Source organism: Bacillus sp. RC242 (assembly GCF_044908245.1).
Taxonomy (GTDB): domain Bacteria; phylum Bacillota; class Bacilli; order Bacillales; family Bacillaceae_G; genus Bacillus_A; species Bacillus_A mycoides.
The window spans coordinates 1-57,671 of sequence record NZ_JBIYCZ010000004.1 but is presented as its reverse complement, the minus strand read 5'-3'; the positions used below and the strand labels follow the sequence as shown (position 1 = coordinate 57,671).

52 protein-coding genes, 4 tRNA genes and 2 pseudogenes (1 of these 58 running past the window's edge) are annotated in these 57,671 nt (G+C 35.6%); 14 read left to right on the top strand and 44 right to left on the bottom strand.

Annotated elements, in window-relative coordinates:
• Positions 1 to 1,343 carry the 5' portion of a two-component system sensor histidine kinase LytS gene (gene lytS, locus ABH957_RS09390; protein ID WP_002089899.1) on the bottom strand. The gene continues 427 nt to the left of window position 1, outside the view, so the window shows 1,343 of its 1,770 coding nt (coding positions 1-1,343); its start codon is at positions 1,341 to 1,343; its stop codon lies beyond the left edge, outside the window.
• A gap of 328 nt (positions 1,344 to 1,671) precedes the next feature.
• Between lytS and ABH957_RS09385 the strand changes: the two genes are divergently transcribed.
• The gene (locus ABH957_RS09385; protein WP_404511042.1) at positions 1,672 to 2,970 is read left to right on the top strand and encodes an MFS transporter; all 1,299 of its coding nucleotides are present in this window, start codon (positions 1,672 to 1,674) and stop codon (positions 2,968 to 2,970) included.
• A gap of 119 nt (positions 2,971 to 3,089) precedes the next feature.
• On the opposite strand, the gene ABH957_RS09380 is transcribed toward ABH957_RS09385, so the two are convergent.
• Together ABH957_RS09380 and ABH957_RS09375 are read right to left on the bottom strand one after the other, a co-directional pair.
• Entirely contained in the window at positions 3,090 to 4,658 is a 1,569-nt protein-coding gene (locus tag ABH957_RS09380) for a BCCT family transporter (protein ID WP_404511040.1), read from the bottom strand.
• 362 nt (positions 4,659 to 5,020) lie between these two features.
• Complete coding sequence (locus ABH957_RS09375) at positions 5,021 to 6,091, bottom strand: nitric oxide synthase oxygenase (RefSeq protein WP_002089906.1); 1,071 nt, start codon at positions 6,089 to 6,091, stop codon at positions 5,021 to 5,023.
• A 217-nt stretch (positions 6,092 to 6,308) separates the two neighbouring features.
• Between ABH957_RS09375 and sodA the strand changes: the two genes are divergently transcribed.
• Positions 6,309 to 6,935, top strand: coding sequence for a superoxide dismutase [Mn] (gene sodA / locus ABH957_RS09370; RefSeq protein ID WP_404511038.1), 627 nt, complete (start codon positions 6,309 to 6,311; stop codon positions 6,933 to 6,935).
• Positions 6,936 to 7,023: 88 nt separating this feature from the next.
• Here sodA and ABH957_RS09365 read toward each other — a convergent pair whose 3' ends face one another.
• Together ABH957_RS09365 and ABH957_RS09360 are read right to left on the bottom strand one after the other, a co-directional pair.
• The gene (locus ABH957_RS09365) at positions 7,024 to 7,968 is read right to left on the bottom strand and encodes an NAD-dependent epimerase/dehydratase family protein (protein ID WP_404491402.1); all 945 of its coding nucleotides are present in this window, start codon (positions 7,966 to 7,968) and stop codon (positions 7,024 to 7,026) included.
• A gap of 43 nt (positions 7,969 to 8,011) precedes the next feature.
• Positions 8,012 to 8,602: an AmiS/UreI family transporter gene (locus ABH957_RS09360; RefSeq protein WP_002068662.1), complete on the bottom strand. Its 591-nt coding sequence runs from the start codon at positions 8,600 to 8,602 to the stop codon at positions 8,012 to 8,014.
• A gap of 523 nt (positions 8,603 to 9,125) precedes the next feature.
• On the opposite strand from ABH957_RS09360, the gene ABH957_RS09355 reads away from it, so the two are divergent.
• Positions 9,126 to 9,527 carry a hypothetical protein gene (locus tag ABH957_RS09355; RefSeq protein WP_002143948.1) on the top strand — a complete coding sequence of 134 codons (402 nt, stop codon included), beginning with the start codon at positions 9,126 to 9,128 and terminating at the stop codon, positions 9,525 to 9,527.
• Between the two features lie 117 nt (positions 9,528 to 9,644).
• Here the strand turns inward: ABH957_RS09355 and ABH957_RS09350 are convergent.
• Positions 9,645 to 10,100, bottom strand: a pseudogene (locus ABH957_RS09350) (putative glycoside hydrolase); the annotation flags it as partial.
• Here ABH957_RS09350 and pelG point away from each other — a divergent pair.
• A pseudogene (gene pelG, locus ABH957_RS09345) lies at positions 10,087 to 10,326 on the top strand (exopolysaccharide Pel transporter PelG); the annotation flags it as partial. The pseudogenes ABH957_RS09350 and pelG overlap by 14 nt on opposite strands.
• 49 nt (positions 10,327 to 10,375) lie before the next feature.
• Here pelG and galE read toward each other — a convergent pair.
• Entirely contained in the window at positions 10,376 to 11,392 is a 1,017-nt protein-coding gene (galE, locus tag ABH957_RS09340; RefSeq protein WP_002016440.1) for a UDP-glucose 4-epimerase GalE, read from the bottom strand.
• A gap of 184 nt (positions 11,393 to 11,576) precedes the next feature.
• The gene (gene trhA, locus ABH957_RS09335; protein ID WP_105586729.1) at positions 11,577 to 12,224 is read right to left on the bottom strand and encodes a PAQR family membrane homeostasis protein TrhA; all 648 of its coding nucleotides are present in this window, start codon (positions 12,222 to 12,224) and stop codon (positions 11,577 to 11,579) included.
• 164 nt (positions 12,225 to 12,388) lie between these two features.
• On the opposite strand from trhA, the gene ABH957_RS09330 reads away from it, so the two are divergent.
• Entirely contained in the window at positions 12,389 to 12,949 is a 561-nt protein-coding gene (locus tag ABH957_RS09330; protein ID WP_372488433.1) for a DUF1836 domain-containing protein, read from the top strand.
• Between the two features lie 44 nt (positions 12,950 to 12,993).
• On the opposite strand, the gene ABH957_RS09325 is transcribed toward ABH957_RS09330, so the two are convergent.
• Positions 12,994 to 14,439 (bottom strand): DEAD/DEAH box helicase, encoded by a 1,446-nt coding sequence (locus tag ABH957_RS09325; protein ID WP_219300729.1) that lies wholly within the window; start codon positions 14,437 to 14,439, stop codon positions 12,994 to 12,996.
• A 179-nt stretch (positions 14,440 to 14,618) separates the two neighbouring features.
• On the bottom strand, positions 14,619 to 15,584 hold the full coding sequence (locus ABH957_RS09320) for a lysozyme inhibitor LprI family protein (protein WP_404511036.1): 966 nt from the start codon (positions 15,582 to 15,584) through the stop codon (positions 14,619 to 14,621).
• 271 nt (positions 15,585 to 15,855) lie between these two features.
• On the opposite strand from ABH957_RS09320, the gene guaC reads away from it, so the two are divergent.
• A complete protein-coding gene (guaC, locus tag ABH957_RS09315; RefSeq protein WP_002068771.1) occupies positions 15,856 to 16,839 on the top strand; it encodes a GMP reductase in 984 nt (327 codons plus the stop codon).
• A gap of 138 nt (positions 16,840 to 16,977) precedes the next feature.
• Positions 16,978 to 18,795 (top strand): oligoendopeptidase F, encoded by a 1,818-nt coding sequence (pepF, locus tag ABH957_RS09310; RefSeq protein WP_404511034.1) that lies wholly within the window; start codon positions 16,978 to 16,980, stop codon positions 18,793 to 18,795.
• A 36-nt stretch (positions 18,796 to 18,831) separates the two neighbouring features.
• Here pepF and ABH957_RS09305 read toward each other — a convergent pair whose 3' ends face one another.
• The 24 genes from ABH957_RS09305 to ABH957_RS09190 form a co-directional block, all read right to left on the bottom strand.
• Positions 18,832 to 19,710 carry a radical SAM/SPASM domain-containing protein gene (locus ABH957_RS09305; RefSeq protein ID WP_002016446.1) on the bottom strand — a complete coding sequence of 293 codons (879 nt, stop codon included), beginning with the start codon at positions 19,708 to 19,710 and terminating at the stop codon, positions 18,832 to 18,834.
• Between the two features lie 180 nt (positions 19,711 to 19,890).
• The gene (gene rlmH / locus ABH957_RS09300; protein WP_002130178.1) at positions 19,891 to 20,370 is read right to left on the bottom strand and encodes a 23S rRNA (pseudouridine(1915)-N(3))-methyltransferase RlmH; all 480 of its coding nucleotides are present in this window, start codon (positions 20,368 to 20,370) and stop codon (positions 19,891 to 19,893) included.
• Between the two features lie 59 nt (positions 20,371 to 20,429).
• On the bottom strand, positions 20,430 to 20,615 hold the full coding sequence (locus ABH957_RS09295; RefSeq protein WP_002035001.1) for a CxxH/CxxC protein: 186 nt from the start codon (positions 20,613 to 20,615) through the stop codon (positions 20,430 to 20,432).
• 53 nt (positions 20,616 to 20,668) lie between these two features.
• Positions 20,669 to 21,856, bottom strand: coding sequence for a S1C family serine protease (locus ABH957_RS09290; protein WP_002191364.1), 1,188 nt, complete (start codon positions 21,854 to 21,856; stop codon positions 20,669 to 20,671).
• 63 nt (positions 21,857 to 21,919) lie between these two features.
• Positions 21,920 to 22,714: an MBL fold metallo-hydrolase gene (locus tag ABH957_RS09285; protein ID WP_002191365.1), complete on the bottom strand. Its 795-nt coding sequence runs from the start codon at positions 22,712 to 22,714 to the stop codon at positions 21,920 to 21,922.
• Positions 22,698 to 23,534: a two-component system regulatory protein YycI gene (locus tag ABH957_RS09280; RefSeq protein WP_000383744.1), complete on the bottom strand. Its 837-nt coding sequence runs from the start codon at positions 23,532 to 23,534 to the stop codon at positions 22,698 to 22,700. Before ABH957_RS09280 ends, ABH957_RS09285 begins: the two co-directional genes overlap by 17 nt.
• A complete protein-coding gene (locus ABH957_RS09275; RefSeq protein WP_002191367.1) occupies positions 23,515 to 24,858 on the bottom strand; it encodes a YycH family regulatory protein in 1,344 nt (447 codons plus the stop codon). The genes ABH957_RS09280 and ABH957_RS09275 overlap by 20 nt, the downstream gene beginning before the upstream one ends.
• Positions 24,855 to 26,690: a cell wall metabolism sensor histidine kinase WalK gene (gene walK / locus ABH957_RS09270; RefSeq protein WP_002191368.1), complete on the bottom strand. Its 1,836-nt coding sequence runs from the start codon at positions 26,688 to 26,690 to the stop codon at positions 24,855 to 24,857. The genes ABH957_RS09275 and walK overlap by 4 nt, the downstream gene beginning before the upstream one ends.
• Before the next feature lie 3 nt (positions 26,691 to 26,693).
• Positions 26,694 to 27,401 (bottom strand): cell wall metabolism DNA-binding response regulator WalR, encoded by a 708-nt coding sequence (gene walR / locus ABH957_RS09265; protein WP_000971867.1) that lies wholly within the window; start codon positions 27,399 to 27,401, stop codon positions 26,694 to 26,696.
• Between the two features lie 282 nt (positions 27,402 to 27,683).
• Positions 27,684 to 27,756: transfer RNA gene (locus ABH957_RS09260), tRNA-Phe, on the bottom strand.
• 41 nt (positions 27,757 to 27,797) lie between these two features.
• A tRNA-Asp gene (locus ABH957_RS09255) sits at positions 27,798 to 27,873 on the bottom strand.
• A 21-nt stretch (positions 27,874 to 27,894) separates the two neighbouring features.
• Positions 27,895 to 27,966: transfer RNA gene (locus ABH957_RS09250), tRNA-Glu, on the bottom strand.
• Positions 27,967 to 27,979: 13 nt separating this feature from the next.
• Positions 27,980 to 28,055: transfer RNA gene (locus ABH957_RS09245), tRNA-Lys, on the bottom strand.
• A 154-nt stretch (positions 28,056 to 28,209) separates the two neighbouring features.
• Positions 28,210 to 29,499 carry an adenylosuccinate synthase gene (locus ABH957_RS09240; RefSeq protein WP_002138921.1) on the bottom strand — a complete coding sequence of 430 codons (1,290 nt, stop codon included), beginning with the start codon at positions 29,497 to 29,499 and terminating at the stop codon, positions 28,210 to 28,212.
• 215 nt (positions 29,500 to 29,714) lie between these two features.
• Entirely contained in the window at positions 29,715 to 31,076 is a 1,362-nt protein-coding gene (dnaB, locus tag ABH957_RS09235) for a replicative DNA helicase (protein WP_002089943.1), read from the bottom strand.
• Between the two features lie 27 nt (positions 31,077 to 31,103).
• Complete coding sequence (gene rplI / locus ABH957_RS09230) at positions 31,104 to 31,550, bottom strand: 50S ribosomal protein L9 (protein WP_016096416.1); 447 nt, start codon at positions 31,548 to 31,550, stop codon at positions 31,104 to 31,106.
• Positions 31,547 to 33,520, bottom strand: coding sequence for a DHH family phosphoesterase (locus ABH957_RS09225; protein WP_002068737.1), 1,974 nt, complete (start codon positions 33,518 to 33,520; stop codon positions 31,547 to 31,549). Before ABH957_RS09225 ends, rplI begins: the two co-directional genes overlap by 4 nt.
• Before the next feature lie 78 nt (positions 33,521 to 33,598).
• The gene (locus ABH957_RS09220; protein ID WP_002016461.1) at positions 33,599 to 34,534 is read right to left on the bottom strand and encodes a YybS family protein; all 936 of its coding nucleotides are present in this window, start codon (positions 34,532 to 34,534) and stop codon (positions 33,599 to 33,601) included.
• A 79-nt stretch (positions 34,535 to 34,613) separates the two neighbouring features.
• On the bottom strand, positions 34,614 to 34,847 hold the full coding sequence (rpsR, locus tag ABH957_RS09215) for a 30S ribosomal protein S18 (protein ID WP_000918874.1): 234 nt from the start codon (positions 34,845 to 34,847) through the stop codon (positions 34,614 to 34,616).
• Positions 34,848 to 34,891: 44 nt separating this feature from the next.
• Complete coding sequence (gene ssb, locus ABH957_RS09210) at positions 34,892 to 35,404, bottom strand: single-stranded DNA-binding protein (protein WP_016093691.1); 513 nt, start codon at positions 35,402 to 35,404, stop codon at positions 34,892 to 34,894.
• A 26-nt stretch (positions 35,405 to 35,430) separates the two neighbouring features.
• Entirely contained in the window at positions 35,431 to 35,721 is a 291-nt protein-coding gene (gene rpsF / locus ABH957_RS09205) for a 30S ribosomal protein S6 (protein ID WP_001233782.1), read from the bottom strand.
• A 191-nt stretch (positions 35,722 to 35,912) separates the two neighbouring features.
• On the bottom strand, positions 35,913 to 37,013 hold the full coding sequence (ychF, locus tag ABH957_RS09200) for a redox-regulated ATPase YchF (protein ID WP_002089951.1): 1,101 nt from the start codon (positions 37,011 to 37,013) through the stop codon (positions 35,913 to 35,915).
• Positions 37,014 to 37,128: 115 nt separating this feature from the next.
• Positions 37,129 to 37,326 carry a DUF951 domain-containing protein gene (locus ABH957_RS09195; protein ID WP_000436054.1) on the bottom strand — a complete coding sequence of 66 codons (198 nt, stop codon included), beginning with the start codon at positions 37,324 to 37,326 and terminating at the stop codon, positions 37,129 to 37,131.
• A gap of 20 nt (positions 37,327 to 37,346) precedes the next feature.
• Positions 37,347 to 38,204, bottom strand: a complete 858-nt coding sequence (locus tag ABH957_RS09190) for a mechanosensitive ion channel family protein (protein ID WP_002089952.1) — start codon at positions 38,202 to 38,204, stop codon at positions 37,347 to 37,349.
• 260 nt (positions 38,205 to 38,464) lie between these two features.
• Between ABH957_RS09190 and yyaC the strand changes: the two genes are divergently transcribed.
• Positions 38,465 to 39,061 carry a spore protease YyaC gene (yyaC, locus tag ABH957_RS09185; protein WP_016096412.1) on the top strand — a complete coding sequence of 199 codons (597 nt, stop codon included), beginning with the start codon at positions 38,465 to 38,467 and terminating at the stop codon, positions 39,059 to 39,061.
• 20 nt (positions 39,062 to 39,081) lie between these two features.
• Here the strand turns inward: yyaC and spo0J are convergent, their stop codons facing one another.
• The 10 genes from spo0J to rpmH all read right to left on the bottom strand — a co-directional run bounded on the left by spo0J (position 39,082) and on the right by rpmH (position 48,138).
• Positions 39,082 to 39,933: a stage 0 sporulation protein Spo0J gene (gene spo0J / locus ABH957_RS09180; protein ID WP_195743302.1), complete on the bottom strand. Its 852-nt coding sequence runs from the start codon at positions 39,931 to 39,933 to the stop codon at positions 39,082 to 39,084.
• Positions 39,926 to 40,687 carry a sporulation initiation inhibitor protein Soj gene (gene soj / locus ABH957_RS09175; RefSeq protein WP_002016469.1) on the bottom strand — a complete coding sequence of 254 codons (762 nt, stop codon included), beginning with the start codon at positions 40,685 to 40,687 and terminating at the stop codon, positions 39,926 to 39,928. The genes spo0J and soj overlap by 8 nt, the downstream gene beginning before the upstream one ends.
• 186 nt (positions 40,688 to 40,873) lie before the next feature.
• Positions 40,874 to 41,746: a nucleoid occlusion protein gene (noc, locus tag ABH957_RS09170; protein WP_404442575.1), complete on the bottom strand. Its 873-nt coding sequence runs from the start codon at positions 41,744 to 41,746 to the stop codon at positions 40,874 to 40,876.
• A gap of 105 nt (positions 41,747 to 41,851) precedes the next feature.
• On the bottom strand, positions 41,852 to 42,571 hold the full coding sequence (gene rsmG / locus ABH957_RS09165; RefSeq protein WP_002016472.1) for a 16S rRNA (guanine(527)-N(7))-methyltransferase RsmG: 720 nt from the start codon (positions 42,569 to 42,571) through the stop codon (positions 41,852 to 41,854).
• Positions 42,572 to 42,593: 22 nt separating this feature from the next.
• Entirely contained in the window at positions 42,594 to 44,483 is a 1,890-nt protein-coding gene (gene mnmG, locus ABH957_RS09160; RefSeq protein WP_002068716.1) for a tRNA uridine-5-carboxymethylaminomethyl(34) synthesis enzyme MnmG, read from the bottom strand.
• A 58-nt stretch (positions 44,484 to 44,541) separates the two neighbouring features.
• On the bottom strand, positions 44,542 to 45,918 hold the full coding sequence (gene mnmE / locus ABH957_RS09155; protein WP_002068714.1) for a tRNA uridine-5-carboxymethylaminomethyl(34) synthesis GTPase MnmE: 1,377 nt from the start codon (positions 45,916 to 45,918) through the stop codon (positions 44,542 to 44,544).
• Between the two features lie 227 nt (positions 45,919 to 46,145).
• On the bottom strand, positions 46,146 to 46,763 hold the full coding sequence (jag, locus tag ABH957_RS09150) for an RNA-binding cell elongation regulator Jag/EloR (protein WP_002166368.1): 618 nt from the start codon (positions 46,761 to 46,763) through the stop codon (positions 46,146 to 46,148).
• Positions 46,760 to 47,527 (bottom strand): YidC family membrane integrase SpoIIIJ, encoded by a 768-nt coding sequence (gene spoIIIJ / locus ABH957_RS09145; RefSeq protein WP_002089960.1) that lies wholly within the window; start codon positions 47,525 to 47,527, stop codon positions 46,760 to 46,762. The genes jag and spoIIIJ overlap by 4 nt, the downstream gene beginning before the upstream one ends.
• Positions 47,528 to 47,579: 52 nt before the next feature.
• A complete protein-coding gene (gene rnpA, locus ABH957_RS09140; RefSeq protein ID WP_002089963.1) occupies positions 47,580 to 47,927 on the bottom strand; it encodes a ribonuclease P protein component in 348 nt (115 codons plus the stop codon).
• 76 nt (positions 47,928 to 48,003) lie between these two features.
• Positions 48,004 to 48,138, bottom strand: a complete 135-nt coding sequence (rpmH, locus tag ABH957_RS09135; RefSeq protein WP_002068706.1) for a 50S ribosomal protein L34 — start codon at positions 48,136 to 48,138, stop codon at positions 48,004 to 48,006.
• A 563-nt stretch (positions 48,139 to 48,701) separates the two neighbouring features.
• Between rpmH and dnaA the strand changes: the two genes are divergently transcribed.
• From dnaA to gyrA, 6 genes are all read left to right on the top strand, one after another.
• Positions 48,702 to 50,042: a chromosomal replication initiator protein DnaA gene (gene dnaA / locus ABH957_RS09130; RefSeq protein WP_002016481.1), complete on the top strand. Its 1,341-nt coding sequence runs from the start codon at positions 48,702 to 48,704 to the stop codon at positions 50,040 to 50,042.
• Between the two features lie 182 nt (positions 50,043 to 50,224).
• Positions 50,225 to 51,370, top strand: coding sequence for a DNA polymerase III subunit beta (dnaN, locus tag ABH957_RS09125; protein WP_002034988.1), 1,146 nt, complete (start codon positions 50,225 to 50,227; stop codon positions 51,368 to 51,370).
• A gap of 128 nt (positions 51,371 to 51,498) precedes the next feature.
• The gene (gene yaaA, locus ABH957_RS09120; protein ID WP_002016484.1) at positions 51,499 to 51,711 is read left to right on the top strand and encodes a S4 domain-containing protein YaaA; all 213 of its coding nucleotides are present in this window, start codon (positions 51,499 to 51,501) and stop codon (positions 51,709 to 51,711) included.
• Between the two features lie 12 nt (positions 51,712 to 51,723).
• Positions 51,724 to 52,851 carry a DNA replication/repair protein RecF gene (gene recF / locus ABH957_RS09115; protein WP_002016486.1) on the top strand — a complete coding sequence of 376 codons (1,128 nt, stop codon included), beginning with the start codon at positions 51,724 to 51,726 and terminating at the stop codon, positions 52,849 to 52,851.
• Between the two features lie 38 nt (positions 52,852 to 52,889).
• On the top strand, positions 52,890 to 54,812 hold the full coding sequence (gene gyrB / locus ABH957_RS09110) for a DNA topoisomerase (ATP-hydrolyzing) subunit B (protein WP_002034986.1): 1,923 nt from the start codon (positions 52,890 to 52,892) through the stop codon (positions 54,810 to 54,812).
• Between the two features lie 88 nt (positions 54,813 to 54,900).
• Positions 54,901 to 57,372, top strand: coding sequence for a DNA gyrase subunit A (gene gyrA / locus ABH957_RS09105; RefSeq protein WP_002016488.1), 2,472 nt, complete (start codon positions 54,901 to 54,903; stop codon positions 57,370 to 57,372).
• Positions 57,373 to 57,671: the final 299 nt, after the last annotated feature.

The window sequence follows — 57,671 nt, the reverse complement described above, 5'->3', positions numbered from 1 at the left end:
GCTTGCTCTAACGATAAATATGCATGTACATGATTCAACTCTTGTTCTAATGGAATAAGTAATTGTCGTGCCCCTTGCAAATTACAACGAAAATAAACGCTAAGCTGCAATAATAATTTCCTCGCTTTTTCTACATCTGTTCGGCATAAAGCCGATACGGTATTAATTGCATTAAATAAAAAATGCGGATTGATTTGTGCTTGCAACGCTTTTATTTCGGCATCTTGCAATAACTTACTTTGTAACTCAGCTTCACCTAACTCAAGCTGTGTGGAGAATATTTTCGCTAGCCCTTCCGCTAACTCTTCTTCAACACGACTTAATTGATTAGGGTTTTTAAAATAAAGTTTTAATGTTCCTATCGTATTTCCATGTGAAGTTAATGGAATAACAACTGCCGCTTGTAATGGACACCCTTCATGTTGACAATTAATAATCTCACGTGATTTTGCCTTCATTATTTTCCCTGTTTTTAATACTTCTTTTGATAAACCTGTTATTAAACTGTGTGAAGGAATATGATGATCTGATGCTAATCCAACGTGAGCTAAGATTTCCTCTGTATCTGTTAAGGATACCGCATCTGTTCCCGTAAAGCGGTGAATAATTTGTGCCACATGTTTACAAGACTCTTCTGTTAACCCTTGGCGGAAATATGGTAACGTCTTATCAGCAATTCGTAATACTTTATGCGTTTGCAAAGCTTTTGCGTTTTCTTCTTGTCGTAAAATAGCTAGTATCATCGAAAGTAAAATGAAACTGCCAAAACTATTTACAAGAATCATCGGTAGCGCAATTGTTTTCACAACACTAAGTCCATCTTCTATAATTAATAGAATCATAAGCATTTCTAAAGTAACGATAAAAACACTTAAAATCGCAGAAAATTTAGGAGTAATAGTACGGTTATATTTTTTGAAAATGTATCCAATATAACCTGTTATAATCCCAGCCAAAATTGATGAAATTGCACAACTTACTGCCGTCGTCCCGCCAAGCATATAACGATGAATACCCGCAATAGAACCTACTCCAATTCCGACGATAGGACCGCCAAGCAATCCACTAATTCCAACACCCATGATTCGTGTATTCGCAATTGTGCTGGATGATGAAACACCTTGTAACCAATTTTCATTCATAATAGTATTTCCTGCTATTTCAATCCCTGTGTAATTGCTTACAATTGTAAACACTGAAAAAATACAAATAAGCTTAAACTTATCTACATATCCGTCCTGCTTATGAAGAAGACGCCGGAACGTTTTAATATGAGAGAGTAAAAATCCTAAAATAACAATAAGTCCGACGCGTTCAATCATCATAAGTACTAAATTTAGCATCTGTGATTCATTCCTTTTTATATTAGTTAGTTTTATTATGGGAAAATAATGAAGCGTGCGTCAAGGAGAATGAAATGTTTTTTGAAATATTTTACACATAACTATCCCCTCTTTATTTGACAATCTAACAGAAGAGTGCTAAAAATAAAGTAATATAATACAGTCCTTTAACCCAACCCCGTGAGGTTGAGAAGGAAGTCGGAATATACTATACGTATGGTCTTTTTTAGGGATACGTATGCTTTTTTGGCCTTCTCATCATATCAGGTGAGAAGGCCTTTTGTTATTCTTCCATAGCGACTGTAGAAGAAAATAAGGAGGAGTAATGATGAACGTCACTACTGATGTACAATCAACAACAGAGGAGACGAAAGAGAAAAGATATAAAACATTGTTTGGTTCTGCGCTAGGATATGCAGCAGAAGGTTTAGACATGTTGCTCTTATCTTTCGTACTCGTCTACATTTTAAAAGAATTTCATTTAAGCCCTGTTGAAGGTGGAGACTTAACATTAGCTACCACAATAGGAATGCTAATCGGGTCTTATTTATTTGGATTTATTGCTGATTTATTTGGGCGTATCCGTACGATGGCCTTCACAATCTTACTATTCTCACTAGCAACAGCACTTATTTATTTCGCAACAGATTATTGGCAATTATTAATTCTTCGCTTTTTAGTTGGAATGGGAGTTGGTGGTGAATTCGGGATTGGGATGGCCATCGTAACTGAAACATGGTCTAAAGAAATGCGCGCTAAGGCGACATCCGTTGTTGCACTTGGATGGCAATTTGGCGTACTAGTCGCTTCACTCCTTCCGGCATTTATCGTCCCGCATTTCGGATGGAGAGCTGTTTTCTTATTTGGACTCATTCCCGCTCTACTAGCTGTTTACGTCCGCAAAAGTTTAAGTGAACCGAAAATATGGGAACAAAAACAACGATACAAAAAAGAATTGTTACAAAAAGAAGCTAAAGGTAATTTAACAACTACTGAGGCAGAACAACTAAAGCAAATGAAAAAGTTCCCACTTCGAAAGTTATTTGCCAATAAAAAAGTAACGATAACAACAATTGGTCTTATTATTATGTCATTCATCCAGAACTTCGGATATTATGGAATTTTCACATGGATGCCAACTATTTTAGCGAATAAATATAACTACACATTAGCAAAAGCGAGCGGCTGGATGTTCATCTCTACGATCGGCATGCTAATTGGAATTGCGACTTTTGGTATTCTAGCCGATAAAATTGGTCGACGTAAAACTTTTACAATCTATTATGTCGGTGGTACTATATACTGTCTCATTTACTTCTTCTTATTCACAGACTCAACATCATTGTTATGGGGAAGTGCATTGCTTGGATTCTTTGCCAATGGCATGATGGGGGGATTCGGAGCAATTTTAGCTGAAAACTATCCTGCTGAAGCTCGCTCGACAGCAGAGAACTTTATTTTCGGTACAGGACGTGGGTTAGCTGGATTTGGACCTGTTATTATCGGCTTACTTGCTGCAGGTGGTAATTTAATGGGAGCATTATCTCTCATCTTCATTATCTATCCAATCGGTTTAGTTACAATGCTATTATGTGTCCCAGAGACGAAAGATAAAGTATTAGAATAGATTGAAACTATACGAAATGTTTATCCAAATACTGTCCCCTCAGGAAAAGTATTTGGATAAATAGCAAAGAGGAAGCATCTCAAATGAAATGCTTCCTCTTCTTATATAAATACAATTATTTATTTTGATTTACTAGCTTTTTGGAACAAGAAGCTAGTTTTATCTTCTTCTTTTACAATACCTTGTTTTAACGCTAATTCCCCTGCGACTTTAGGCGCTAGCCATAGCATTGGGAATAACAGAATAGATACTGGAACAGCCGTCACTACAATGAAGGATTGTAAGGCGTTAATACTCCCCTCACCCATATATAAAAGAATCGCCGCAACTGCGCCCATAATAAGCGACCAAAAAACTCGCAAACTAATTCTAGGATCTCCATCTCCAGTCACTGCCATTGAAATCGAATAAGCCATTGAATCTCCTGTTGTCACTACAAATAAAATTGTTAATAAAAGAAATGCAGGTCCAATAATATTAGATAGTGGCAGTTGCTCTGTGATTGCAATCATAGCCGCTGGCATACCAGATTCACTTAATGCGGTCGAGATAGAACCAGGATTCATTAACTCATAAAACACACCTGATCCCCCTAGTATAGTAAACCAAAACGTTGTAATAATAGGTGCAATAATTCCAATTGCAACGATGATTTCTCGGATTGTTCTTCCTCTTGAAATTCGGCTCACTAAAATTGCCATCATCGGTCCATATCCAATAAACCATCCCCAGAAAAAGATTGTCCACGATCCTAACCAAGCTGTATCACCACGATATGTGCTCATTGGAATAAATTCATTTATATAAAATCCAAACGAAGAAACAAATGAATCGATAATAAATCCACCTGGTCCAAATAGTAATACAAATACCATTAATAGAACTGCTAACCTAACATTTAAATTACTTATAATTTGAATCCCTTTATCAATTCCTGTTACCGCAGATATAGTAGAAACAGCTACTACACAAACAATAATGGCTAATTGAGTAGTAAACACATCAGGAATGTTAAACAATGCTTGTAACCCATAACTTGCTTGCAAGCCTAAAAATCCGATTGGACCAATCGTCCCTGCAGCTACCGCAATAATGGCAAATACATCGATCATTGTTCCAAGCCAACTCTTTCGCAATTTCTCTCCAAAAATAGGATATAAAAGCGTTCGAGGTTTTAAAGGCATATCTTTATGATAATGCCCGTACATCATAACTACCGCACTAATTGTACCTAAAATCGTCCAAGCCAGGAAACCCCAGTGCATATAACTTTGTGCTAAAGCCGGCATTACCGCTTCTTTCGTTCCAGCAGTTATACCTTCATGTATTGGTGGCACCGTCATCAAATGGTACATCGGCTCTGCGGCTGCCCAAAAAACGCCACCTCCAGCAAGTAATGTAGACATAATAATAGCGAGCCATTTTGTCGTACTAATCTCAGGTTTTTCTAGCCCCCCAAGTTTAACTCTCCCATATTTTGAAAACGCCATACACATTGCAACAATAAATGTACCAATTAATAAAACCTGCCAAAAGGCACCAAAATATTTAATTGAAGCTGCAAAACTGCTATTAATGGCTCCCTCTACGTAACTTTTATTTAAAATAACTGCAATTACAAATAATAAAAGTGAGCCACCACTAATAAGAAATACAGGCCAATCCGTTTTTCGACTCTTCATCCTCATTTACACTTCCTCCTTCCTCAGCAATCTAAAAAAACAACTTTATTATGTTTTCTTGTTTACACCCAAAACACAATGATTATATAAGTATAATAATTCATCAATTTCCTACACACTTATGTTGTCCCTAAAAATATGCTAAATCCCTTATTTAAAAGAAAATTTCTATTCCTATTACATAAAAAAGCAAAACAAAAGACCTTATATTTCTATAAGGTCTTCGAAACAGAAATTTGATTATAACATAAGGAACTCCTTGGTTCAAAAAGCCCTTTCCAAAAATAGCCGATAGTAAAGGCTTCCATTTGCTACGTAACAGTAATTAAAAAAAATTATATTTTGCAGAAAAAAAACTATACTAGCTATTATTTATGAAAGAAATTCGGCTTCAAAATTTCATTTGGATACGGTTTATGATAAATATGAGTGGTAGCTGGCGACAACGGTGGAATGAGCCACACCCAATTACCTGTTACAACCCGTCCACATGCCGCTTCCTGCTTCTCAAATTGTTGAAATTGTTGTGCAGCTGTATGGTGATCTACAATACTAACTCCTTGTTTTTTAAAAGAATGTAAAACAGCCACGTTTAATTCAATTAGCGCCTTGTCTTTCCATAACGTACCGTTTCTCGATGTATCGAGCTTCATCATCTCCGCAACAGCCGGAAGTAAATTATAGCGATCATGATCCGCTAAGTTACGAGCCCCAATCTCCGTTCCCATATACCATCCATTGAACGGGGCTGCCGTATAAGAAATACCGCCAATTTCTAAGCACATATCTGAAATCATTGGAACCCCATACCATTTTGCTCCAAGTGACGAAATCGGGTATTCTGGGTGTTCAATTGGCACTTCTTTTACTTCTTCTCTCGGAATTTCTTTATATATAGGTGCCTTCCCGTTTATAGAAAACACAAGTGGCAATACATCGAAATTCGTACCTTCTCCTTGCCAGCCAAGTTCCTGACAAAAATCTGTAAACGCAGTGGAATGAGAGTCACCAATCACTCCCATTTCTGTTTTATATCCTGCATACCGAATCAATTGGTGATTATAAATTCGTATATTATTTTCTTCACCTTGATATTGCTTAAAAATTGTAATTGTCGGTTTAACTTTCCCATCGTTCGTTGCATATTTAATATGATGAATTAATGCATTGTATACACCTTCCTCATCATTTACCTCACGTGCATCTAATATGTGCATCTTACTCCAAAATAGTCTTCCGATACATCGATTACTATTGCGCCATGCCATTCGTGATCCATGAACAAGTTCTTCAAATGTATGCTCATACGTCCCCGTCTTCTCTATCTCAACTTGAATTTCTTTTATTCTCTCTTCTATGAATTGTTCTTTATTAAGCTCTTTATAGCAAACCGTAATAAAATGACTCGCTTCCTCTATTAATTGTTTCGTTTTACTCATAAACGATCTCCTTCTATTTCAACAAAACGTTACTACTTTACAGTATAAGCAAAAAGAATAAGAGTCACAAATGAAATTCGAAGTGTTACTTTTATTGTAATATTTTTCAGAAAATTAAAGAGATTACTATTGACTTGTATAAAAAATAGGTGTATTTTTGACTCAGGTAAATTATTTTTACCTAGACCAACTTTTTAATAAGAAAGGAGGGAATGTTATGTCTTCATTTCAATTGCCAAAGCTTTCATATGACTATGATGAACTAGAGCCATATATCGATAGCAACACGCTTTCTATTCATCATGGAAAGCACCATGCGACATACGTAAATAACTTGAATGCCGCTTTAGAAAACTATACGGAATTACATAATAACTCTTTAGAAGAGTTACTATGTAATTTAGAAACTTTACCAAAAGAAATTGTTACAGCTGTCAGAAATAACGGTGGTGGACATTATTGTCATAGTCTTTTTTGGGAATTAATGAGCCCGCGAGGTGGCGGTGAGCCTAATGGAGACGTTGCAAAAGTAATTGATTATTATTTCAATACCTTTGACAACTTAAAAGATCAACTTTCCAAAGCAGCTATTAGTCGTTTTGGAAGTGGCTATGGATGGCTTGTTCTTGACGGTGAGGAACTTTCCGTTATGAGTACACCCAATCAAGATACACCTTTGCAAGAAGGTAAAATTCCATTACTCGTCATCGATGTATGGGAACACGCCTATTATTTAAAGTATCAAAATCGGCGTCCAGAATTTGTTACCAACTGGTGGCATACGGTGAACTGGGACCTGGTAAATGAAAAGTATTTACAAGCAATTCAATCACAAACACATTAGTCGTGCGTATAAGGTAAATTTGGTAATGTAAAATTAGTATTGTCGAAATCCTCCAGAATCCCCCGGATTGCCACCGGGGGATTTATGATTATTTCATTGTATTTATGTAATAACGTAAAACTTTTTCCGTCTCTAATTTCAACTCTCGGAACGGGAATCCTAATTCACGAGCCTTTCCATTATGTAACGTACAATTAATCACTCCATTATAAGGAGCTATATTATCTCCTACTTCTTGAATGAGCGCTTTTCTCCCGGTATTCTCTTCTATGAAACGAATAACTTCTCTGGTAGAAACCACCCCGTTACTACAAGCATTAATTGGCCCTTCTATGTTTCCCATCCCGCACCAAGCTAAAAACTGTCCTGCTTCCTTTTCATGTATAAATGACAACTCTCCATCTACATGATCCACAACGATAGACTCTTGTTTCACAACATGTTCAACGTAAAATTGTAATCTTTTCGTATAATCGTTTTCTCCAATAACAACTGGAAAACGCACTGCGACAACTGGAAATGTTGCATGTTGAAATAAAACTGCTTCGGCTAATCGCTTACCTTCACTATAATTGAAATCATTCCTACCTCCATACGTAATTGTATACTCGTACGGATTGAAGTTTTCTTCTAACAGGCCTAGCGCAGGCTCATAGACAGCCATTGAAGATGTCATAATGTATTTCTTCGTTTTTCCTTTTAGCACTTCACATATTATCTTCGCTGCATTCGAGCTATAGCATAAATTATCGTATACGATATCATAACTTTTACCTTCAAAACGCTCTTCTAGTAGCCTCTCATCTTCTCTATCTACAATCAGTCTTTTTACTGCACCTTCAAAGGAATCTTCAGTAACTCCCCTCGTCGCAATCGTTACATCATGTCCAGCTTGCAACAGTACTTCTACTAAATGTTTACCAAAAAATCTTGTTCCCCCTAGCACCAATACTTTTTTCACCTTCATCATCCCCGTTTTCAAAAATTGTAAAATACTACCTCTATTATTATAAACGCTAAAATAAAAAAACATGGAATCAGTTTAACGATTCCATGTTTTTTCTACACACGATACATTAACGTACTCGATATTTAAAAATACAATAGCAGCAATATAAAATAGAAATTACTGATACATAAACCCATAGTTCATATATGAATCCCTCGCCCCATACTCCCATAAAATAAAAGAGTGAAGGCAACGTCAATGTTACCCATGATTGTACAAAGGCAATTCTGCCAAGATATTGATTGATATTCTTTTTTTGTGCATTTAATACAAAGAATAAATACCAAAGTAATGCCCACATAAACCATGTTAACGCATTAACAACATCGTGGAATTGAACAAATGAAACAATCATATAGAATAAAGCAATAATTGCTACCCAAATACAGAACCAGCCTAGTCCACTACTATCCATTCCTTTAATAAAAGTAACGCCTACATATAAATAAGTTAAACCAAATAAAAAAGTAGCCGCATATGAATATACCGTCCAATTACTTTGATCAGAAATCATAATCAAATAGAACGGAATGATAATTTGTAATGCCCCCACAAATAAATTAAAGACACCTGCACTTTTCATCTCTACTTTGCCTAATATGACAAGACTATTTAAAAATAAAGCTGCACCTGAAAGTAATAATCCTACGTAACCCATATATATTCGTGTGAAAATCTTTCCCTTTCACACTTTTAACCTCCCCACAATATAAAGTGATACTTTATCCCGCATTAACGAGCAGTAAAACTCCCACCTCAAAATTCAGCTGGAGCAAAGAAGTTAAGTGGGAGATCAACTGCCCGTAAAGCCCGATTGGTGAAGGCTAATAATCAGTGGGGATGAACAACCCCCACCCACTGATTAAAGTTTCACTTTATTATTTTTCTTCCTATTTAAAACTACATACATAATTTTTAATCTGAATAAGTCAGACTTCCTACCTTAAAAAATAACAAATTTAAAACGCTTTCAATAATAAATAACCCTATCAAAACATGAAATAGGATTCCTTGATTATAAACGTACTCTAACAATGATACAAGTGTTGGAATACTTTTCAATACTACGTTTTGAATTTCTATAAAAAATTAGTAGAATGATACATTTTCCCTATCTCATTCTATTAATTATTTGCATAGAATATCGTACACTCATATTAATTTAGAAAGGTTTGATATTTATGCCTCTTCATTATCCAAATCATTTTGTTTTTCACTCCACAGGTGTATTAACAAGAGAGCCTGCAACTGTTTCAGCAGTAGTAAACATTGTAAATTTAGATGCATATTACACACACCATGTAACTATAGAGGTTTGGGATTGGTCTAACTATTCTAATCCTGTAAAATTACCTGTACTACTTGGTGAAAATACGGAAGTAGCATTCCCATATATTTTACAAGGCAACCACTTAGCAGTTTTTTATGCTGATTTAGATGACTCTATTGATTTGTATGAAATCCGTATTTCTTATCCTGGCCACTCCAATATTGTTGCAAATTGTTTTGGGCGAAGTATCCCGCCATATACAAGCCAAGAAGGTAATACAGTATACCATAAACAACTCGTTCGAATTCATTAAATCTCCCCTATTATGTGAAAGGGGCTGGTCAGTAATACATTTATCTTTATAAGATAATCGTATTACTGACCTAAAGCGTGATAGTCAATCTTGATAGTTTCTCATTTTGAAAACTTGCTATTTATCATAAATATCATTCGGATTTATTGTAGGAACAAATCCATTTGTAGAACTATATTTTTTAGATACATTATCTGGGGTCACGGTAAACGTTACAATTTTATTGCTTTGTTGTTTAAAATAACGCATCCAATTTTGACTCCATTCATCTTTCGCAATAACTTGTTTATTGAAGTCTTCCCACAATACACCATGTATAAAATTCAAGGATGTATTTTTGATTGTGTCAAATCCCCAATTCTGTATAAGAAGCAGGTTGGAATCAACACTTTTAATTTCTTTTAATAAATTTACATATGCTTCTCGAAATTTCCCTTGTGTAGACGGCTGATCATAAAAATAGTCATCAATATCACCAGCTGTATCTAAAAACACCCCATCTATTCCTTTTCCAATAATTTGCTGTTTTACTTTGTTAACAACAATACCTCTGTAATGATCATCAGCCCTGTTCTTTTTTGCAAACCTGTTATTAAGTCTTCTTCTACTTCCATTTGGATTTAATGGTTACGGTATTAGTTTTGCACTCGGATCTTCTATTACATTCTTATATGCTATTTCTAGACTCTTTACTTACATTAAAGATATTGATTACTATACGTTTTGTCAGTCAAATACTCCTATAAAAAGGCGAACTTTCTTTACTAAATTTGCTAATAAACTTAATGGAAATAAATAAATAAAAATGACCTTTTGCTCCCGCAAAAGGTCATTTTTTTATCTGTTTATTAAACTTCTAGATAGCCATTTTTGTTATTTGATTGCCATCTCCAAGAGTCTGCACACATCTCTTCTAATCCGCGTTTTGCTTCCCATCCTAATTCACGCTTCGCTTTCGATGCATCTGCAAAACATACTGCCACATCACCAGGACGACGTTCCGTAATTTTATAAGGAACTTCCTTGCCTGAAACTTTTTCAAATGCTTCAACCATTTCTAATACACTATAACCAGTACCTGTACCGAGATTGTATGCATCTATCCCAGTAGTGCCAAGTACCTTTTCAAGCGCCTTTACATGGCCATTTGCTAAGTCTACAACATGAATATAATCACGGACACCCGTGCCATCTTTTGTTGGATAGTCATTTCCAAATACACTTAATTCCTTTAACTTCCCTACTGCTACTTGTGTTACATATGGCATTAAGTTATTTGGAATTCCGTTTGGATCTTCTCCAATACGTCCACTTTCATGTGCACCAAATGGGTTGAAATAACGAAGTAATGTGATACTCCATTCTGCATCCGCAAATGCTACGTCACGCATAATTTGTTCAATCATTAATTTCGTTTGACCATATGGATTTGTTGCACTTAATGGAAACTCCTCCGTAATTGGTGATGTTTCTGGAATACCATACACTGTTGCAGACGAACTGAAGATCATCTTCTTCACATCATGCTTCTGCATCACTTCACATAGCACTAATGTGCTTGTAATGTTGTTATGATAATACGTTAACGGAATTTCTACTGATTCCCCTACAGCCTTAAAGCCTGCAAAGTGAATAACAGCTTCAATTGTATTTTCTTCAAAAATCGTATCAAGTGCTTCTCGATTTAAAATATCTTCTTTATAAAATTTAAACTGTTTTCCTGTTATCTCTGTCACTCGATTTATAGACTCTACTGAGCTATTCGAAAGATTATCTACTACTATAATTTCGTAACCGTTTTTTAGTAATTCTACGCATGTATGACTACCAATATATCCTGCTCCACCTGTTACAAGTATTGCCATAATTATAGTCCTCCATATTTCATTCATTATAAACTTCTCAAAGTATATCACATATTTCTTATCATATGTTTATTATGCGAACACAGAAACTTACATTTTATCCCATGATTTTTTGTACAATACACGATTCAAATCAGGTAATAAAAAAAACGCCACATAACAGACATCGCGTGGCGTTTTTTGATTAAATTACGTAACAATATACACTTAGAAAATGTGCAAGACTACCTAACAATACAAAAACATGAAAAATTTCATGGTGTCCCATATATTTAAACTCCAACCATTTTGGCTTCGCACCGTAAATAAACCCACCAATTGTATAAAAAATGCCTCCAAGTACTAAGAAAATAATACCTCCTGTACTTAGATTCTCAGCTAGCGGTGCAAAGAATAGAACAATTAGCCAACCCATCAGAAGATAAATTGCTGTCGATAACCATCTTGGACAATTAAACCAAAACATTTTAAAAACAATACCACAAATTGCCGTTGCATAAACTAAACAGAATAATAGTAAACCATTTGCCGAATTTAATGTAATTAAGCAAAAGGGTGCATATGTACCTGCAATTAATATGAAAATCATAGAATGATCTAGCTTCCTAAAGAAATAAATAACACGTTCACTAGCTACGACACTATGATACACAGCTGATGCCATATAAAGGACCATCATCCCGATACCGAATAAAATAACAGCTGTAATTGCAGCAACAGATGGCATCTTAACAGAAACTTTCACAAGCATAGCTAATAATGCAATAAATGATAATACAGCTCCTCCTAAGTGAGTAAATGCATTAACTGGTTCTCTTACATAAACATTCATATAAACACCCCTCATATAATTACATGTAGTTTTAATAACTACATGTAATTATATACATATTTTCCGTGCGGGTCAACATTTACAATTCATTTGTTTCGTAATACCATATTTAAAGATATACTAAACATTAAGTTCCACTAAGTTATAAAAGTGAGGGGTTCTACGTGGAAAATATAAATAAATTACTTGAATCATTACATTTAGAAAAAAGTATTAAACTTGAGGATATCCCAAATGTCGACTTATATGTAGACCAAGTTGTCCAACTATTTGAGAATACTTATGTGGATACAACGAGAACTAATGATGAAAAAGTATTAACAAAAACAATGATTAACAATTACGCAAAAGGGAAATTATTCATCCCTATCAAAAATAAAAAGTATTCAAAAGAACATATGATTTTAATCAGCTTAATTTATCAATTAAAAGGAGCTCTTTCCATTAATGATATAAAAAGCTCCTTAGAAAATATAAATGCACCGTTAATAAACGATGATACATTCGAATTAAACACTCTATATAAAGATTACCTTTCTCTTACTGACACCAATGTGGAAAGCTTTAAGCAAGACGTGAATAACCGTGTTAAGGAAGTAAACGAGGTTTCTTCCTTAGAAGATCCAAAGCTAGAAAAGTTTTTATTACTAACATCCTTCGTGACTATGAGTAATATGTATAGACGTTTAGCAGAGAAATTAGTTGATGACCTCAAAGAAACTTAAACAAAAAAACTATCCATCTGTTAGAGGTGGATAGTTTTTTTTGTTTACTTAATTGCTTCATGAACCTTTAATTGTTTCCCTTTAATCGTTGTGTTTTTCATAATTTTTAAAACAAGTGGTCCTTTTCCATTTAATATTTCAACGTAAGAAACATTGTCTTGTATTGTAATAATGCCTATATCTTCTGCTGTAACACCTTTAATTTTAGCAATTGTACCGACGAAATCTACCGCCCTAATTTTCTTTTTCTTCCCGCCATTAAAGTACAATTTCATAATTCCTTTGTTTAGGCCTGCATTTTTATCTTTCTTTATAATTGGTTTAGCATGTATCTTTTCCTCAAATACTGCTTTACCTTTCATAACTTCTTCTTTTGAAGGTGCAAGTGCCTTTGGAATTTCAAAGCCAATGTACTCCTCAATCTCTTCTAAAAATCTATTTTCATACGGCGTCATGAATGTAATAGCTTTCCCGTTATTACCAGCTCGTCCCGTTCTTCCCGTACGATGTACATAACTTTCTTTTTCTAATGGAATATCATAGTTAATAACATGTGTAATATTATCAATATCAATTCCTCTAGCAGCTACGTCTGTCGCTACTAAATAACGGAACTTCCCTTTTCTAAAATCGTCCATAACTTCAAAACGATCTTCTTGTACCATACCACCATGTATTTTGTCACAAGGATAGTTAACCCGCTTTAACTGTTGAAATACGTGATCTACATTTTCTTGCGTACGGCAAAAAATAATACAACTATCTGGATTCTCAATCGTTGTTACATCTTTAAGAAGTGAAAGCTTCTCCTCTTCTCTCATCTCAAAAAGTGTATGTTCAATCTTATCTGTTGTAATCCCGGTAGCCTTAATTTCAATATGCGTTGGCGAATCCATATACGTACGAGATAACTTTTCAACATCTTTTGGAAGTGTTGCTGAAAATAGCATTGTCATTCGTTTTTTAGGTAATTCGTCAATAATTGCCTCTACTTGATCGATAAAACCCATATTCAGCATTTCATCCGCTTCATCAATAACTAAATACTTCAAACACTCTAAAGAAAGGGTACCTTTTTCAATATGATCTAACACACGGCCAGGAGTCCCAACTACAATATGTGTTTTTTGCTTTAACTCTAATTTTTGACGTGCAAATGGAGATTTACCATAAACTGCAGCGGCCTTAATTCTTTTGAAACGACCTATATTCGTAATGTCTTCTTTTACTTGCACCGCAAGCTCTCTCGTCGGTGTTAAAACTAGAGCTTGTGGCTTATTCTCTTCCCACTCCACCATTTCACAAAGTGGTATGCCAAATGAAGCGGTTTTTCCACTTCCAGTCTGTGATTTCACGACAAGGTCTTTCTTTTGCAAGGCAACTGGAATAACCTCTCCTTGCACTTCCGTTGGATGTTCATATCCTAAACCAGTAAGTGCTCTTACAATTTCTTTACTTAATGCATAATCAGCAAAACTTTTTTTACTCATATGTTAACCTCTTTTTATTCTGTATTATTTTCTTTTTTCGCTTTTCCTATCAATGAATCATCATATACCTTATTATGACCTTATTCATTATACTTGAAAGCTCACATAAAAAGGCGAATCATTCGTGATTCGCCTGACTAAACAAAAGGATCTTCTATTTTAAAAACTTGTTAAAAATATTATTCCATATATTGCTCAACTAACTGATAACATCTTTCCCTCGTACTATTTGCATTCGATGAAATAGTTGCTATCCCTGATAATGTTCCCCGCCCAGATTCATTCCAAGCTTCTTCCGCCTTGCGATCTCGATACGTAATCCATTCACGCTGTTTCTCTCTCAAAGTGTTCATTTCACTTGTAGAAAGTTGCTTTTTCAAAACAGCATAAATCTCATTTAAAGCTTGATCCCATGCATCGTATCTTTTAACTTCCCCTTCTTTCATTTCAGTTGTAATTCCGTTCTCATATAAGTAATCGAGCTTTTTCAAACTCTCCTCAATACTATTTAGTTTAGTAATATATTCTGCCTTCTGACCGGTAATAACACTTTCTTTCTTCGGCTTCTCTTCTATTACTTTTTCTTCCTTACGGTTCTCATCTTTTGTTTTATCTACATCTACCGCCCTCGGCACACTCTGTATAATTTGTTCATTCGCATTTTGATAATATATTTTAAACTGTTCTTTCCCTTTCGTTTCCCTAATAATTACGTTAAGTTGCTCTTTTACATCCGCAAACTTCTGCTCGTTTTTCAACTCCTCTACTTTAACTAGCATTTGCTTATATTTTTCTTCCTCATCTTTTTGATTAGCTAAAACTTCTCGTTTTTCTTTTGCTTGTTTGGCTAATATAACTGAACTAGCAGAATCATTTTCAATTTCCCTCAATAACGAAATTGCTCGGTCTATATTACTTTCCTGTAATGCTTCAATCATTTTATTTGTTTGATTCACCTTCAGTCTTACTTCCCGATCATCCTTCTTTTCTTCTAATGCTAATTCAAAAGATGCGACTGCTCTATCGTATTCTTTATTTTCCAATGCTAAATCTCCTTGTTTCTCTGCCTTATCAAATGCATCATTATTGCTACATCCGGCAGTAACCAACAAAGTTATTCCTATTATTAGTATTAATTTTTTCATAGTATTTCCCCAGCCCCCTCGCTCAAAATAAGAAGCATACATACAATCTTATGCAATTATCGCAACTTTCCTTTCTTTTTTATAAACGAACATTATGCATAAGAAATCTATTTAAATTCGTTTTTAACGTTATTTTTAAAATATATTGGCTTCTTTTTAAAAAAACGTTAAGAAAATCTTTGACTTCTTACTGAAAATGATGTAAATTATCCTATGGACGAACATTTTCAATCAATAAAAATAAAATATTCGTATTTTAGGGGTGTAAATGATGGAAAACGTATTTGACTATGAAGATATTCAATTAATTCCTGCAAAATGCATTGTAAATAGCCGATCTGAATGTGATACAACTGTCACTTTAGGAAAACATAAATTTAAATTACCTGTTGTACCTGCAAATATGCAAACGATTATTGATGAAAGAATCGCAACTTATTTAGCTGAAAATAATTACTTCTATATCATGCATCGTTTCCAACCAGAGAAACGAATTTCATTCATTAGAGATATGCAATCACGTGGATTAATTGCTTCAATCAGCGTTGGTGTTAAAGAAGACGAGTACGAATTCGTACAACAATTAGCTGCTGAGCAACTTTCACCTGAATACATTACAATCGATATCGCACATGGTCACTCTAACGCTGTGATCAACATGATTCAACATATTAAAAAACATTTACCAGAAAGCTTCGTTATCGCTGGAAACGTTGGAACTCCAGAAGCGGTAAGAGAATTAGAAAACGCTGGTGCTGATGCAACAAAAGTTGGCATTGGACCTGGTAAAGTTTGTATTACTAAAATTAAAACAGGCTTTGGAACTGGCGGTTGGCAGCTAGCTGCACTTCGCTGGTGTGCAAAAGCTGCAAGTAAGCCAATTATCGCTGACGGTGGTATTCGTACACATGGCGACGTAGCTAAATCAATTCGATTTGGAGCAACTATGGTTATGGTCGGTTCTCTATTCGCAGGTCATGAAGAGTCTCCAGGGGAAACAATCGAAAAAGATGGCAAACTTTATAAAGAGTACTTCGGTTCAGCTTCTGAATTCCAAAAAGGTGAGAAGAAAAACGTTGAAGGTAAGAAAATGTTCGTTGAGCATAAAGGTTCTTTAGAAGACACTTTAATCGAAATGGAACAAGATCTTCAATCTTCTATCTCTTACGCTGGTGGAACAAAATTAGACGCAATTCGTACTGTAGATTATGTAGTCGTGAAAAACTCTATTTTCAACGGTGACAAAGTATATTAATTTATAAATTTAACTAGAAGGACAAGCATTTTTTATGCTTGTCCTTCTTTTTCATGTATAAAAATGTGGAATATTTTCATTTCACTGAATTTTCTAGTATCATGTTTTTAGATACTTATAATAAGGGGGATATAACAAATGAAAAATGTAATTGAGGAACGCCTTATTCGCGCGGAAGTCTCTACTGAATTGACATGGGACCTTTCTGATTTATACGAATCTGATAAAGAGTGGGAAACTGCATTACGTGTATTAACAGACGATATAAAAAAACTTGATGCATTTAAAGGACAATTACACACTAGCCCCGCTACCTTATTAAATTGCCTACTTTTAGAAGAAGAACTTTTAATGAAGTTAACAAAACTCGGCGCATATGCAAATTTAAAAGAATCCGCTGATCGTACAGATTCAGTTATTCAAGCGAACTCTTCCAAAATTTCCGCTCTAGGAACGAATGTACATACCGCACTATCCTTTATTCATAACGAAATTCTCTCATTTGAGGAGGGAATAATTGAAAAATATTTAACTGAGGAAATAAAACTTGAACCTTTCCGTAAATCATTACTAGAGATACTCAAAAAGAGGCAGCACACTCTCTCTCCTGAAACAGAAGAAGCTCTTGCTGCACTCGGCGAAGTTCATAGTTCACCCTACAAAATTTACGGCATGACTAAATTAGCCGATATGGATTTCCTTTCTATACAAGATGAACAGGGAAATGATTTGCCTGTATCGTTTGCATTATTCGAAAGCAAATATGAATTTTCTCCAAGCGCATATATACGTAAAAAAGCATATTCATCATTTGTTTCCACATTGAAACGATATAAAAATACAGTTGCAACAACATATGCTACTGAGGTAAAAAAACAAGTGGCGCTTTCTCGTTTGCGCAAGTACGAGTCCGTTACCCATATGCTTTTAGAGCCTCAAAAAGTTCCACTTGAAATGTATAACAACCAACTAGATATTATTTATAATGAATTAGCGCCTCATATGCGCCGTTTTGCAGATTTAAAAAAGAATGTATTAGGGCTTGATCAAATGCTTTTCTGTGACTTACATGCACCGTTAGATCCTGAATTTAATCCAACAATCACTTACGAAGAAGCTGGCAAACTCATTCAAGATTCTTTAAAAGTATTAGGAAATGAATATAGTTCCATTATCGAAAAGGGCTTCAAAGAAAGATGGGTAGACCTTGCAGATAACGTAGGAAAATCAACAGGTGCCTTCTGCTCTAGCCCATACGGTTCTCACCCTTATATTTTAATTACATGGCAGGGTACGATGCGCGGGTGTTTCACATTAGCTCATGAATTTGGACATGCTGGTCATTTTTATTTAGCAAATAAAAATCAGCGTATTATGAATGTGCGTCCATCTATGTACTTCGTTGAAGCTCCATCAACAATGAATGAATTACTATTAGCCCAGCATTTACTTGCGACTACTGAAGATAAGAGAATGCGCAGATGGGTTATTCTGCAACTACTCGGCACATATTACCACAACTTCGTTACCCATCTACTTGAGGGAGAATATCAAAGAAGAGTATACGCTCTAGCAGAAGAAGGGCAAGCACTCACAGCTACAACTTTAACTGAAATAAAAACGAAGGTCCTTTCGACATTCTGGGGAGATTCCGTAGAAATTGATGAAGGCGCCGGTTTAACATGGATGCGTCAACCTCACTATTATATAGGCTTATATTCTTACACATATTCTGCGGGACTAACTGCTTCTACCGCTGTAGCTCAAATGATTAAAGAAGAGGGACAACCTGCTGTTGATCGCTGGCTTGATGTACTCCGTGCAGGCGGTACAATGAAACCACTTGAATTAATGAAACACGCTGGAGTAGACATGTCAAAACCAGATACAATCCGTAAAGCTGTTTCTTACGTAGGTTCCTTAATTGATGAATTAGAACGTTCTTATCAAGAATAAAAATAAGCCCTCGCTTTATGAGGGCTTATTCTATATTTACTTTCCAAATCTTTTGCGGTATCCGCACTTTCTACATAGTTCTTCTACTGCAACCCTTTTCGAAAATCCATCTACAATATTGTTCGCTCTTTCGCCTTCAATAATATTAGAGAATGAATCATTATTAATATTTCCAAGATTAATAATTCCCTCACCATCTAGACAACAAGGAATAACAGTTCCGTTCGCTAAGATTCCAGCCTGATTTCGAAGACCATGACAGAATCCTTTTCCATCATCCTCTTCTTCATGCAATGCCGGCCACTGGAATTCATAGTCTTGATTAATAAAGACACGTTCCGCAATTTTTATACCTTTTCCCGGTGTAAGCTTCTCTTCAATTTGATAAGATAGATCAAACTCATTTTCAATTATAGATAATAAATCCCTATTTTTTTGGATTTCAGCATTTGTTTTATTATCCTGAGTTAAATTCCATAATCTTAGTGAAACGATTAAGTCCGATTGACTTGTTGCCTCTCTAATGAAAGAAAGTATACTCCTTACATAGCCCTCTTTATCTTGCGAACCTGGGTGTCCATCAAAACTGTGCAGTGAAAAATTCATTTGTCTTAACGCAGGCTTATTTAACAGTCTATGCCTTCTCTTATTAATTAACGTTCCGTTCGTTGTAATATTAACTTTAAACCCTTTTTCATGGCTTAAATCTAATAGTTGATCTATTTTCGGATGGAGCAACGGCTCACCCTTCACGTGCAAATAAATGTAGTCTGTGTGAGGTTTAATTTGGTCTAATCTTTTAGCAAAATCCTCTACAGAAATGAATTGCTTCTGCCTTTCCGTCGGCGGACAAAAGCTGCACGCGAGATTACATACACTCGTAATCTCCAAGTAAAACTTCTTAAACTTCTTCACCTTTAATTCCTCACTTCTATGACTACTTATACTTTTTCCCTCTTCATATTACAGCATATTTTTTTAGAAATAGAAACATACTTATTTTAGGAAATCTACATACCATCTATTAATGTTTAAAAGACCATCGGTGATTTTTGTCCAATGGTCTTTTTTACTCTTTATATACAAATGAAAAATTTATTTATGATACGGTTCACCACGATTAATCCGAAACGCTCTATACACCTGCTCAAGCAATACTAATCGCATTAATTGATGTGGTAATGTCATCTTTGAGAAAGAAAGAGATTCGTTTGAACGCTTCATTACTTCCGAACTAAGCCCCAGTGATCCGCCAATTACAAATGTGATCTTGCTCTTTCCATATGTAGCAAGGCGATCTATACTTACCGCAAATTCTTCTGATGATTTTTGCTTTCCTTCTATTGCTAATGCAATGACGTGCGTATCATCAGAAATTTTATCTAGTATACGAATACCTTCTTTTTCTTTTACAATTAACATTTCTGCTGCACTTAAATTTTCTGGTGCCTTTTCATCTGGCAATTCAATTACTTCTACTTTTGCGTAAGAAGATAATCGTTTTAAATATTCTGCTATACCTTGTTTTAAGTACTTTTCTTTTAATTTCCCAATTGAAATAATCGAGATATTCACATTTATTCCCCACCTTACAAACACGTTATCCACAGGACTTATCCACATATCCACAAATGTTACCCACATATTGTGTGAGAATCTGTGTTCGATACAACATATGTCGCCTCATTTTGACAAAATTCACATGTTTTTTTCTCTTCTTTAGAGTTATCCACATTGTTAATAACCGGTGCGACTTCACACTCATCCACAATGATATCTAATGCTAATTCAACATGTTCTAAACAACAAGGTAAATTCATATTCTTCACCTCACTTTTCTACAATAGAAAACAGGAGGTAGGCCCTCCTGTTTTTAATACTTTTGAATGCCTAATTTCACCGTTGTTGTCGCTCGTTTTGTACCACGATAAAACGTAAGAGTCATTTTATCATTAATTTTTTTATTATATAAGGCCGTGCGGAACCCAATAATATCGTGCACCGCTTTTCCATCTACCGCCACAATAACATCATGTTCTCTAAGACCCGCATCCGTACCTGGCGAAGGACTTTTCACATCTAAAATGCAGACTCCTTCTTTTACGTTATCTGGTAATCGTAACGTTTTTGACCAATAGTAACTCGGAATCTCGTTTAAAGACCTTAGTTCAATCCCAACGTAAGGTCTTTTTACTTTACCGTACTTTTCTAGTTCATTCATAATAGGAACAGCTCTCGTAACTGGAATAGCTAGTCCAATTCCTTCTACTTCTTTTGCTGCAATTTTCATTGAGTTAATACCTATTAATTGTCCCGCTACATTTACAAGCGCTCCACCACTATTACCTGGATTAATTGCCGCATCTGTTTGCAATACTTCTACTTGCCAATCGTAATGTCCATCTTGATTTAAATCTACAGGAACAATACGCTCATTAGCCGAAATAATACCTTGTGTGACAGTTCCGGAAAATTGTAGCCCAAGTGGATTTCCAATCGCAATAACTGGTTCTCCTCTACGAACGGTATTAGAATCGCCAATTTCAATCACTTTCTTCACATACTTCGCATCTATTTCTAGTACCGCTAAATCAGTGACTACATCGGTTCCTAATACTTTACCTGGAATTTTCTTACCGTCACTTAAGCTCACTTCAATACGATTCGCCCCAGCAACAACGTGGTTATTCGTTACAATATACGCATGTCCATCTGTTTTCTTATAAATCACACCAGATCCTGTACCAGCTTCCGAATCAGCCTCTGAAAAATCGTCTCGTTGAATATTAATAACACCAACAACAGCCTCTGAAGCACGATCAACAGCGTCTACAAAGCTAATCTGTTTAACAGGAACATTTCCACTTTGAGCTTCAGCCATATTTTTTTCACTCGCTTCAACTTGCGGAAGCTTACCTTCATCATTTGAAAATAAAGGCGCTCCAAATGCAAATAATGAAGCCCCTACAATTGTTCCCGCTATACTAGAAATAACAATACCTTTATGTTTCTTTTTCCCTGCACGTTTAATACGATATTTTTCTTCATCAATAAAGGACATATTTGTTCACCTATCTTCCTGAAAACAACTATATTCACCTTTATTGTTTACTAAAATGAAGAATTATACGTATTGAATTTTCGTAGGCATTTTTGGATCTGTATCATGTATTTCAAAGGATTCTCCAACCCCAAAACCTTTTTCTTCTAATACTTGTGATACAGACATACGCGCTAATTCTTTCATGTTATTATCTAAGCTTAAATGCGCTAAATAAATGTGTTTTGTATCGTCTGTAATAACATCCGCCATCGCTAATGCAGCATCCTCATTACAAACGTGACCTACATCACTTAATATGCGTCGTTTAATGCTCCATGGATAACGTCCCATACGAAGCATTTCCACATCATGATTGCTTTCAAACACGAAAGCATTCGCTCCCTTAATAACACCTTTCATACGGTCACTTACGTAGCCCGTATCTGTAATAAGAGCTAACTTTCTATTATTGTTATGAAAAGCATAAAACATCGGTTCTGCCGCATCGTGAGAAACACCAAATGATTCAACTTCAATATCTCCAAATGTTTTCACGTCTCCTACTGAGAAAATGAATTTTTGATCAGTTGGGATATTACCTATTAAATGTTCCATTGCATTCCATGTTTTCTCGTTCGCATAAACAGGTAAATCATATTTACGCGCCAATACACCTAATCCTTTAATGTGGTCACTATGCTCATGCGTTACAAGAATACCTGATATGTCATTTATATTCAGTTCAGCTTGCTTAAATAAGGCCTCTGTAGCTTTACCACTTAAACCTGCATCGACGAGCAATTTTTTTTCATCTGTTCCTACATATAGCATATTCCCTGTACTTCCACTTGCAAGTACACTAAAGTGCATACTCATTCTTTCTCACTCCATTATGTTCTTCCGGCACTTGAGTTTCCCCTAATTCCATAACTTGTCCTTCAATTGCATTCACAAAATAGTCCTTTTTCTGCTCTGTCTTTAAGTTCCACGTTGGAGCAAGCACTTGTATATTAGAAGAAGATTCAGCTAGAGTCGCATATCCAATCTGCGCCTCTTTCACGTGCGTATTTTCTGCAATTTTATTTTTTACATATATATTTTCTAAAGCTGTTTGAGCAGTGATAATTTCTTGTTCTTTCGTTTTTTCACTTTCGCCCATTTCCTTCAAATCCGTTAACATTGTTTGTGTATACGAAACAAGCTCATTTTTTTCATTCAAATCTACAACAATCATTGCATGATTGTTGTAGAAAATCGGCTTATCCTTATACTTTTGAAAGAAATAAATTTTTGAATCTTTCATTGCCCCAAACTCGTATTTCTGCCCATCAAGCACGTAGTTTTTTAAGAAATCATTATACTTGTCCTTTGATAACGATTTTGCATTTAAAAATGGTTCTTTCAACTTACTTTCTATCTTATATTCTTCTTGCAGATGCACTGTTTGATTTTTTAAAGACTGCACATCTTCTTCCTTAAAGCTTTTATTTTTCGCCATAATAAACGACTCTTTTTTCGGCTCTTTAGGAAAACTTCCCATAGTAATTTTAGACTCTTTTAATTGTTGATCAATTTTTGTTTCTGTCACAAGTTCCAATTGATTACTATCTTGCTTTTGAATGAACTGAAAGATAAGAAAGAGATCTAAAACAAAAAAGGTCACAATAAATATGGTTTTAATTCGATCCCAATCCATTTAGTCCCCCCTCACTCCATTCAAATATTTTTTGCTTACCATTTTCTTCACATTTTACATACCATATTGGCTTTAAAATAATGTTTTTTCCTTCGTTAATGGAATCTTCCAATGATAACTTATAACCAATTCCAACATCCTGAATTGAATTTTTATCAATTTGCGGATTATTCTCTAATGATGTCATCACTGTACGACCCGATGCGAGAGAAGTTGTTAGTTGTTTTCTAGGTAATTTGAAACTTGGATCAAAAAAGGATCTTTCATACTGCATGATTTCACCTGAACCCCATGCTTGCTTTAATTCCGCCATTCCATCGCTATTAAATACAGGCAACCCATCCTCATAAAAACGGAAGGACGTTTTCCCCTTATTAATATAATCAAAACGATAGAGCTTTAACGCACCACTATGCCCACTTACAAAGTCAAAACTTTTTTGTAAAAGTGCTGCATTATCCATAGATTCATCACTATGTACAGCGGAGTTTTTATATTTCAACATTGCATTTGACTGATCAATTTCCATAGAACGTATACCATCTGTAAATGTTTTCTTTGATTTCTCAGAAATAGGGCTTAAATAACGTGGATCACTAAATAATGCATTTTTAAATGTATCCTCATCTAACCTAGCTCCAAAATACTCTACCTCACTTAATTCCGTAATTCCATCTGGTAAGTAAAGTTTTTTTCTATCACTTATTTGATATTCAAAATACGGTCTCGCTACTGTTATAAGTTGATTTTGAGCATTTATAACATCCTTTACGTAAACACCACTCAATTTTGCTTCATATATTTTACGATAAGGATAAGTATCATAGGAAACAAAACTAATTTTAATTTCTTGGTCCTTACTTCGAGAAGGGTCAATTATAATACGATTGAAACTCCTATTACCTTCTATGTTTTTATCTTTAAAATTAAACATACTTTTAATCGTACCCAGTGGAATGTTTGTAGGAAAAACAAATTCAATTTTTTCTTCTCCATGTACATACGAAAGAAAATCACCTTTAGGAACTGTCCCTGTTATTTCCTTTAAATCATGTAACTCTCCATTTTCAAGAATTCTATAAATTAAATCCACATTACTCTTGTTTTCACTCACATAATGATTTTTCTCTTTATGAACGATTACAGAGGATGGGCGAACAACCTCCGAAAGTTTTATTGGATTTATCTCTTCATTACCTTGAACAAATTTTGCATTTTGTATCGAGGTAGAATCAGGAACATATGTCCATAAGTTAAAAGTAAGAAATAGGCTAATAACAACTAAATTAATTAAAACTATTGTTTTAAAGTTTTCCATACTCATTCCCAATCGTCCTCTTCATCAGTTGCCATTGGCAGTGTGAAATAAATAGTTGTTCCTTTTCCTTCCTCACTTTTCGCCCAAATTGAGCCGCCGTGTGCCTCAATCATTTCTTTCGCAATGGCTAATCCAAGACCTGTACCACCCATTTGTCTCGAACGCGCTTTATCTACACGGTAAAAACGTTCAAATATTTTATCTACATTTTCCTTCGGGATACCCATTCCTTGATCACTCACACTAATTTCTAATAACTCACCACGGTCACGCAGGCGATATGTTACTGTGCCACCTTCTGGCGAATATTTTAATGCATTGGAAATAATGTTATATAAAACTTGTGTAATTTTGTCTGTATCCATATCAATAAATCGAGATTTTTTAGAGAAAGATCGTTTGAAGCTTACATTTTGCTCTTTAGACATTTCAAAGCGATCGATAACGTTATTAAAGAAATCAGTAAAGTCGACCCATTCCTTCATTAAGCGATGTTCTGTACTATCTAGTTTAGATAGTTGTAACAACGCATTTACAAGTCTAATCATTCTTTCTGTTTCTTCTTGTGTAACCGTTAAAAATTGCGGTGCGATATTCGGATCTTGCCATGCCCCATCCGTAAGTGCTTCTAAGTAACTGCGCATCGTTGTTAACGGTGTTCTTAGCTCATGAGATACGTTCGCAACAAACTCACGACGCTCTCGCTCTATACGCTCCTGCTCCGTTACATCATATAATACAGCAATTAAACCATTTGCCTTCCCTGTTTCTTTTTGAATGACAGAGAAACTAGCACGTAAAATATATGGTTCATTCCTCGTACTAAAATCTAATAAAACTGAATCAGGTTCTTCATATAAATGATCCAGCGTAAATTCTTCTTGTATCCCTAACACTTCTAAGACAGATTGATCTAATGCCGTTTCACGCGAAACATTTAACATTTTTTCCGCAGGATCATTTAATAAAATGATGTCACCTTTTCGATCAGTAGCAATTACTCCATCTGTCATATGTGATAAAACAGATGATAGTTTGCGCCTTTCACTCTCTGTTGAAGAGCGGGCTTGTTGTAATTTTTTTGATAAATTATTGAAAGATAATGCTAGTTGTCCAATTTCATCATGGCTATGCACTTTTACTTTTCTCGAATAATTTCCTTTTGCCATTTCAATTGCTTGTCTCCGCATATCTGAAATTGGTCTTGTAATTGTTTGAGCCAACAAAATCCCAAGTACAGCTGTTACTAGTAAAGCAATTACTGTCCCCGTCGCGAAAATTTGGTTTATATCTTTCATTTGTTTATACACATCTTCCATAGATGCAACAATACGAATGACGCCAAGTACCTCTCCTTCTTGCTCTTTTAGAATAGGAGTAATCATCACTTGAACCCGATGACCTGTTTTCACGTCTTTCTCAACCTTTGACTCTGGTTTTTTTTGTACCATTACCCGTTGTACAGCTGTGTCTGCTGACGTTCGTCCTACTTTATTTTGCTTAGACGCGTCTGAAATTGCCATTAATTTTTTAGTAGAATCAATTACACTTATTTCTTGAATATCTTTCTTACGATCCGATGCAAGTTTTTGAATCGAATCATTAATAGCTTTATCTACTGATTCTGCTTTAGGACGCTCTTTTACAAACTCTTGCTTCAGGTTATAAGAAAGTAAATTTGTTTGCTGCGTTAAGGAATCTTGAAAACCTTTTACAAGGCTTTTTTCTAATTCCCTAACGAAATATACACCAATTACTTGCATTGCTATTAATATTAACAGCATATATATGAGCACAAATTTTAAATGAATAGATTGAAAAAAACCAACTTTCTTCATATACTATTCCTGTTCTGGGTCACGCAAGTAATACCCTACCCCACGTCTAGTTACAATTAAAGTAGGATGACTTGGATTATCTTCAATTTTTTCGCGTAAACGACGTACTGTTACGTCTACTGTACGTACATCTCCAAAATAATCATAACCCCAAACTGTTTGTAATAAATGTTCACGAGTCATAACTTGACCTAAATGCTTTGCTAAATAATGTAGTAATTCAAATTCACGATGTGTAAGCTCAATGCTTTCTTCACGCTTCGTTACACTATAAGCGTTCGAATTGATAACGATTGGTCCAATAACCATTTCGGTATTTTCTTCTTTCTCTGCAGCACCACCCTGCTGATGGCGACGTAAATTTGCTTTCACACGAGCAAGTAACTCCCTCGTACTAAATGGCTTCGTTACATAATCATCTGCCCCAAGCTCAAGCCCTAATACTTTATCAATTTCAGAGTCTTTTGCTGTAAGCATAATAATTGGCATTTCTGAGCTTTTACGTATTTCACGACATACCTCTAAACCGTCTTTTCCCGGTAACATAATATCTAATAAAACCATATCTGGCTGTTCTTCATTTGCTTTTTCAATCGCTTCATCACCATCATGCGCCATTACAATTTCAAAACCTTCTTTTTCTAGGTTGAACTTCAAAATATCCGCAATTGGCTTTTCATCATCAACTACTAAAATTTTCTTTCCCATCATCGTCTATTTCCTCCTTATAAAAATATGATCAATAATCCTCAAACATATTGGTGTTTCTATAGTATGTTCCTATATGACAACAATCTTAGTCTAAGTATTTCTCCTCTATTCTCATAGACTCATGTATCATCCACTTTTACACGGAATCCTATACGATCTATAGAAAAACCTCTAGCTTCAACTGCTAGAGGCTCCTCATTCTATTGTAAAATAACTACCCACATTTGTAAAACTGGACAAAATAAAAAGGATATTAAGTGGGCCCACTTAATATCCTGAGAGTGGCTCGGGACGGAATCGAACCGCCGACACGAGGATTTTCAGTCCTCTGCTCTACCGACTGAGCTACCGAGCCAAAACTATATATAAAACCACTAATGGTGGTATAAACAAAAGTGGCGGTCCCGACCGGGGTCGAACCGGCGATCTCCTGCGTGACAGGCAGGCATGTTAACCACTACACCACGGGACCAAAAATGAACATAAAAAAACATGACCCGTACGGGATTCGAACCCGTGTTACCGCCGTGAAAGGGCGGTGTCTTAACCACTTGACCAACGGGCCACGAAAAATAAAATGGTGAGCCATGAAGGATTCGAACCTTCGACCCTCTGATTAAAAGTCAGATGCTCTACCAACTGAGCTAATGGCTCATACTCACCAACGTCATATTTTCGTGACGACAAGACATATCATAACATGCTATCTTTCATTTTTGCAATACCTTTTTTTATTTTTTTATAAAAAATAAGAAAAAACTCATAAAAATATGAGTTTTTTCTTAAAAAAATCAATTTTTTATATCAATTAAGCTTCGTATACATTACGAACGATATTTGTTTGATTACGATCTGGTCCAACCGAGAACATAGATAATTGGATTCCTGTTAATTCAGAAACACGCTCTACGTATTTTCTTGCATTTTCAGGAAGTTCATCCAATGATTTCATAGCAGTAACATCTTCTGTCCAACCTGGAAGCTCTTCATATACAGGCTCACATTTCGCTAAAATGTTTAAGTTAGCTGGAACTTCATCGATAACTTCGCCATTGTATTTGTAAGCAACACAAATTTTAAGAGTTGGGATACCTGTTAATACATCGATAGAGTTTAATGATAAGTCTGTTAAACCACTAACGCGACGTGCATGTCTTACAACAACGCTATCGAACCAACCTACACGGCGTGGACGACCAGTTGTTGTTCCGTATTCACGACCAACTTCACGAATTTGATGACCGATTTCATCATTAAGTTCCGTAGGGAATGGACCATCACCTACACGGCTTGTATATGCTTTACATACACCTACAACGCGAGTAACTTTCGCAGGACCAACTCCAGTTCCAACTGTTACACCACCAGCAATTGGGTTAGAAGATGTAACGAATGGATACGTACCGTGGTCGATATCAAGCATAACACCTTGTGCACCTTCAAATAATACACGATGATTGTTATCTAGTGCATCATTTAATACGACAGATGTATCGCATACATACTGTGCGATTTGTTGTCCGTATTCGAAGTACTCTTCAAAGATTTCTTCTACGCTGAAACCTTCTGTATCGTACATTTTTTCAAATAAACGATTTTTTTCCACTAAATTGCGCTCAAGCTTCTCTTTAAATGCTTCACGGTCTAAAAGATCAGCCATACGGATACCAATACGAGCAGCTTTATCCATATATGCAGGACCGATACCTTTTTTGGTTGTACCGATCTTGTTATCACCTTTACTCGCTTCTTCTAACTCATCTTGTTTTAAGTGATAAGGTAAAATAACGTGCGCACGGTTACTTACACGTAAATTATCAGTACTTACACCACGATCGTGTAAGTATTTTAACTCTTCAAGTAATGCTTTCGGATCTACTACTAAGCCGTTTCCGATTACACAAATTTTCTCTTTATAGAAAATACCAGATGGAATTAAGTGTAATTTATATTTAACTCCGCCGAAAACAATTGTATGTCCCGCGTTATTTCCACCTTGATATCTTGCAACTACTTCCGCATGCTCAGAAAGAAAATCAGTGATTTTACCTTTTCCTTCGTCGCCCCATTGTGTTCCTACAACTACTACTGAAGACATTATTAAAGCACCTCCGCAATTTTCAAACGATCTATTCAAACAATATAATTGTACCAAAACAGAAAGAGAAGTCAACCAAAAAGCGAACATTTTTTTATAGAAAAACGTTTTCGTTCGTAAGAATTACATATTCACCTTATGAAAGCCCTATCTTTCATATAAAAAAAAAGAAACACATCTTATTATAAGAAATGCGTTTCTTTTTTATACTGCCTTTATGCGTGCGGTGCATGTCCATCCTCAAAGCGGCGTTCTAAGTTGACGAATTTATTAAATTCCTTAACAAACGCAAGCTCTACTGAACCTACCGGACCATTACGTTGTTTTGCAATGATAATTTCAATTGTATTTTTATTTTCTGTTTCACGATCATAGTAATCTTCACGATATAGGAAGGCTACAATGTCAGCATCCTGCTCGATACTTCCTGATTCACGAATGTCAGACATCATCGGACGTTTATCTTGACGAGATTCTACACCACGAGATAACTGCGACAAGGCGATAACAGGTACTTGCAATTCACGTGCAATCCCTTTTAATGTACGAGAAATCTCAGATACTTCCTGCTGACGGTTTTCTCCTGATTTCCCACTTCCTTGAATAAGCTGTAAATAGTCAATCAAAACCATCCCAAGACCTTGTTCTTGCTTTAATCTACGACATTTTGCTCGAATCTCATTTACTTTAATCCCTGGTGTATCATCAATATATATACCAGCATTAGAAAGGCTACCCATCGCCATTGTTAATTTCGCCCAATCATCAGAAGTTAATGAACCGGTACGAAGTCTTTGCGCATCAATATTTCCTTCCGCACAAAGCATACGCATAACAAGCTGATCAGAGCCCATCTCCAAACTAAAAATCGCTACATTTTCATCAGTTTTCGTCGCTACGTTTTGTGCGATATTTAATGAAAATGCAGTTTTCCCTACCGATGGACGCGCCGCCACGATGATTAAATCATTTCGCTGAAAACCTGCGGTCATCTTATCTAATTCAGTAAATCCAGTTGGTATCCCGGTAACTTCACCCTTTTGATTATGCAAAAGTTCAATTTTATCATAAGCATCTACAAGAACATCTTTAATGTTTTGGAATGCTTTTGCATTTGTTTGGTGAGATACTTCTAATATTTTTTTCTCAGCCTCATTTAAAAGGCCATCCACATCATCTTCTCGCTCGTATCCATCCGATACAATATGAGTCGCCGTTCGAATTAAACGACGTAAAAGTGCCTTTTCAGCGATGATGCGTGCATAATATTCTACGTTAGCAGCTGTTGGAACAACTTCTGCTAACTCTGCTAGATAAGAAACCCCACCAACTTCTTCTAGTAATCCTTGATCAGCCATCGCTGATGTCATTATTACTAAGTCGATTGGTTCTCCCTTATCAGACAACCCAAGCATGACTTCAAAAATCTTTTGATGTTTCGTTCGATAGAACGAGTCAGGTAGCAACAGCTCTGATGCTGACGTTAATGCATCTTGATCAATCAATATAGCCCCTAAAACCGCCTGCTCTGCTTCTATATTATGCGGAGGGGTACGATCAGCCATTACATCACTCATGCGCAATCCTCCTTGCTTAATTTATTTTTATTGTTCACTAACATGAACTTTTACTGTTGCTGTTACTTGCGGATGCAATTTCACAGTGACGTTTGTATAACCTAATGCACGGATTGCATCATCCATTTCAAATTTACGTTTATCAAGTTTAATCTTGTGTGACTTTTGCATTACATCTACAATTTGTTTACTCGTGATAGAACCAAATAAGCGGCCACCTTCTCCAGATTTCGCCTTTACTTCTACAGTTAATTTCTCTAATGTTTCTTTCAGCTCTTTTGCATTCTCAACTTCTGCTGCTGCATCTTTTTCCTCTTTGCGCTTTTGAGCATCTAAAGTTTTCATACTGCTGTTTGTCGCTTCGGCAGCTAACCCCTGTTTTAGTAAGAAATTATTTGCATAACCGTCTGGTACGTTTTTTATTTCTCCTTTTTTACCTTTACCTTTTACGTCTTTTAGAAAAATTACTTTCATGATTGTGTGCCTCCCTGTAAATAGTCATCAATAACAAATCGAAGCTTCTCCTCCGCTTCATCTACTGTAACATTTTTCATTTGTGTGGCTGCATTTGTTAAGTGCCCGCCACCTCCTAAATTCTCCATAATTAGCTGTACATTCAATTCACCTAAAGATCTACCACTAATTCCAATGAAATTTTCTCCACGTTTTGCAATAACAAACGATGCAATGATACCTGTCATTGTCAATAATGTGTCTGCTGATTGTGCAATAAGTACTTGGTCATAATATTCATCACCATCAACTTTAGCAATCGCAATTCCATTTTTATAAATGTACGCATTTTTAATGGCTTTTGCAACTCGTAAATACTGACCCATATCTTCTTTTAAAAGTTCTTGTACAAGTACAGTGTCTGCGCCATGCGAGCGTAAATAAGAAGCGGCATCAAATGTACGAGCGCCTGTACGGAATGTAAAACTTTTCGTATCAACAATAATACCAGCTAACAATGCCGTTGCTTCTAACATTGTCATCTTTAAATTTTTCGGTTGATACTCAAGTAATTCTGTAACAAGCTCTGCCGTTGAAGAAGCGTATGGCTCCATATAAACAAGTAATGGATCTTCAATGAAATCTTCCCCGCGGCGATGATGGTCAATAACTACTACATTTTCAATCTTGTGTAACAGTTTTTCCTCCATCACCATTGAAGGTTTATGCGTGTCAACAACAACAAGTAATGAATCATCGTTTGCAAATTCCATCGCTTGCCCTGGTGAAATAAAATGTGACCATAACTCTTCATTTTGTTTCACTTTGTCCATCAAACGTTTGATTCCTTTATCAGAATCATTTTCATCTAATACAATATATCCTTTGCGCTCATTTAATTGAGCTACCTTTAAAATACCAATCGCTGCACCAATCGCATCCATATCAGGAGCTCTATGCCCCATTATAATGACATTACTGCTTTCTAATACTAAATCCTTTAATGCATGTGAAATAACTCTAGCACGTACACGAGTACGCTTTTCGACCGGATTCGTCTTGCCACCGTAAAACTTAACTTTACCCGTCGCTTGTTTTATAGCTACTTGGTCTCCTCCTCGTCCTAATGCAAGGTCTAAACCAGATTGAGCCATCGCTCCAAGCTCCGATAAAGGTAAATCACCCGAGCCAACACCAACACTTAGCGTAAGTGGTATATTCCTTTTTGATGTTTCTTCACGCACTTGATCCAAAATACTAAATTTCCCTTTCTCCATTTGTGCTAAAATACTTTCATTTAGTACAACGAAGAATCTTTCTGAAGATGCACGTTTCAAATATGCACCATACTTAACAGCCCATTCATTTAGACGTGACGTCACAAGACTTGTTATATTCGTGCGTAATTGATCATCTAACCCTTGTGTAACTTCATCATAATTATCTAAATAAATAACAGCTAAAACGGTGCGCTGATCCTCATACATTTTTTCAATCTCTGTTTGCTCAGTTACATCAAAAAAATAAATTAGTTTTTCTTCTTTCCTTACAAACACACGGAACTTTCGACTATTTAAAGATACTATATCGTCAGAAGTCTCTCCTTTAATAAAAAGGAGTAATGTTTCTGATACATCGTACAGATGCCACCCAGCTAATGCGTGTTGCCCCAAACATGAAGACAAGTAAGGATTTGCCCAATCAATCCCATACTCCTTATTGTATAACAATATACCGATTGGCATCTGGTTGAATGCTTCGTTACTCACTTTTTTTACCCTAGTAATCATATCTGTCGTATACTTTTCAAAATTCCTTTGAAAGTTAAGTTCAAATCGTATAACTAAAAAGAAAACGATGCTAAAAATAAAAAAGGCAGCTATCCCCATAATTAAGTGAAAATAACAGAGAATCGAGATTAGCACCAACACAAAAAATGCCAATACGTAAACAGGATATAAAAACCACTGTTTCTTATAAAATTCAGGCATGTATACAACTCCTATAAAGTAAAACTAACTCACTTTCCAGTTAGTTAAACAAATTAAAATAGTGTAAGGAATATTATTTTATTCCCCTATTTTAGAACGCAATGAAATCCCTAAATCAATTATACCTAAGATTGTCACAAGAGGAAACATCATCGGAATAAACATGCAGACAATAAAACTAATAATAGGAACACCTTTAGTAAATCCTTTTCTATGTGCTAAAAAGGCGATAAATGTCAGACCTTGCAGTACGAGCAATAGTGCAAAGATTACATATAGGTTAGAAAATACCATATGTAAATATGATGTTGGTTCTACCTTTATAAAAGTTGCTAACAGAATAAATATGACGTAATACCAAATAATACTCTTTGGCAATTGTATGTCTTTAAATTTAGGCCAAAGTGTTACTTCATGCTTTAACTTTTTCAAAACACTACCTGATATCATAACCGTAATCCAAGAAAGACACACAGAAACCATTACAAGTATACTCGGGAGTATCGTTTGTAATATATCATTCATTTGTGCGAATAAATCTTTTTGTTTCTTACTAACCTGCATACCAGCAGCATTTGCTATCTTTTCACTTTGTACTACACTTTCACTAAACATATTTTGCATTTTCTGTATTAAATCTATGTTGAAAAATTTTATACTCACAACATAAATGAGCATAATACCGATTAAGTATGCAAGTGTCCCTGCTATCAAAATTTCCAACGGCTTTCTTTGTTTTTTATACATGTATCCTAAAACAATACCCGTACACCCAAACATAATTGTCTTTACTAGACCTATTGGTTGACCCACAATAACAGCAATGAAAAATGCTGCTGTAAAAATCACAAAGGCATTAGGTACACCATATTTTATCGTTAACAATATAAATGGTAACGGCAATACAAATGTTACAACTGTACCCAAAATCGGAACATACATAGATATGAGCAATAACATTGCATATACAGCCAATAACGCTGCGCCTTCGGTAATAAACCTTGCTTGTTTCACATTTTAACCTCTCTTTCAAAAAGAAAAGCATAGCAAAATGCACAGTAGAGTCCGACTCTACTGTGCATTTCATACGCTATTATTCACCAACATATGGTAAAAGTGCCATTTGACGAGCACGTTTAATTGCAACTGTAAGTTTGCGTTGGTATTTCGCGCTTGTTCCTGTTACACGACGAGGTAAAATTTTACCGCGCTCAGAAACGAAACGTTTTAATAAATCAACATCTTTATAGTCAATGCGAGTGATGCCGTTAGATGTGAAGAAACACACCTTACGACGCTTCGCACGTCCACCTTTGCGTCCTGCCATGTCTATTCCCTCCATTCTTTGTTAAAAATAGCCGATTCACACCATTAAAATGGTAAATCGTCGTCCGAAATGTCAATCGGTTGACCAACATTCGAAAATGGGTCGTCATTCTTCGTAAATCCAGAGTTACCTTGGTTACCTGAATTACTAGATTGACCAAATGGGTTAGAGCTTTGGTTACCGAAACCAGCTCCTGATGGTTGCTGATTGAATGAACCACGTTGCTCCCCACCGCCATTACGCGGCTCTAAAAATTGTACGCTCTCCGCAAGAACTTCTGTTACATATACACGTTTACCATCTTGTCCATCGTAATTACGAGTTTGAAGACGTCCGTCTACGCCTGCTAAGCTACCTTTTTTCAAATAATTTGCCACGTTTTCTGCTTGTTTACGCCATATTACACAATTAATAAAGTCAGCTTCACGCTCACCTTGTTGATTCGCAAATGCGCGATTCACAGCTAACGTAAAAGTAGCTACTGCAACACCATTGGGCGTGTAACGTAAGTCAGGGTCCTTAGTTAAACGACCAACGAGGATAACACGATTCATCAATCGAACCACTCTCCCTTATATATCAATTATTTTTCTTCTTCTTTAACAACGATATGACGAAGGATATCTTCGTTGATCTTAGCTAAACGGTCGAATTCGTTAATCGCCTCTGAGTTAGAGTTCACGTTTAAGATCATGTAGAAACCTTCACGTAAGTCGTTGATTTCGTAAGCTAAACGACGCTTACCCCACTCTTTCGTGTTAATGATTTCTGCACCATTGTTTGTTAAAACACCTGCAAAACGTTCAACTAAAGCTTTTTGAGCTTCTTCTTCAACGCCAGGACGAATGATGTACATAATTTCGTACTTTCTCATTACACTTTCACCTCCTTTTGGTCTAAACGGCCCATAATGGGCAAGGAGCAATTAATTTATAGTAATTACTCACGAGTTTAGATTATATCATAGTAAGTTATATGAATCAACTCACCAATACGTAAAAAACTTGGCAAACATATAATATATTTGCCAAGTTCATATCTTTATTTTTCCTAGGAAATATTAAATTAAACGTTAAAGCGGAAGTGCATAACATCTCCGTCTTTTACGATATACTCTTTTCCTTCTAAACGTACTTTTCCAGCTTCTTTTGCAGCTGTCATAGAACCGTTTGTCATTAAATCATCATAAGAAACTGTTTCCGCACGAATAAATCCACGCTCAAAGTCTGTATGAATTACACCAGCACATTGTGGTGCTTTCATACCTTGTTTAAACGTCCATGCACGTACTTCTTGCACACCGGCTGTGAAGTAAGTAGCAAGTCCTAATAAATCATATGCAGCACGAATTAATTGATCTAAACCAGATTCTTCAATGCCTAGTTCTTCAAGGAATACTTTTTTCTCTTCCTCGTCTAGCTCAGCGATTTCTTCTTCGATTTTTGCACATACAACGATTACTTGAGAATTTTCATTTGCTGCAAATTCTTTTACCATTTGTACATATTTATTGTCAGAAGGATCCATAATATCATCTTCACTTACGTTTGCTACGTATAGCATTTCTTTCGTTGTAAGTAAATGAAGGCCTTTAACAATCTTCATTTGCTCTTCTGTAAATTCAACAGTACGAGCTGGTTTTCCCTCTTCAAAAGCTTCTTTTAAACGAACTAAAATTTCATGCTCATATACAGCTTCTTTATCTTTTTGTCTTGCTAACTTCGCAACTCGTTCGATACGCTTATCAACAGATTCCAAATCCGCTAAGATTAGTTCTAAGTTAATTGTTTCAATGTCATCAATTGGATCTACTTTTCCTGAAACGTGCGTAATATTTTCATCTTCAAAACAACGAACAACTTGGCAAATTGCATCTACTTGACGAATGTGAGATAAGAATTTATTTCCTAACCCTTCACCTTTACTCGCACCTTTTACGATACCTGCAATATCAGTAAATTCAAATACAGTCGGAACAGTTTTTTTCGGTTCTACTAATTCCGTTAATTTATTTAGACGCTCATCTGGTACTTCTACAATCCCTACGTTTGGATCGATTGTACAGAATGGATAGTTCGCAGATTCTGCTCCTGCTTGTGTAATTGCATTAAATAAAGTGGACTTACCTACGTTAGGTAATCCAACAATCCCAGCCGTTAATCCCATATTTTTCACTCCTATGTCTCAATCTTTCATCATTATAGATAGTAACGAAAAAAATGACAAGTTTCCACCAAATGAAAAAAAGCAACGGCTGTCTACTGCAGCTGTTGCTTTTTCACTATTCTTCGTGCTTCACAAGTATTTTTTTCACCTTGCGATCAAACTCTCTTCGAGGAATCATTACCGAATGGTCACACCCCTCGCACTTAACGCGGATATCCATTCCCATACGAATAATCTTCCAGCGATTTTCACCACATGGATGGGCTTTCTTCATTTCCACAACATCGTACAAGTTATATTGCTTTTGCTCCATTCTCTAAATCCCTCCCACTATTAAATTGCTTTTTCACTAACTAATTCTTCGCGACTATATAAAACCATACGTGGGTATGGAATTTCAATACCATGTAAATCAAGACGATTTTTAATCTCTTTGCGAAGAGCCCTCGCAATAACTGCATGCTGCATCGGCTCAACTTCAGCAATAACACGTAATACAACTTCAGACGCTGCCAATGTTTGAACACCTAGCAATTGAGGTGTTGTTACCATTTTCTCATATTTTTCTGGTAGTTCCACTAATAAATCTTCAATAACTTGCTCCGCTCGTACTATATCACTTTCATAAGAAATAGATACATCAACAAATGCTACACTATTACTAACGGAAAAGTTCGTTACTTGTACAATACTACCATTTGGTATTATATGAATTTCACCTGTCCAGCTTTTCATCTTCGTTGTACGTAGTCCAATTTCCAAAACAGTTCCTTCAAATTGACCTATTCTTACATAATCACCTACTGAAAATTGATCCTCTAACAAAATAAATAATCCTGTAATAACATCTTTAACTAAACTTTGTGCACCAAAACCGACTGCTAAACCAATTACCCCAGCACCGGCTAATAGACCTGATGCATTAATATCAAACACACCTAAAATCGCAATTAACATAATGAACATAACAACGTATGCCACAATATTTTCAAGCAACTTCGCTACCGTAACTGTACGACGTTCTGAAATTTGAATCGGCGAACGGCTTCCCATACGAAACGCATTTCGTACAATTGCCCTTGCAACTCGCACAACGATTGCACCAAGTATTAAAATAACGATTATTTTTAGTGACTTCACACCTATATTCGTCCAATCAATGGACTCAAACCATTTCAACGCTAAATCCATGTCCCTCTACCTCTCTGGCTAGAATTTCTTTTTAGTTATCCTTATTATTGTATCAGAACTCTCTCTGATTTCTGAAAAAAATTTATGACTTTAATTCCATTTGTTAACTTCCATTCAGGTATAAAATGAAACGAATATATATATACTAGTACTATTATTTCCGTTTTCATTCACAGTTTGTAAAAAGTATGCACTTATAATTTTCCATTTCACACACCATATAACATATTGTGAAAATTTATTAAAAGGATGGGTGCTTCATGAATATTAGAAGTTTTCGCTTACCTTTTTTTGAAAAAGAAACTCAAAATGTTATGCATCATGACTTAGAAGCCTCTGAGACAATCAGTAATTTCTTACTTTCCCATATTCCCATTAAGACTAATATGCCACTCATTCTCATTTGTATCGGAACAGACCGTTCCACCGGTGATGCACTTGGTCCATTAGTTGGTACTAAACTAGAACAAATTGAAATCAAAAACCTTCAAGTATTCGGCACACTAGACGAACCAATACATGCACTAAATTTAGAAGAGAAAATTCAGAATATACAGAAAGAAAATCCTACTTCATTTATTATTGCTGTTGATGCATGTTTAGGGAAATCTCAAAGTATCGGTTCTATAACTACTGGAAAGGGCCCTAGTAAACCTGGAGCTGCGATGAATAAGAAATTACCTGAAATTGGTGATTTGCATATACATGGCATCGTAAATTTAAATGGTTTCATGGAGTTTTTCGTACTTCAAAATACAAGACTAAGTTTAGTCATGAAGATGGCTGATGTAATTGCACAAAGTATAAAAGAAACAGACCAAAAATTATCTGCATTAAAAAAAGCAAACCATCTATAAACAATAAGATGGTTTGCTTTTTAATTTTCCTTTGATAATAATTCTAAAATTCGATTTAAATCTTCTTTATTAAAAAATTCGATTTCGATTTTACCTTTTTCTTTTTTCGTTTCTTTGATTTTTACATCCGTACCAAACTTTTCTCTTAAAAACGTTTCACGCTCTACAAAAAATATATTTCTTTCTTTTTTCACTTGTTGTGTTTCACGTGAAACACGTTGATTAATTTCCTGGACAATTTGTTCCAATTGGCGAACATTCAGTCCTTCTTTTTCAATTCGCTTCAATAAAGATTTCAACTGTTCTTCATCTTTTATTGTAAGTAAAGTTCTTCCATGAGCCATTGAAAGCTCACCGTTTGCAATCATATCTTGAACGAATGAAGGGAGGCTTAACAAACGAGTATAATTTGCGATATAAGGTCTGCTTTTACCAAGACGTTTTGCTAATTGTTCTTGTGTTACATTTAGCTCGCTCATTAACATCTGATATGCCATTGCCTCTTCCATAGGATTTAAATCTTCTCGTTGTAAGTTTTCAAGCAAAGCAAATTCCATCATTTGCTGCTCATTTAATTGCCTTACAACAGCAGGCACTTTCTCAAGTCCGGCCTCTTTAGCAGCACGATATCTTCTTTCACCTGCAACTATTTCATATCCTTTAATACTCTTTCGAGCAATTAACGGTTGCAATATACCGTGCTCTTTAATAGAAGCCGCTAATTCCTGAATCGCTTCTTTATTGAAATGTTTACGTGGTTGATATGGATTCGGCCTTAATTCAGTTACTATAATCTCCTGAATCGTTTCTTCTTCTTTCACATCTAAATCTGGAAAAAACACGTTGATTCCTCTTCCTAATCCCTTAGCCACCTGCAATCACTTCCTCTGCTAAATCTAAATATACTTCTGCTCCTCTTGATTTAGCGTCATACTGCATAATTGGTTTTCCATGACTTGGTGCCTCACTTAAGCGAACATTACGAGGAATAATCGAACGATATACTTTATCCCTAAAGTATTTTTTCACTTCATCTATAACTTGAATTCCTAAATTTGTACGAGCATCCAACATCGTTAACAATACACCTTGAATTGCTAAATTTTTATTTAAATGCTTTTGCACAAGTCGAACTGTATTTAATAGCTGACTTAACCCTTCCAGCGCGTAATATTCACACTGTACAGGAATAATAACAGAATCTGCTGCTGTTAATGCATTAATCGTTAATAACCCTAATGATGGGGGACAGTCAATAATAATATACTCATATTCATCACGAATTGGCTGTAACGCTCTTTGCAAGCGTACTTCCCGGGAAATGGTTGGTACCAATTCAATTTCAGCACCAGCCAATTGAATTGTAGCGGGTAGAACATCTAAGTTTTCAGTTGCGGTTTTCCGTATGGCACCTTGAACATCTGCATCTTCTACAAGAACATTATAAATACATTGATCTAATTCAGACTTTTCAATCCCTACACCAGTCGTTGCATTTCCTTGAGCATCAATATCTACGAGAAGTACTTTTTTTCCTACTTGTGCCAATCCAGCCCCTAAATTAACGGATGTTGTTGTTTTTCCAACACCGCCTTTTTGATTAGCAATAGCAATGATTTTTCCCATGATGTCACCTACTTTCAACCTTTCTTTCTTATTCTAGAAACAATTACGTTTATTGTAACATGAAATAAAAGTTTTTCTTTTACGTCCTTATTAAACTTCAAAATTTATTTCTAAACTCCTTCTTGCTTTAACAAGAAAATATAGTAAAAGAGACCTCTCCCATAGGATAAGGTCTCTAGCACGTAATTATTTTTTCTTCGGAATTTTAATCGTAATTTGATAGTATTCATCAAACTCTTCTTCCGCAGAATTAACATTCAAACCACTATTAGCAACCATTTGTAATGATTGTCTAATTGTGTTCATAGCAATTCTCGCATCTCGACTTACTGCTTTTTGCTTCGCTTTGCGCTTTGGTTTTACTTCTTCTAGTAACTTTGCAATTCGTTCTTCTGTTTGCTTTACATTCAATTGCTTCTCCACAATCTCTTGTAAAACCTTCAGTTGTAATTCCTTATTTTTCAAAGGAATTAGGGCGCGAGCATGCCGTTCTGTAATACTTTTTTCTAATAATGCACTTTTGATTTCTTCAGGCAATTTTAATAATCGCAATTTATTTGCGACTGTCGATTGTCCTTTTCCAAGTCGTTGTGCCAATGCTTCTTGTGTTAAATTATGTAACTCAATCAGCTTTTGATATGCCACAGCTTCCTCAATTGCTGTTAATTCCTCACGTTGCAAATTTTCAATTAACGCTACAGAAGCTGTCTCAGTATCATTTAAATTCTTTATTATTGCAGGAACTTTTTCCCACCCTAACTTTGTTGCTGCGCGGAAACGCCTTTCCCCGGCAATAATCTCGTACTTATCATCCTCATACTGTCTCACAACAATCGGCTGGATAAGCCCATGTGTACGAATCGTTAATGCTAGCTCCTCAATACGTGCATCGTCAAAAACTGTTCGTGGTTGATAACGGTTAGGGGTAATGTTTACTATCGGAATTTCCTGTATTTCTTCATATACCTTTTTAGCTATTTCTTCATGGCTTTCGTCTTGTAATTCGAATTCGCTCTCTTTATCTCCAAAGCCAAATAAACGAGAAAACGTATTTTTCATACATATTCCACCACCTTTTAGGCCTATTGACTGTTCTACATAAAATGTTTCCTATGAAACATTTACGTTTTCATTTATATAATTTAATCTTACGTCTAATAAGATTTATTTTTCAATAGGTAATTTATTGGGCGTTCCCGGTTTGCGTGGATATTTCTTTGGTGTCTTGCGCTTTTTCTCGATTAATAAAATATTACGCTCACTTTCTTCAAACGGTAATTGGAACGTAGACATTTCTTTCAATTCTCCGCCAAGTACCTCTAAAGCATATTTGCCATTTTCGATTTCCTCGTTAGCCGCTGCACCTTTCATTGCAATGAATGTTCCCCCTACTTTTACAAGTGGTAAACATAGCTCACTTAATACAGAAAGACGTGCAACTGCACGTGCCATTACAATATCGTATGCTTCACGTACACCTTCTTTTTTTCCAAATGTTTCAGCACGATCATGACAAAATGCAACATCACTTAATTCTAACTTTTGCGCTAAGTGATTTAAGAAATTAATACGTTTTTGTAATGAATCTACAATTGTTACTTTTAAGTGCGGGAAACAGATTTTTAAAGGGATACTTGGGAATCCAGCTCCTGCTCCAACATCACAAATAGAAAATGGTTTCGAAAAATCATAATAAAAAGCCGCTGTAACAGAATCAAAAAAGTGTTTTAAGTATACTTCTTCTTTCTCCGTAATAGCCGTTAAGTTCATTTTTTCATTCCACTCTACTAATGTTTCAAAATAGATTCCGAACTGCTCTAACTGTCTAGAAGAGAGGGAAATACCCTTCTCTTCTAGCATAGATTGAAATTGTTCTATGTTCATCTAGCAATATCTCCTTACTATGTTATTGGTTCGATACTCGTGCAATTTTTCCTTGTTCAATGTAAATAAGCAAAATGGAAACATCAGCTGGATTTACGCCAGAAATACGTGAAGCTTGCCCCATTGAAAGTGGACGAACATCTTTCAATTTCTGTCTCGCTTCTGAGGCAAGGCTAGAAATCGCATCATAATCAATATCCACAGGAATTTTTTTGTTTTCCATTTTCTTCATACGTTCTACTTGCTGTAAAGATTTTTCAATGTATCCTTCGTACTTGGTCTGAATTTCAACTTGTTCCGTAATTTCATCACTTAATGCTACTTCACTTGGTACTAAAAGATGAATATGCTCATATGTCACCTCTGGACGACGTAATAAGTCACTTGCACGTATTCCATCTTTCAATTCACTTCCGCCAATACTACGAATTAATTCTTGAACTTCAGGACGTGGTTTAATAAAAATACTCTCTAATCGTTCCTTTTCCTGTTCAATTTGTAGTTTTTTATTTGTAAATCTCTCATAACGATCTTCTTTAATTAAACCAATTTCACGACCAACCTCAGTTAGACGAAGATCTGCATTATCATGGCGTAATAATAAACGATATTCCGCACGAGACGTTAATAAACGGTATGGTTCATTTGTGCCTTTTGTTACAAGATCATCAATTAAAACACCAATATATGCATCAGCGCGACCTAAAATAACTTCTTTTTTACCTAAAGAACGACATGCTGCATTAATTCCAGCCATAAGCCCTTGTCCTGCCGCTTCTTCGTAACCAGAAGTTCCATTAATTTGTCCTGCTGTATATAAATTTTTAATTTTTTTCGTTTCAAGTGTTGGCCATAGTTGAGTTGGTACGATTGCATCATATTCAATTGCATAACCCGTACGCATCATTTCAACATTTTCCAGGCCAGGAATTGTTCTAAGCATTGCACGCTGTACATCTTCTGGTAAGCTCGTCGATAAGCCTTGTACATATACTTCTTGTGTATTACGTCCTTCTGGCTCTAAGAAAATTTGATGACGTGGTTTATCATTAAATCTTACTACCTTGTCTTCAATTGAAGGGCAATATCTAGGCCCTGTTCCTTTAATCATACCAGAATACATAGCTGAGCGATGTAAGTTTTCATCTATTAAACGATGTGTTTCTGTACTTGTATACGTTAACCAACATGGAATTTGATCCATAATAAATTTTGTCGTTTCAAAAGAGAAAGCACGTGGCTTATCATCACCTGGTTGAATTTCTGTTTTACTATAATCAATCGTATTACTGTTTACACGCGGAGGTGTACCTGTTTTAAATCTAACAAGATCAAAACCAAGTTCCTCTAAGTGTTCAGATAATGTAATAGATGGTTGCTGATTATTTGGACCACTTGAATATTTTAAATCTCCCATAATAATCTCACCACGTAAAAATGTTCCCGTTGTAATTACAACTGTTTTCGCTGTGTATTCAGCACCAGCTTGCGTAATTACCCCTTTACATACACCATCTTCAATAATTAAACGCTCTACCAGACCTTGAAACAACGTTAAGTTTGGTGTTTCTTCAATTGTTTTCTTTAATTCATGCTGGTAAGAGAATTTATCAGCTTGTGCACGAAGCGCGCGTACAGCTGGTCCTTTACCCGTATTTAACATACGCATTTGAATATGTGTTTTATCAATATTGCGTCCCATTTCTCCGCCTAATGCATCAATTTCACGAACAACAATCCCTTTTGCTGGTCCACCAACAGAAGGGTTACATGGCATGAACGCTACCATATCTAAGTTAATTGTTAACATTAATGTTTTTGAGCCCATTCGTGCTGCCGCAAGACCAGCTTCACATCCTGCATGACCTGCACCGATTACTATGACATCATATAAACCGGCATTGTATCCCATTGTTTATTCCTCCTAATAACCTCTATCTTACTAAATCATCTCTGATTAAAGTTTCACTTTATTTTCCTAAACAAAATTGAGAGAACAATTGGTCAATTAAGCTTTCATGGACAGTATCACCAGTAATTTCACCAAGTATTTCCCACGCTCTTGTTAAATCAATTTGAACCATATCAATCGGAACACCATTTTCTATCGCTTCAATTGCATCGTTAATTGTTCTTCCTGCTTGTGTTAATAATCCGATATGTCTCGCATTAGACACGTATGTCATATCCGCAGAATCAATTGTTCCTTCAAAGAATAAATCAGCTATTGCCTTTTCAAGCTCATCTATTCCTTGCTCCTCAATTAAAGATGTTGTAATAACACGATTGCCTACCGCTAAATCTGTAACACGTTCCATATCAATTTCTTGCGGTAAATCTGTCTTATTTACAATGACAATGAAATCTTTTCCCTGTACGGCACGGAATAGATCCTCATCTTCATTTGTTAAAGCCTCGCTATAGTTCACTACAATTAACACTAAGTCTGCTTGGCTCATCATTTCCTTCGAACGCTCTACACCAATTCGTTCAACAATATCTTCCGTTTCACGAATTCCGGCTGTATCTATAAGTTTAAGTGGTACACCACGCACATTAACGTACTCTTCAATAACATCACGAGTTGTTCCTGCAATATCAGTTACAATTGCCTTTTTCTCCTGAACAAGACTATTTAATAGCGATGATTTCCCAACGTTAGGTCTACCGATAATCGCGGTAGAAATGCCTTCACGTAAAATCTTTCCTTGCTTCGATGTTTCTAATATCTTTGCAATTTCAGCACGGACATGTGTAGCTTTCTCAATTAAAATATTATGCGTCATCTCTTCTACATCATCATATTCTGGGTAATCTATATTCACCTCAATATGAGCTAATGTTTCTAATATTTCTTGACGCAGATGGCCGATTAATTTAGATAATCGTCCTTCCATTTGGTTAATCGCTACATTCATAGCACGATCTGTTTTCGCACGGATTAAGTCCATAACAGCTTCTGCTTGTGACAAATCAATACGTCCATTTAAAAAAGCACGTTTTGTAAATTCACCAGGCTCTGCCAGTCGTGCTCCTTGCGCTAAAATAAGCTGTAATACTTTATTTACCGAAACAAGTCCACCATGACAGTTAATTTCTACTATATTTTCACGTGTAAAAGTCCTTGGTGCACGCATAATGGACACCATAACTTCTTCAATAACTTGATTTGTATCTAAATCGACAATATGACCATAATGAATTGTATGAGAAGAAACCTGTGTTAAATCCTTCCCTTTAAAAATACGATCAACTTTCTCAATCGCATCATCCCCACTTACTCGAACAATGGCAATTGCACCTTCCCCAAGTGCTGTGGAAATTGCGGCAATTGTATCAAATTCCATGTCCTTTCACCTCACTTGCTTATTTATCTCTATTTCAACATGAATTTTTTCCGTCACTAAATTATTAGGATACCATAACGAACCTATCTACAAAAGAATAATAACTCATTTTATTATGTCCTTATGTAAAAAACACTAAACTTATTCACAGTGGATAAGTTTAGTGTTTTTTAGTTATCCACATTTATTTTCTCCTCAAAAAAACCGGCACTCAATTGAGTAACCGGTCACTTGGAAGATATTACAACATACCGATGTGGTTCTTTCCCTTCAGAAGTTGTAATGATATTTTGATGATTAGATAATGCTTGGTGAATAATTTTCCGTTCAAAAGAAGGCATTGGTTCTAGAACAACTCTTTTTTTCGTACTCACTACTTGTTTTGCTAATCGATAGGAAAGAGATTCTAACGTATTTTTTCTTTTACTACGATAGTTTTCAGCATCCAGTGTAATACCAATATATTGCTTTGTATTACGGTTCGCAACAAGTTTTGTTAAATATTGTAAAGAATTTAACGTATTCCCTCTTTTACCAATTAAAACACCGATATTTTCACCAGAAATTGTAAATTCAACTTCGCGTCCTTTTACAATTTTTCTAATCTCAACTTCCACACCCATATTTTGAATAACATTTTTTAAATATTCTTCACATTCTTGGATTGGATCTTTTTTCAATACAACTTCTACAACAGCAGGGCGATTCCCAAATAAACCTAGGAACCCCCTCTTACCCTCATCGATAATATTTATATCTACTCGATCTTTCGAAGCATTTAATTGTCTTAAAGCATCTTGTACTGCCAGCTCGACTGTTTGTCCTTTAGCAGTAATCATACTCACTTGCTTGATCCTCCTGCCTTACTGGCCTTAATTTCAGGCCCTTTGATCATATACATTTGAGCGATACCAAAGATATTACCAACTACCCAGTACAATGATAGTGCTGCTGGGAAGTTAATTGCAAAGACTAAAATCATAATTGGCATAAGCCAAATCATCATTGCCATTTGCGGATTTTGTCCAGCCGTTCCTGCCATTGCAAGTTTTTGCTGAATAAACGTCGTAATAGCTGCAACAATTGGAAGGATATAGAACGGATCCGCCTGTCCTAAATCGAACCATAAAAATGTATGTTCACTAATTGCTGTTGTTCTCATAATCGCATGATAAAACGCGAATAAAATAGGCATCTGAACAAATATTGGTAAACATCCTGCTAATGGGTTTACACCATTCTTTTGATATAACTGCATCATTTCTTGTTGTAGTTTTTGCTGTGTTGCTTGATCTTTAGAACTATATTTCTCTTTTAATTTCACCATTTCTGGTTGTAACGCCTGCATTGCTTTCGTACTCTTCGTTTGTTTAATCATTAATGGTAATAATGCAAAACGAATGATAAGAGTTGTAACAACGATTGCTAAACCATAATTACTACCAAATAATTCTGCAAAATACGTGATTAACTGAGAAAGCGGGTATACGAAATATTCATTCCAAATCCCAGTGCTTTTCGGTGTAATCGGTTGATTTGTTTCACTACAGCCGGTAGCAATTGCCATTAGCATAATAACCATGGCTAATAAACCTATTTTCTTTTTCAAAGCCTGCTCCTCCTTGTTTCGGTATGTATATAGTGTAATTCATTTCCTTACGCTACTTTTTTATTCTTTTCATACCAGAGCGTTTAAAGACATGAATTAAGCTTTTCTTTAACTCTTCATATGTCATCTCTGCACAAGGCTTCCTTGCTATTATAACAAAATCTTTTCCAGAATCTATCTCATCTTTTAATTCTATAATCGATTGGCGAATCATACGCTTAATTCGATTACGCACTACTGCATTTCCTATTTTCTTACTAACAGAAAGACCAATGCGAAAATGCGGCTGTTTTTCTTTATCTAATTTGTATACAACAAACTGGCGATTGGCATTTGATTGTCCTTTTTGGAAAACAGCCTGGAATTCATCATTCTTTTTTATACGATTTTTTTTCTTCATATCATTTGACACTCCTGTATTTCATCAGCGGAAACTCATTATTATTAGAAAAAAAGACCACTGAACGTTCAGTGGTCTACGCAGATAATACTTTTCTTCCTTTACGACGACGAGCTGCAAGCACTCTACGTCCGTTTGCTGTGCTCATACGGCTGCGGAAACCATGTACTTTGCTGCGCTTACGTTTATTTGGTTGGTAAGTTCTTTTCATTATATGACACCTCCCTGAGGAATATCTGTTAAAGACAGTCTAATAAATTATAGTAAATCAAATAGGAAAATGTCAATGGTTCTCGAAATTTTCATCAAATATTCATTTTTAACCTATTCACATACTTTTTCACAGTCCCTATATTTCCTTGTGGATAAATATTTTTTCTCTTTTTTATATCCACAAACTCTTTTTTTACTTTTACACAGTATATCGTGTTGTGGACAAGTTTATTCCACAAGGTATTGATTTTGTGGATAACTTTCTTAAATTCATTGCTATAGCTGCTTTTTTTTGATATTATAGTTGTGTTTTCACTTTGAATAAGTTTTCCACACCTTTATTTTATCCACAATTTGTGTATAACATGTGGATAGTTTAAATCACATGTGGGTAAATAGTTGTCCACATGTGTTATTTTGTCGAAAACTCTATCTCGGATACTAACGACGTTTTTATATTTTAAAATACGTTTCGTATAAATATGCATTAGAAGTATTTACAGGTTGTACAATTGTTGCGCAACCTTATTCTTTTACCATCTTTGTAAAGGAGGGACACCTTTGGAAAATATCTCTGATTTATGGAATAGTGCCTTAAAAGAATTAGAAAAAAAGGTAAGCAAGCCAAGTTATGAAACATGGTTAAAATCAACAACTGCTCATAACTTAAAAAAAGATGTATTAACTATTACAGCTCCAAATGAATTCGCTCGTGACTGGCTAGAATCTCACTATTCGGAACTAATCTCCGAAACACTTTATGATTTAACAGGGGCAAAACTAGCTATTCGTTTTATCATTCCCCAAAGTCAGGCAGAAGAGGATATAGATCTTCCTTCTGTTAAGCAAAAACACGCACATGATGAGTCTAATCACTTACCACAGAGTATGTTAAACCCAAAATATACATTTGATACATTTGTTATTGGCTCTGGTAATCGTTTTGCACATGCTGCTTCTTTAGCTGTAGCTGAAGCACCAGCTAAAGCCTATAATCCGCTCTTTATTTACGGGGGCGTTGGACTTGGAAAAACACATTTAATGCACGCAATTGGGCATTATGTAATTGAACACAACCCAAATGCAAAAGTTGTATATTTATCATCTGAAAAATTTACAAATGAATTTATTAATTCAATTCGTGATAATAAAGCTGTCGATTTTCGTAATAAATATCGTAATGTAGATGTCTTATTGATAGATGATATTCAATTTCTTGCTGGAAAAGAACAAACACAGGAAGAGTTTTTCCATACATTTAATGCGTTACATGAAGAAAGTAAACAAATTGTGATTTCAAGCGATAGACCACCAAAAGAAATCCCAACTTTAGAAGATCGCCTTCGTTCTCGCTTTGAATGGGGGTTAATTACGGACATTACGCCACCAGATTTAGAAACTAGAATCGCAATTTTACGTAAAAAAGCAAAAGCAGAAGGTCTTGATATACCAAATGAAGTTATGCTTTATATCGCAAATCAAATCGATTCAAATATTCGTGAACTAGAGGGTGCACTTATTCGAGTTGTAGCTTATTCATCTTTAATTAATAAAGATATGAATGCTGATTTAGCGGCTGAAGCGCTTAAAAATATTATTCCAAACTCTATACCTAGAATTATTTCTATTTCTGATATTCAAAAGGCTGTTGGGGGCGTCTATCAAGTAAAATTAGAAGATTTCAAAGCAAAAAAACGGACAAAATCCGTTGCATTCCCTCGCCAAATTGCGATGTATTTATCACGTGAACTTACGGACTCATCTTTGCCAAAAATAGGTGAAGAATTTGGTGGCCGCGATCATACAACAGTAATCCATGCTCACGAAAAAATTTCGAAGCTATTAAAAACGGATACTCAATTACAAAAACACGTTGAAGAAGTTAAGGATATTTTAAAATAGTAGTAGCTGAATAGTGTGAATAACTTAGCTTATTTTACGCACAGTCTATCCACATGTAGATAGACTGTTTTTACATCTTTAAACAGGGTTATCCACATATCCACAAGCCCTATTACTATTACTACTACTTTTTTATCTTTATTAAATAAATAAAATCTTATACTTACCGGAGGTTTTTCGTTATGCGTTTTACAATACAAAAAGACTATCTTGTAAGAAGTGTACAAGATGTAATGAAGGCAGTTTCTTCTCGTACAACAATTCCAATTCTTACAGGGATTAAAGTTGTAGCAACTGAAGAAGGAGTTACTTTAACAGGTAGTGATGCAGACATCTCTATCGAATCATTTATCCCAGTCGAAGATGCTGGAAAAGAAATTGTGGAAATTGAACAATCAGGAAGTATTATTTTACAAGCAAAATATTTTAGTGAGATCGTAAAAAAATTACCTAAAGAAACTGTCGAAATTTCTGTGGAAAATCATTTTATGACAAAAATAAAATCTGGAAAATCAGAGTTCAACTTAAATGGTTTAGATGCTGCTGAATATCCGTTATTACCACAAATCGAAGAACATCATGTATTTAAGATTCCAACAGATTTACTAAAGCACATGATTCGTCAAACAGTATTTGCAGTTTCAAGTTCTGAAACAAGACCGATCTTGACAGGTGTAAACTGGAAGGTATATAACAGCGAGCTAACTTGTATTGCAACAGATAGTCACAGACTAGCACTTCGTAAAGCAAAAATCGAAGGGTATAATATTGCCGATGAATTTCAAGCGAATGTCGTTATTCCTGGTAAGAGCTTAAGTGAATTAAGTAAAATTCTAGATGAATCTGAAGAAATGGTAGATATCGTTATTACGGAGTATCAAGTATTATTCCGTACAAAACATTTATTATTCTTCTCAAGATTATTAGAAGGAAATTATCCAGATACAACGCGTTTAATTCCAGCTGAAAGTAAAACTGATATATTTGTAAATACAAAAGAATTTTTACAAGCGATTGATCGTGCGTCGTTGTTAGCAAGAGATGGTCGTAACAACGTTGTTAAATTATCGACATTAGAACAACAGATGTTAGAGATTTCTTCGAATGCACCAGAAATCGGAAAAGTAGTAGAAGAGGTTCAATGTGAAAATGTAGATGGAGAAGAATTAAAAATATCTTTTAGTGCAAAATATATGATGGACGCATTAAAGGCCTTAGATAGTACAGAAATTAAAGTTAGTTTTACTGGAGCGATGAGACCGTTTTTAATTCGCACAGTAAATGATGATTCCATTATCCAATTAATTTTACCAGTCCGTACTTACTAAGTAAGGATTAAGGGTTGCTAGTGTAAAGGTACTAGTGACCCTTATTTGATTTGTGGGGTATTACTTTCCTAATGCTAGTTTATTTAGTACAATGAAAGAATGAACACTTTCAGAAAGTGAGCGATTTTATGAAACTTATTAAGATTTCAACAGAATACATTACACTAGGACAATTTTTAAAGTTAGCTGATGTAATTGATACAGGTGGCGCTGTGAAATGGTTCTTACAAGAATATGAAGTATACGTGAATCAAGAACTTGAAAATAGAAGAGGCCGAAAGTTATATGCAAATGATATTGTTGAAATTCCGGGAAGCGGAACTTTCCAAGTTCAGGCATAAAGGGGGATCCCTTTGTTTATTACAGAAATACAATTAAAAAACTATCGCAATTATGAGCATTTAGAGCTTTCCTTTGAGGATAAAGTCAATGTAATTATTGGTGAAAATGCGCAAGGGAAAACGAATCTGATGGAAGCTATTTATGTATTGGCGATGGCGAAATCTCATAGAACTTCGAACGATCGTGAACTCATTCGTTGGGATGAGGATTATGGTAATATAAAAGGTAGATTACAAAGGCGAAATAGTTCAGTATCCTTAGAATTAAATATTTCAAAAAAAGGTAAAAAGGCAAAGTTAAATCAGTTAGAACAACAAAAATTGAGCCAGTATATTGGTGAAATGAATGTTGTTATGTTTGCCCCAGAAGATTTAAATCTTGTAAAAGGAAGCCCTCAAGTACGAAGACGCTTTTTGGATATGGAACTTGGACAAATAGCTCCGGTCTATTTGTATGAATTAAGTCAATATCAAAAGGTACTCACGCAACGAAATCATTTACTTAAGAAGATGCAAGGGAATAGTAAAAATGAGGAAACGATGTTGGATGTATTTACACTTCAACTTATTGAGCATGGTGCAAAAATTTTGCGAAAACGTTTTGAGTTTTTGCATTTACTACAAGAATGGGCTGCTCCAATTCATCGCGGAATTAGCAGGGGATTAGAGGAGTTAGAAATCGTTTATAAACCAAGTGTAGATGTATCAGAATCAATGGATTTGTCGAAAATAAAGGAAGTATACTATGAAAGTTTTCAATCTGTGAAACAACGTGAAATTTTTCGGGGTACAACTTTACTTGGTCCTCATCGTGATGATTTACAATTCTTCGTTAATAGTAAAAATGTTCAAGTCTTTGGTTCACAAGGACAACAACGAACAACCGCACTATCCCTAAAATTGGCTGAAATTGAATTGATATACTCAGAGGTTAAGGAATATCCAATTCTTTTACTAGATGATGTGTTATCAGAATTAGATGATTATCGTCAATCGCATCTGCTAAATACAATTCAAGGAAAAGTACAAACCTTTGTGACAACGACGAGTGTCGAGGGAATTGAACACGAAACATTGAAAGAAGCGAAAACAATTCATGTAACGAACGGCACGGTAGATTGTGAAATAGACAGAAAATAATTTCTGTTTAAATGGAAAAGTAGGTGATCTTTGTGTCAATGGAACAAAAGCAAATGCAGGAAAATGCATATGATGAAAGTCAGATTCAGGTGTTAGAAGGACTGGAGGCAGTTCGAAAGCGTCCTGGTATGTATATTGGTTCTACAAGTGGAAAAGGTCTTCATCACCTCGTGTGGGAAATTGTTGATAACAGTATTGATGAAGCTTTAGCAGGATATTGTGATGAAATTAATGTCAGTATTGAAGAAGATAATAGTATTGTTGTAACAGATGATGGTCGTGGTATCCCTGTTGGTATACAAGAAAAAATGGGACGTCCTGCTGTAGAAGTTATTATGACGGTACTCCATGCCGGTGGTAAATTTGGCGGTGGTGGTTATAAAGTTTCTGGTGGTTTGCATGGTGTAGGTGCATCTGTTGTAAATGCTTTATCAACAGAATTAGAGGTATTTGTACATCGAGATGGAAAAATACACTATCAAAAATATGAACGCGGGGTCCCGGCTGCGGATTTAAAAGTAATAGGTGAAACTGATCGTACAGGAACGATCACACGCTTTAAGCCAGATTCAGAAATTTTTACAGAGACGACAGAATACGAATTTGATACATTAGCGACTCGTATGCGTGAGTTGGCGTTTTTAAATCGTAATATTAAATTAACAATTGAAGATAAGCGTGAACATAAGCAAAAGAAAGAATTCCATTATGAAGGTGGAATTAAATCATATGTTGAACATTTAAATCGTTCAAAACAACCGATTCATGAAGAACCTGTATATGTTGACGGTTCAAAAGATGGGATTCAGGTTGAGGTTGCTCTTCAATATAACGAAGGCTATACAAATCATATTTATTCATTTACAAATAATATTCATACGTATGAAGGCGGTACACATGAGGTAGGTTTTAAGACTGCTCTAACACGTGTAATTAACGATTATGGTCGTAAAAATAATATTTTAAAAGATGCGGATAGTAATTTAACTGGTGAAGATGTTCGTGAAGGCTTAACAGCAATCGTGTCAATTAAGCATCCAAATCCACAATTTGAAGGACAAACAAAGACGAAACTTGGAAATAGTGAAGCGAGAACGATTACAGAGTCTGTATTCTCAGAGGCGTTTGAAAAGTTCTTACTGGAAAACCCCAATGTTGCACGTAAAATTATAGATAAAGGGACTATGGCAGCGCGTGCACGTGTAGCGGCTAAAAAGGCTCGTGAACTAACGCGCCGAAAGAGTGCTCTAGAAGTTTCAAGTTTACCAGGGAAGCTAGCTGATTGTTCTTCTAAAGATCCAGCAATTAGCGAAATTTATATCGTGGAGGGTGACTCTGCGGGCGGATCTGCAAAACAAGGACGCGATCGTCATTTTCAAGCGATTTTACCACTGAAGGGTAAAATTATTAACGTTGAAAAGGCACGTTTAGATAAGATTTTATCAAATGATGAAGTTCGTACAATTATTACAGCAATTGGTACAAATATTGGTGGGGATTTTGCTATTGAAAAAGCTCGCTATCATAAAGTTATTATTATGACAGATGCCGATGTTGATGGTGCACATATTCGTACCCTATTATTAACGTTCTTCTATCGTTATATGCGTCAAATCATTGAGTGTGGATATATATATATCGCACAGCCACCGTTGTTTAAAGTACAACAAGGTAAAAAAATTCAATATGCTTATAACAATAAAGAACTTGAAAAAATACTAGCTGAATTACCAGCTCAACCTAAGCCCGGGATTCAGCGTTATAAAGGTCTAGGGGAAATGAATCCAACTCAGCTGTGGGAGACGACAATGGACCCAGAAGTACGTTCGTTACTTCAAGTTTCCCTTCAAGATGCAATTGAAGCGGATGAAACATTTGAAATTTTGATGGGTGATAAAGTAGAGCCGCGTCGTAACTTTATCCAAGAAAATGCAAAATACGTGAAAAACCTTGATATTTAAGTGAGTAATGACAGGAATCTAAGTATTCCTGTCTTCTACATATAAATCAATGTATGTGTAACGGAAATGTAAGAGGAGGTGCTCGTTGATGTCAGACAATCAACAACAAGCACGAATTCGAGAAATTAATATTAGTCATGAAATGCGTACCTCATTTTTAGATTACGCAATGAGTGTTATCGTGTCTCGTGCATTACCAGATGTTCGTGATGGATTAAAACCAGTTCATCGTAGGGTTTTATATGCGATGAATGATTTAGGAATTACAGCTGATAAAGCATATAAGAAGTCGGCGCGTATTGTCGGCGAAGTAATTGGTAAGTATCACCCGCACGGTGATTCAGCTGTTTATGAAACAATGGTACGTATGGCACAAGATTTTAGTCAACGTTACATGCTTGTTGATGGACATGGTAATTTCGGTTCTGTTGATGGAGATTCAGCGGCAGCAATGCGTTATACAGAAGCAAGAATGTCTAAGATTTCTATGGAATTAATACGCGATATTACAAAGAATACAATTGATTATCAAGATAACTACGATGGTTCTGAAAGAGAGCCAGTTGTATTACCAGCGCGTTTCCCTAACTTATTAGTCAATGGTACGACGGGTATTGCGGTTGGTATGGCAACAAACATTCCACCGCATCAACTTGGAGAAGTAATTGATGGTGTGTTGGCATTAAGTCATAACCCTGATATCACTATCGCGGAATTAATGGAATATATTCCTGGACCAGACTTCCCAACTTCAGGTTTAATCTTAGGGCGAAGTGGAATTCGAAGAGCTTACGAAACAGGTCGCGGTTCTATTATACTTCGTGCTAAAGTTGAAATTGAAGAGAAAGCAAATGGTAAACAAACTATTATCGTAACAGAACTACCTTATCAAGTTAATAAGGCGCGATTAATTGAAAAGATCGCAGAACTAGTTCGTGATAAGAAAATTGAAGGTATTACAGATTTACGTGATGAATCAGATCGAAATGGTATGCGTATTGTTATGGAAGTACGTCGTGATGCCAATGCCAATGTACTATTAAATAATCTATATAAACATACAGCACTCCAAACAAGCTTCGGTATTAATATGTTGTCTCTTGTAAATGGAGAGCCACAAGTCTTAAATTTAAAACAAAATCTATATTATTATTTAGAGCATCAAAAGGTAGTGATTCGTAGACGTACTGCTTATGAATTAGAGAAAGCAGAAGCGCGTGCTCATATTTTAGAAGGCTTACGAATTGCTTTAGATCATCTTGATGAAGTTATTACTTTAATCCGTAGTTCAAAAACAGCTGATATTGCAAAACAAGGTTTAATGGAACGTTTCGGCTTAAGTGAGAAACAAGCGCAAGCGATTTTAGATATGCGTTTGCAACGTTTAACTGGATTAGAACGCGAAAAAATCGAACAAGAATATCAAGATTTAATGAAGATAATTGCAGAGTTAAAAGCAATTTTAGCAGACGAAGAAAAAGTTCTTGAAATTATTCGCGAGGAATTAGCTGAAGTAAAAGAGCGTTTTAATGATAAGAGAAGAACAGAAATTACAATTGGCGGTATGGAAGCTATAGAGGATGAAGATTTAATCCCAGAACAAAATATCGCAATTACACTTACTCATAATGGTTATATTAAGAGGTTACCGGCTTCTACGTACAAAACACAGAACCGTGGGGGACGTGGTGTACAAGGAATGGGTACGAATGATGATGACTTTGTCGAACATTTATTAACAACGTCTACTCATGATCATATTTTATTCTTCACAAACAAGGGTAAAGTATACCGTACGAAAGGATATGAAATTCCAGAGTATAGTCGTACAGCAAAAGGTATACCGATTATTAATCTATTAGGGGTAGATAAGGGTGAGTGGATCAACGCTATTATTCCAATTCGTGAATTTGGTGACGACCAGTTCTTATTCTTTACAACGAAACAAGGTATCTCTAAGAGAACACCACTTTCATCATTTGCCAATATACGTACAAATGGTTTAATTGCAATTTCTCTTCGTGAAGAGGATGAATTAATCTCTGTACGCTTAACATCTGGTGATAAGGATATTATCGTTGGGACAAGTAACGGTATGTTAATTCGTTTCAATGAGCAAGATGTGCGTTCAATGGGACGTAATGCGGCTGGCGTAAAAGCAATTACATTAGGTGATGAAGATCAAGTTGTAGGTATGGAAATTGTCGAAGAGGATGTAAATGTTCTAATTGTAACGAAAAATGGTTATGGAAAGCGTACACCGATTGATGAATACCGCCTGCAAAGTCGTGGTGGTAAAGGTCTGAAGACTTGTAATATTACAGATAAAAACGGTAAGTTAGTAGCGGTTAAGTCTGTAACAGGCGAAGAAGACATTATGTTAATTACAGCAGCAGGCGTTATTATTCGTATGCCGGTTGATCAAATCTCTCAAATGGGACGTAATACACAAGGTGTTCGTCTAATTCGATTAGAAGATGAGCAAGAGGTAGCGACAGTAGCAAAAGCGCAAAAAGATGAAGAAGAAGAATCTAATGAAGAGGATTCTTCTGAAGAGTAAGAGTGGGGATTTCTCCCCCTCTTATTTTTTTATAATAATACTTGCATAGCAATAGGAAAGTGTATATAATAGGAAAAGTCAGCAAATGAGAGATACAAGTTATCGGAAAAAACTTGTTGACGAAAATAATATACTATGATATATTATGAAAGTCGCTGAAACGCGATGTTGAACTTTGAAAACTAAACGAAACAAACAACGTGAAACGTCAATTTTTATTTTTAGATGCTAGACAAACTAACTTTATTGGAGAGTTTGATCCTGGCTCAGGATGAACGCTGGCGGCGTGCCTAATACAT

Bases quoted from the DNA above. Each gene is read 5' to 3' on its own strand.
- ABH957_RS09385 (WP_404511042.1), top strand. From the start codon at position 1,672: ATGAACGTCACTACTGATGTACAATCAACAACAGAGGAGACGAAAGAG.
- ABH957_RS09380 (WP_404511040.1), bottom strand. From the start codon at position 4,658: ATGAGGATGAAGAGTCGAAAAACGGATTGGCCTGTATTTCTTATTAGT.
- ABH957_RS09375 (WP_002089906.1), bottom strand. From the start codon at position 6,091: ATGAGTAAAACGAAACAATTAATAGAGGAAGCGAGTCATTTTATTACG.
- sodA (WP_404511038.1), top strand. From the start codon at position 6,309: ATGTCTTCATTTCAATTGCCAAAGCTTTCATATGACTATGATGAACTA.
- ABH957_RS09365 (WP_404491402.1), bottom strand. From the start codon at position 7,968: ATGTTTTTTTATTTTAGCGTTTATAATAATAGAGGTAGTATTTTACAA.
- ABH957_RS09360 (WP_002068662.1), bottom strand. From the start codon at position 8,602: ATGGGTTACGTAGGATTATTACTTTCAGGTGCAGCTTTATTTTTAAAT.
- ABH957_RS09355 (WP_002143948.1), top strand. From the start codon at position 9,126: ATGCCTCTTCATTATCCAAATCATTTTGTTTTTCACTCCACAGGTGTA.
- galE (WP_002016440.1), bottom strand. From the start codon at position 11,392: ATGGCAATACTTGTAACAGGTGGAGCAGGATATATTGGTAGTCATACA.
- trhA (WP_105586729.1), bottom strand. From the start codon at position 12,224: ATGAATGTTTATGTAAGAGAACCAGTTAATGCATTTACTCACTTAGGA.
- ABH957_RS09325 (WP_219300729.1), bottom strand. From the start codon at position 14,439: ATGAGTAAAAAAAGTTTTGCTGATTATGCATTAAGTAAAGAAATTGTA.
- ABH957_RS09320 (WP_404511036.1), bottom strand. From the start codon at position 15,584: ATGAAAAAATTAATACTAATAATAGGAATAACTTTGTTGGTTACTGCC.
- guaC (WP_002068771.1), top strand. From the start codon at position 15,856: ATGGAAAACGTATTTGACTATGAAGATATTCAATTAATTCCTGCAAAA.
- pepF (WP_404511034.1), top strand. From the start codon at position 16,978: ATGAAAAATGTAATTGAGGAACGCCTTATTCGCGCGGAAGTCTCTACT.
- ABH957_RS09295 (WP_002035001.1), bottom strand. From the start codon at position 20,615: ATGAATTTACCTTGTTGTTTAGAACATGTTGAATTAGCATTAGATATC.
- ABH957_RS09290 (WP_002191364.1), bottom strand. From the start codon at position 21,856: ATGTCCTTTATTGATGAAGAAAAATATCGTATTAAACGTGCAGGGAAA.
- ABH957_RS09285 (WP_002191365.1), bottom strand. From the start codon at position 22,714: ATGAGTATGCACTTTAGTGTACTTGCAAGTGGAAGTACAGGGAATATG.
- ABH957_RS09280 (WP_000383744.1), bottom strand. From the start codon at position 23,534: ATGGATTGGGATCGAATTAAAACCATATTTATTGTGACCTTTTTTGTT.
- ABH957_RS09275 (WP_002191367.1), bottom strand. From the start codon at position 24,858: ATGAGTATGGAAAACTTTAAAACAATAGTTTTAATTAATTTAGTTGTT.
- walK (WP_002191368.1), bottom strand. From the start codon at position 26,690: ATGAAGAAAGTTGGTTTTTTTCAATCTATTCATTTAAAATTTGTGCTC.
- walR (WP_000971867.1), bottom strand. From the start codon at position 27,401: ATGATGGGAAAGAAAATTTTAGTAGTTGATGATGAAAAGCCAATTGCG.
- ABH957_RS09240 (WP_002138921.1), bottom strand. From the start codon at position 29,499: ATGTCTTCAGTAGTAGTTGTAGGAACACAATGGGGCGACGAAGGAAAA.
- dnaB (WP_002089943.1), bottom strand. From the start codon at position 31,076: ATGAGTGATGTAATGGCTGATCGTACCCCTCCGCATAATATAGAAGCA.
- rplI (WP_016096416.1), bottom strand. From the start codon at position 31,550: ATGAAAGTAATTTTTCTAAAAGACGTAAAAGGTAAAGGTAAAAAAGGA.
- ABH957_RS09225 (WP_002068737.1), bottom strand. From the start codon at position 33,520: ATGCCTGAATTTTATAAGAAACAGTGGTTTTTATATCCTGTTTACGTA.
- rpsR (WP_000918874.1), bottom strand. From the start codon at position 34,847: ATGGCAGGACGCAAAGGTGGACGTGCGAAGCGTCGTAAGGTGTGTTTC.
- rpsF (WP_001233782.1), bottom strand. From the start codon at position 35,721: ATGAGAAAGTACGAAATTATGTACATCATTCGTCCTGGCGTTGAAGAA.
- ychF (WP_002089951.1), bottom strand. From the start codon at position 37,013: ATGGGATTAACGGCTGGGATTGTTGGATTACCTAACGTAGGTAAGTCC.
- ABH957_RS09195 (WP_000436054.1), bottom strand. From the start codon at position 37,326: ATGGAGCAAAAGCAATATAACTTGTACGATGTTGTGGAAATGAAGAAA.
- ABH957_RS09190 (WP_002089952.1), bottom strand. From the start codon at position 38,204: ATGGATTTAGCGTTGAAATGGTTTGAGTCCATTGATTGGACGAATATA.
- yyaC (WP_016096412.1), top strand. From the start codon at position 38,465: ATGAATATTAGAAGTTTTCGCTTACCTTTTTTTGAAAAAGAAACTCAA.
- soj (WP_002016469.1), bottom strand. From the start codon at position 40,687: ATGGGAAAAATCATTGCTATTGCTAATCAAAAAGGCGGTGTTGGAAAA.
- noc (WP_404442575.1), bottom strand. From the start codon at position 41,746: ATGAAAAATACGTTTTCTCGTTTATTTGGCTTTGGAGATAAAGAGAGC.
- rsmG (WP_002016472.1), bottom strand. From the start codon at position 42,571: ATGAACATAGAACAATTTCAATCTATGCTAGAAGAGAAGGGTATTTCC.
- mnmG (WP_002068716.1), bottom strand. From the start codon at position 44,483: ATGGGATACAATGCCGGTTTATATGATGTCATAGTAATCGGTGCAGGT.
- mnmE (WP_002068714.1), bottom strand. From the start codon at position 45,918: ATGGAATTTGATACAATTGCCGCAATTTCCACAGCACTTGGGGAAGGT.
- rnpA (WP_002089963.1), bottom strand. From the start codon at position 47,927: ATGAAGAAAAAAAATCGTATAAAAAAGAATGATGAATTCCAGGCTGTT.
- rpmH (WP_002068706.1), bottom strand. From the start codon at position 48,138: ATGAAAAGAACTTACCAACCAAATAAACGTAAGCGCAGCAAAGTACAT.
- dnaN (WP_002034988.1), top strand. From the start codon at position 50,225: ATGCGTTTTACAATACAAAAAGACTATCTTGTAAGAAGTGTACAAGAT.
- yaaA (WP_002016484.1), top strand. From the start codon at position 51,499: ATGAAACTTATTAAGATTTCAACAGAATACATTACACTAGGACAATTT.
- gyrB (WP_002034986.1), top strand. From the start codon at position 52,890: ATGGAACAAAAGCAAATGCAGGAAAATGCATATGATGAAAGTCAGATT.
- gyrA (WP_002016488.1), top strand. From the start codon at position 54,901: ATGTCAGACAATCAACAACAAGCACGAATTCGAGAAATTAATATTAGT.